Annotated in this window: 58 protein-coding genes (2 of these 58 only partly in view); 25 read left to right on the top strand and 33 right to left on the bottom strand. The window is 71.3% G+C overall.

The annotated features are described in order from the left end of the window. Positions 1–290, bottom strand: partial view of an AfsR/SARP family transcriptional regulator gene (locus AB0A65_RS04545; RefSeq protein ID WP_359946181.1) — the 5' end (the start) only. Its footprint begins 463 nt before the window's first position; only the first 290 of its 753 coding nucleotides appear in the window; its start codon is at positions 288–290; its stop codon lies beyond the left edge, outside the window. Between the two features lie 120 nt (positions 291–410). Here AB0A65_RS04545 and AB0A65_RS04540 point away from each other — a divergent pair, with 120 nt between their 5' ends. Further along, the gene (locus tag AB0A65_RS04540) at positions 411–935 is read left to right on the top strand and encodes a hypothetical protein (protein WP_359946178.1); all 525 of its coding nucleotides are present in this window, start codon (positions 411–413) and stop codon (positions 933–935) included. An 81-nt stretch (positions 936–1016) separates the two neighbouring features. Here AB0A65_RS04540 and AB0A65_RS04535 read toward each other — a convergent pair whose 3' ends face one another. From AB0A65_RS04535 to AB0A65_RS04520, 4 genes are all read right to left on the bottom strand, one after another. Further along, positions 1017–1328: a DUF1416 domain-containing protein gene (locus tag AB0A65_RS04535; RefSeq protein WP_106362999.1), complete on the bottom strand. Its 312-nt coding sequence runs from the start codon at positions 1326–1328 to the stop codon at positions 1017–1019. A 29-nt stretch (positions 1329–1357) separates the two neighbouring features. Next, a complete protein-coding gene (locus tag AB0A65_RS04530; RefSeq protein WP_359946175.1) occupies positions 1358–2209 on the bottom strand; it encodes a sulfurtransferase in 852 nt (283 codons plus the stop codon). 434 nt (positions 2210–2643) lie between these two features. Then, positions 2644–3366 carry a DUF2993 domain-containing protein gene (locus AB0A65_RS04525; RefSeq protein ID WP_359946172.1) on the bottom strand — a complete coding sequence of 241 codons (723 nt, stop codon included), beginning with the start codon at positions 3364–3366 and terminating at the stop codon, positions 2644–2646. Between the two features lie 49 nt (positions 3367–3415). Beyond that, positions 3416–4486, bottom strand: coding sequence for a hypothetical protein (locus AB0A65_RS04520; protein WP_359946170.1), 1071 nt, complete (start codon positions 4484–4486; stop codon positions 3416–3418). Between the two features lie 317 nt (positions 4487–4803). Between AB0A65_RS04520 and AB0A65_RS04515 the strand changes: the two genes are divergently transcribed. The 3 genes from AB0A65_RS04515 to AB0A65_RS04505 all read left to right on the top strand — a co-directional run bounded on the left by AB0A65_RS04515 (position 4804) and on the right by AB0A65_RS04505 (position 7808). Beyond that, a complete protein-coding gene (locus tag AB0A65_RS04515; protein WP_359946168.1) occupies positions 4804–5526 on the top strand; it encodes a response regulator transcription factor in 723 nt (240 codons plus the stop codon). 345 nt (positions 5527–5871) lie between these two features. Next, positions 5872–6189, top strand: a complete 318-nt coding sequence (locus AB0A65_RS04510) for a hypothetical protein (protein WP_359946165.1) — start codon at positions 5872–5874, stop codon at positions 6187–6189. A gap of 5 nt (positions 6190–6194) precedes the next feature. After that, entirely contained in the window at positions 6195–7808 is a 1614-nt protein-coding gene (locus AB0A65_RS04505) for a hypothetical protein (protein ID WP_359946162.1), read from the top strand. A 209-nt stretch (positions 7809–8017) separates the two neighbouring features. Here the strand turns inward: AB0A65_RS04505 and AB0A65_RS04500 are convergent, their stop codons facing one another. The 7 genes from AB0A65_RS04500 to AB0A65_RS04470 all read right to left on the bottom strand — a co-directional run bounded on the left by AB0A65_RS04500 (position 8018) and on the right by AB0A65_RS04470 (position 16108). Further along, positions 8018–9064, bottom strand: coding sequence for an arabinan endo-1,5-alpha-L-arabinosidase (locus AB0A65_RS04500; RefSeq protein WP_359946159.1), 1047 nt, complete (start codon positions 9062–9064; stop codon positions 8018–8020). Between the two features lie 183 nt (positions 9065–9247). After that, on the bottom strand, positions 9248–12307 hold the full coding sequence (locus AB0A65_RS04495; protein WP_359946156.1) for a S8 family serine peptidase: 3060 nt from the start codon (positions 12305–12307) through the stop codon (positions 9248–9250). Between the two features lie 231 nt (positions 12308–12538). Continuing rightward, positions 12539–13132 carry a DUF1707 domain-containing protein gene (locus AB0A65_RS04490; protein WP_359946153.1) on the bottom strand — a complete coding sequence of 198 codons (594 nt, stop codon included), beginning with the start codon at positions 13130–13132 and terminating at the stop codon, positions 12539–12541. A 35-nt stretch (positions 13133–13167) separates the two neighbouring features. Beyond that, a complete protein-coding gene (locus tag AB0A65_RS04485; RefSeq protein ID WP_359946150.1) occupies positions 13168–13605 on the bottom strand; it encodes a hypothetical protein in 438 nt (145 codons plus the stop codon). Positions 13606–13793: 188 nt separating this feature from the next. Then, on the bottom strand, positions 13794–14636 hold the full coding sequence (locus tag AB0A65_RS04480; protein WP_359946147.1) for a hypothetical protein: 843 nt from the start codon (positions 14634–14636) through the stop codon (positions 13794–13796). A gap of 143 nt (positions 14637–14779) precedes the next feature. Then, positions 14780–15061: a hypothetical protein gene (locus tag AB0A65_RS04475; protein WP_359946144.1), complete on the bottom strand. Its 282-nt coding sequence runs from the start codon at positions 15059–15061 to the stop codon at positions 14780–14782. 180 nt (positions 15062–15241) lie between these two features. Beyond that, positions 15242–16108, bottom strand: a complete 867-nt coding sequence (locus AB0A65_RS04470) for a hypothetical protein (RefSeq protein ID WP_359946141.1) — start codon at positions 16106–16108, stop codon at positions 15242–15244. Between the two features lie 344 nt (positions 16109–16452). Here AB0A65_RS04470 and AB0A65_RS04465 point away from each other — a divergent pair, with 344 nt between their 5' ends. Continuing rightward, on the top strand, positions 16453–17553 hold the full coding sequence (locus AB0A65_RS04465) for a HEAT repeat domain-containing protein (RefSeq protein ID WP_359946138.1): 1101 nt from the start codon (positions 16453–16455) through the stop codon (positions 17551–17553). A gap of 1 nt (position 17554) precedes the next feature. Here the strand turns inward: AB0A65_RS04465 and AB0A65_RS04460 are convergent, their stop codons facing one another. Both AB0A65_RS04460 and AB0A65_RS04455 read right to left on the bottom strand, forming a co-directional pair. Further along, on the bottom strand, positions 17555–18433 hold the full coding sequence (locus AB0A65_RS04460) for a class I SAM-dependent methyltransferase (protein ID WP_359946135.1): 879 nt from the start codon (positions 18431–18433) through the stop codon (positions 17555–17557). A 68-nt stretch (positions 18434–18501) separates the two neighbouring features. Beyond that, on the bottom strand, positions 18502–19209 hold the full coding sequence (locus AB0A65_RS04455; RefSeq protein WP_359946132.1) for a sensor domain-containing protein: 708 nt from the start codon (positions 19207–19209) through the stop codon (positions 18502–18504). 172 nt (positions 19210–19381) lie between these two features. Between AB0A65_RS04455 and AB0A65_RS04450 the strand changes: the two genes are divergently transcribed. Beyond that, complete coding sequence (locus tag AB0A65_RS04450; protein ID WP_359946129.1) at positions 19382–19852, top strand: hypothetical protein; 471 nt, start codon at positions 19382–19384, stop codon at positions 19850–19852. Between the two features lie 485 nt (positions 19853–20337). On the opposite strand, the gene AB0A65_RS04445 is transcribed toward AB0A65_RS04450, so the two are convergent. Both AB0A65_RS04445 and AB0A65_RS04440 read right to left on the bottom strand, forming a co-directional pair. Continuing rightward, positions 20338–21072, bottom strand: a complete 735-nt coding sequence (locus AB0A65_RS04445; protein WP_359946126.1) for a hypothetical protein — start codon at positions 21070–21072, stop codon at positions 20338–20340. Positions 21073–21138: 66 nt separating this feature from the next. After that, positions 21139–21654, bottom strand: coding sequence for a hypothetical protein (locus AB0A65_RS04440; RefSeq protein WP_359946123.1), 516 nt, complete (start codon positions 21652–21654; stop codon positions 21139–21141). Between the two features lie 184 nt (positions 21655–21838). Here AB0A65_RS04440 and AB0A65_RS04435 point away from each other — a divergent pair, with 184 nt between their 5' ends. Then, positions 21839–22576, top strand: a complete 738-nt coding sequence (locus AB0A65_RS04435) for a hypothetical protein (protein ID WP_359946121.1) — start codon at positions 21839–21841, stop codon at positions 22574–22576. A 61-nt stretch (positions 22577–22637) separates the two neighbouring features. Here AB0A65_RS04435 and AB0A65_RS04430 read toward each other — a convergent pair whose 3' ends face one another. Together AB0A65_RS04430 and AB0A65_RS04425 are read right to left on the bottom strand one after the other, a co-directional pair. Next, positions 22638–23324: a GNAT family N-acetyltransferase gene (locus tag AB0A65_RS04430; protein ID WP_359946118.1), complete on the bottom strand. Its 687-nt coding sequence runs from the start codon at positions 23322–23324 to the stop codon at positions 22638–22640. Positions 23325–23351: 27 nt separating this feature from the next. Continuing rightward, positions 23352–25697 (bottom strand): hypothetical protein, encoded by a 2346-nt coding sequence (locus tag AB0A65_RS04425; protein ID WP_359946115.1) that lies wholly within the window; start codon positions 25695–25697, stop codon positions 23352–23354. 126 nt (positions 25698–25823) lie between these two features. Between AB0A65_RS04425 and AB0A65_RS04420 the strand changes: the two genes are divergently transcribed. Further along, positions 25824–26795 (top strand): hypothetical protein, encoded by a 972-nt coding sequence (locus AB0A65_RS04420; protein WP_359946112.1) that lies wholly within the window; start codon positions 25824–25826, stop codon positions 26793–26795. A gap of 2 nt (positions 26796–26797) precedes the next feature. On the opposite strand, the gene AB0A65_RS04415 is transcribed toward AB0A65_RS04420, so the two are convergent. From AB0A65_RS04415 to AB0A65_RS04390, 6 genes are read right to left on the bottom strand one after another with little or no spacing between them, the layout of a single operon-like run. Beyond that, positions 26798–27958 carry a M23 family metallopeptidase gene (locus AB0A65_RS04415; protein ID WP_359946109.1) on the bottom strand — a complete coding sequence of 387 codons (1161 nt, stop codon included), beginning with the start codon at positions 27956–27958 and terminating at the stop codon, positions 26798–26800. Then, complete coding sequence (locus AB0A65_RS04410; protein ID WP_359946106.1) at positions 27955–28479, bottom strand: hypothetical protein; 525 nt, start codon at positions 28477–28479, stop codon at positions 27955–27957. Before AB0A65_RS04410 ends, AB0A65_RS04415 begins: the two co-directional genes overlap by 4 nt. Positions 28480–28482: 3 nt before the next feature. Beyond that, positions 28483–30411, bottom strand: a complete 1929-nt coding sequence (locus AB0A65_RS04405) for a hypothetical protein (protein WP_359946103.1) — start codon at positions 30409–30411, stop codon at positions 28483–28485. Continuing rightward, a complete protein-coding gene (locus AB0A65_RS04400; protein WP_359946100.1) occupies positions 30408–33545 on the bottom strand; it encodes an ATP-binding protein in 3138 nt (1045 codons plus the stop codon). The genes AB0A65_RS04405 and AB0A65_RS04400 overlap by 4 nt, the downstream gene beginning before the upstream one ends. Beyond that, on the bottom strand, positions 33542–33931 hold the full coding sequence (locus tag AB0A65_RS04395) for a hypothetical protein (protein WP_359946098.1): 390 nt from the start codon (positions 33929–33931) through the stop codon (positions 33542–33544). The genes AB0A65_RS04400 and AB0A65_RS04395 overlap by 4 nt, the downstream gene beginning before the upstream one ends. A 44-nt stretch (positions 33932–33975) precedes the next feature. Next, positions 33976–34257, bottom strand: a complete 282-nt coding sequence (locus AB0A65_RS04390; RefSeq protein WP_106363021.1) for a hypothetical protein — start codon at positions 34255–34257, stop codon at positions 33976–33978. A 358-nt stretch (positions 34258–34615) separates the two neighbouring features. Here AB0A65_RS04390 and AB0A65_RS04385 point away from each other — a divergent pair, with 358 nt between their 5' ends. From AB0A65_RS04385 to AB0A65_RS04335, 11 genes are all read left to right on the top strand, one after another. After that, the gene (locus tag AB0A65_RS04385) at positions 34616–35434 is read left to right on the top strand and encodes a hypothetical protein (protein WP_359946095.1); all 819 of its coding nucleotides are present in this window, start codon (positions 34616–34618) and stop codon (positions 35432–35434) included. Positions 35435–35499: 65 nt separating this feature from the next. Next, complete coding sequence (locus AB0A65_RS04380; RefSeq protein ID WP_359946092.1) at positions 35500–36255, top strand: hypothetical protein; 756 nt, start codon at positions 35500–35502, stop codon at positions 36253–36255. Further along, complete coding sequence (locus tag AB0A65_RS04375) at positions 36252–36554, top strand: hypothetical protein (protein WP_359946089.1); 303 nt, start codon at positions 36252–36254, stop codon at positions 36552–36554. Before AB0A65_RS04380 ends, AB0A65_RS04375 begins: the two co-directional genes overlap by 4 nt. A 12-nt stretch (positions 36555–36566) precedes the next feature. Next, on the top strand, positions 36567–37718 hold the full coding sequence (locus tag AB0A65_RS04370; RefSeq protein WP_359946086.1) for a hypothetical protein: 1152 nt from the start codon (positions 36567–36569) through the stop codon (positions 37716–37718). Between the two features lie 304 nt (positions 37719–38022). After that, on the top strand, positions 38023–39507 hold the full coding sequence (locus AB0A65_RS04365) for a hypothetical protein (RefSeq protein ID WP_359946083.1): 1485 nt from the start codon (positions 38023–38025) through the stop codon (positions 39505–39507). A 14-nt stretch (positions 39508–39521) separates the two neighbouring features. Then, entirely contained in the window at positions 39522–39860 is a 339-nt protein-coding gene (locus tag AB0A65_RS04360; protein WP_359946080.1) for a hypothetical protein, read from the top strand. Positions 39861–40110: 250 nt separating this feature from the next. After that, complete coding sequence (locus AB0A65_RS04355) at positions 40111–40422, top strand: hypothetical protein (protein ID WP_359946077.1); 312 nt, start codon at positions 40111–40113, stop codon at positions 40420–40422. A gap of 47 nt (positions 40423–40469) precedes the next feature. Then, positions 40470–41219 (top strand): hypothetical protein, encoded by a 750-nt coding sequence (locus AB0A65_RS04350; protein ID WP_359946074.1) that lies wholly within the window; start codon positions 40470–40472, stop codon positions 41217–41219. A 2-nt stretch (positions 41220–41221) separates the two neighbouring features. Then, entirely contained in the window at positions 41222–42892 is a 1671-nt protein-coding gene (locus AB0A65_RS04345) for a hypothetical protein (protein WP_359946071.1), read from the top strand. A 139-nt stretch (positions 42893–43031) separates the two neighbouring features. Next, entirely contained in the window at positions 43032–44306 is a 1275-nt protein-coding gene (locus AB0A65_RS04340; protein WP_359946068.1) for a hypothetical protein, read from the top strand. After that, positions 44303–44947, top strand: a complete 645-nt coding sequence (locus AB0A65_RS04335) for a hypothetical protein (RefSeq protein WP_359946066.1) — start codon at positions 44303–44305, stop codon at positions 44945–44947. The genes AB0A65_RS04340 and AB0A65_RS04335 overlap by 4 nt, the downstream gene beginning before the upstream one ends. Here AB0A65_RS04335 and AB0A65_RS04330 read toward each other — a convergent pair whose 3' ends face one another. Beyond that, a complete protein-coding gene (locus AB0A65_RS04330; RefSeq protein WP_359946063.1) occupies positions 44948–46150 on the bottom strand; it encodes a hypothetical protein in 1203 nt (400 codons plus the stop codon). Further along, on the bottom strand, positions 46150–47382 hold the full coding sequence (locus AB0A65_RS04325; RefSeq protein ID WP_359946060.1) for a hypothetical protein: 1233 nt from the start codon (positions 47380–47382) through the stop codon (positions 46150–46152). Before AB0A65_RS04325 ends, AB0A65_RS04330 begins: the two co-directional genes overlap by 1 nt. 175 nt (positions 47383–47557) lie before the next feature. On the opposite strand from AB0A65_RS04325, the gene AB0A65_RS04320 reads away from it, so the two are divergent. The 3 genes from AB0A65_RS04320 to AB0A65_RS04310 all read left to right on the top strand — a co-directional run bounded on the left by AB0A65_RS04320 (position 47558) and on the right by AB0A65_RS04310 (position 49248). Continuing rightward, positions 47558–47893, top strand: a complete 336-nt coding sequence (locus tag AB0A65_RS04320) for a YbaB/EbfC family nucleoid-associated protein (protein WP_359946057.1) — start codon at positions 47558–47560, stop codon at positions 47891–47893. Beyond that, positions 47890–48291, top strand: coding sequence for a YbaB/EbfC family nucleoid-associated protein (locus tag AB0A65_RS04315; protein ID WP_359946054.1), 402 nt, complete (start codon positions 47890–47892; stop codon positions 48289–48291). Before AB0A65_RS04320 ends, AB0A65_RS04315 begins: the two co-directional genes overlap by 4 nt. A gap of 75 nt (positions 48292–48366) precedes the next feature. Continuing rightward, positions 48367–49248 carry a hypothetical protein gene (locus AB0A65_RS04310; protein WP_359946051.1) on the top strand — a complete coding sequence of 294 codons (882 nt, stop codon included), beginning with the start codon at positions 48367–48369 and terminating at the stop codon, positions 49246–49248. A gap of 34 nt (positions 49249–49282) precedes the next feature. On the opposite strand, the gene AB0A65_RS04305 is transcribed toward AB0A65_RS04310, so the two are convergent. Next, complete coding sequence (locus AB0A65_RS04305; RefSeq protein WP_359946048.1) at positions 49283–50284, bottom strand: Gfo/Idh/MocA family oxidoreductase; 1002 nt, start codon at positions 50282–50284, stop codon at positions 49283–49285. 218 nt (positions 50285–50502) lie between these two features. Here AB0A65_RS04305 and AB0A65_RS04300 point away from each other — a divergent pair, with 218 nt between their 5' ends. Further along, positions 50503–50658: a hypothetical protein gene (locus AB0A65_RS04300; RefSeq protein ID WP_359946045.1), complete on the top strand. Its 156-nt coding sequence runs from the start codon at positions 50503–50505 to the stop codon at positions 50656–50658. A 3-nt stretch (positions 50659–50661) separates the two neighbouring features. On the opposite strand, the gene AB0A65_RS04295 is transcribed toward AB0A65_RS04300, so the two are convergent. The 5 genes from AB0A65_RS04295 to AB0A65_RS04275 are packed head-to-tail and all read right to left on the bottom strand — an operon-like array spanning position 50662 to position 53626. Continuing rightward, positions 50662–51075, bottom strand: coding sequence for a molybdenum cofactor biosynthesis protein MoaE (locus AB0A65_RS04295; protein ID WP_359946043.1), 414 nt, complete (start codon positions 51073–51075; stop codon positions 50662–50664). Then, positions 51072–52229, bottom strand: a complete 1158-nt coding sequence (locus tag AB0A65_RS04290) for a molybdopterin molybdotransferase MoeA (RefSeq protein ID WP_359946040.1) — start codon at positions 52227–52229, stop codon at positions 51072–51074. Before AB0A65_RS04290 ends, AB0A65_RS04295 begins: the two co-directional genes overlap by 4 nt. Next, positions 52226–52717: a MogA/MoaB family molybdenum cofactor biosynthesis protein gene (locus tag AB0A65_RS04285; RefSeq protein ID WP_359946037.1), complete on the bottom strand. Its 492-nt coding sequence runs from the start codon at positions 52715–52717 to the stop codon at positions 52226–52228. The genes AB0A65_RS04290 and AB0A65_RS04285 overlap by 4 nt, the downstream gene beginning before the upstream one ends. Continuing rightward, positions 52705–53172, bottom strand: coding sequence for a cyclic pyranopterin monophosphate synthase MoaC (gene moaC, locus AB0A65_RS04280; RefSeq protein WP_359946034.1), 468 nt, complete (start codon positions 53170–53172; stop codon positions 52705–52707). Before moaC ends, AB0A65_RS04285 begins: the two co-directional genes overlap by 13 nt. Before the next feature lie 52 nt (positions 53173–53224). Continuing rightward, complete coding sequence (locus AB0A65_RS04275; protein WP_359946031.1) at positions 53225–53626, bottom strand: hypothetical protein; 402 nt, start codon at positions 53624–53626, stop codon at positions 53225–53227. 121 nt (positions 53627–53747) lie between these two features. Here AB0A65_RS04275 and AB0A65_RS04270 point away from each other — a divergent pair, with 121 nt between their 5' ends. Further along, complete coding sequence (locus AB0A65_RS04270) at positions 53748–54116, top strand: hypothetical protein (RefSeq protein ID WP_359946028.1); 369 nt, start codon at positions 53748–53750, stop codon at positions 54114–54116. Next, entirely contained in the window at positions 54106–54510 is a 405-nt protein-coding gene (locus AB0A65_RS04265; RefSeq protein WP_359946025.1) for a hypothetical protein, read from the top strand. The genes AB0A65_RS04270 and AB0A65_RS04265 overlap by 11 nt, the downstream gene beginning before the upstream one ends. Here the strand turns inward: AB0A65_RS04265 and AB0A65_RS04260 are convergent. Next, a protein-coding gene (locus tag AB0A65_RS04260; protein WP_359946022.1) for a hypothetical protein crosses the window boundary here: on the bottom strand, positions 54507–54825 show its 3' portion. It continues 266 nt past the right edge of the window; only the last 319 of its 585 coding nucleotides appear in the window; its start codon lies off the right edge, out of view; the stop codon is at positions 54507–54509. The two genes, AB0A65_RS04265 and AB0A65_RS04260, sit on opposite strands and share 4 nt — an antisense overlap.

Raw genomic sequence — 54825 nt, 5'->3', positions numbered from 1 at the left:
TCGCCCGGCTCGGTCCGGAGCACCACCTGGCGCCGGTCCGCGACCAGCCGCGACTCCTCCGAACGCGGATCGACCAGCGCAGACCGCAAGCGCCGCAGATAAGTACGGAGGTTCGACCCCGCCGACGGCGGCGGATCGCTCCACACCATGCTCCCCAAACGCCGCCGCTGGAGCGGCCGCCCCGTGTTCGCGAGCAGCGCCGCCAGCACGGTCTGCTGACGTCCCCCGCCCAGATGGACCGCGACCCCGTCGACCACCACTTCGAGCGGACCGAGCATCCGGAACTCCATGAGGACCCCTTCGCCGAAGAGCGCGCCCGCAAGCGCCTGCGACGGACGTCGCCTCTCATATACGCCGCGTATGCGTCCTGAAGTTGCGTTCGTATCCACTGTGCCGCATACGGTTCGGGCATGGGCAAATTCAACGGGACACTCACCGGCACCACCACCCGCAAGCGCGTGCTCGCGGCGGCCGCATCGGTCGCGGCCGCCGCGGGCGCGCTGGCGTTCGCGCCGACCGCCGCGCAGGCCGAGACCACCGGCGACCACTGCGTCTACGACCTCGTCACCGAAGAACTCACCTGCGCCGACTCGCCGGAGGCGGCGCTCGCCGCGAACGCCGAGGGCCTCCAGGCGGACACCGTCCTGGTGCGGATGTACGACTCGGTCAACTACGGCGGCGCCACCCACACGCTCAGCGTGCCGGGCGCCTACACCTGCTCGGCCGCGTACACGCCGGTCGAGTTCACCATCACCAACATGGGGAGCTTCACCAACAAGGCCAGCTCCGTCCACACGTACCACTCGTGCGACGTGAAGCTCTTCGACAACGCCAGCGCCACCGGCACCTCCTCCACGTGGATCGACAACCTCGCGAACCTCGACAGCATCTCCGGCGGCTGGAGCGACCGCGCCAGCTCGTACCAGATCAGCTGACCTGCATACGAAAAGGGCCCGGACACGTTCGTGTCCGGGCCCTTCCTGACTGGGATACGAGCTGAATCGCCCCGGTCGGTCCTAGCGGCTGACGGCGAGCTTCGTCTCGTTGACGCCGCGGGCGGCCTCGATCTCGCCGGTGGCGTCGCCGTAGCGCGAGAGCGCCCGGAGCGTCCACTTGCCGGGGGCGGCGAAGAAGCGGAACTGGCCGCCCTCGCCGGTGACGACCTCGGCGGTGAACTCGCCGGTGCCGTCGAGGAGGCGCACGTAGGCGCCCTGGACCAGTTCGCCCTCGTCGTTCACGACCGTGCCGCTGAGCACGGTCTCCTTTTCGAGGTCCACGGACGCCGGCAGGGCCAGGTCCTGGTCCGGTGCAGCGCAGCTGTCAGACATGGAGGTTCCTTTCCGTACCGTCGCCGGTGCTACTTGGTGCCGGGCTCGTCGCCCAGCGCGATCGGGACGCCCACGAGGGAGCCGTACTCGGTCCAGGAGCCGTCGTAGTTCTTGACGTCGGTGTAGCCGAGGAGCTCGCGGAGCGCGAACCAGGTGTGGCTGGAGCGCTCGCCGATGCGGCAGTACGCGATCGTCGACTTCGACTCGTCCAGTCCGGCCTCGCCGACGTAGAGCTCGCGGAGCTCCGCCTCGGACTTGAAGGTGCCGTCCTCGTTCGCGGCCTTGGACCACGGGACGCTCAGCGCGGTCGGGATGTGGCCGGCGCGCTGGGACTGCTCCTGCGGGAGGTGGGCCGGGGCCAGGAGGCGGCCGGCGTACTCGTCGGGGGAGCGGACGTCGATGAGGTTCTTGACGCCGATGGCGGCCTCGACCTCGTCGCGCTTGGCTCGCAGGTCCCAGTCGAGCGGCTTGGCGACGTACTCGGTGGCCTCGCGCTTGGGGATCTCGGTGACGACGTCGCGGGCGTCGAGCTCCCACTTCTTGCGGCCGCCGTCGAGGAGCTTCACGGACTCGTGGCCGTACAGCTTGAAGTACCAGTACGCGTAGGCCGCGAACCAGTTGTTGTTGCCGCCGTAGAGGACGACGGTGTCGTCGTTGGCGATCCCGCGCTCGGAGAGGAGCTGCGAGAACTGCTCCTGGTTGACGAAGTCGCGGCGGACGGCGTCCTGGAGGTCGTCCTTCCAGTCGATCTTGACGGCGCCCTTGATGTGGCCGCTGTCGTAGGCGGAGGTGTCCTCGTCGACTTCGACGAACACCACTCCGGGGGTGTCGAGGTTCTCTTCCGCCCAATCGGCGGTCACCAGCACGTCTTCACGGGCCATGGCTGTTCTCTCCTGAACGTAGAAAGGTTTCGGTATCCGGCTGTTCCGAGTTCGCGAGGGCCCGGCGGGCGGTGCAGAGGAGCCGTCGGCGACGGCGAGCAGGGTGATCCAGGGGATCGTTCATCCTGGGATCGGGACCGGTTCCGGTCGCGCACGGAGACGCGTTCAGGGAACCTGGGGATGCAAGCCTTGCTCTTGGATTTCACGCACGCTGGGCCGCAATGCGGCGACTGCAATCGGCCTCCGGGGCCGGGCGAGTCGCCTAAGGCATTCGACAGAGCGTGGCCGCGATCGTGCAGTAGTCGATCGCGCGCCGCTTCGTGAGCATCGGCTTGCGCATGGGCAGAACGCTAGCAGACTTCCCGGGCCGAATCCACCGTCGTTCTCGCGATGCGGACCCCGAATGGAACCGAACGCGAGGGGGCGGTCACCCGTCAGGTGAGGACGACGTCCTCGGCGGTCGCCGAGATGGCGACGGCGTCCCCCTCGAACGCGATCTCCGCGAGCGTGATCCCGTACGGCAGCTCGGGGAGCTGCACGGTGGAGGTGAGCTGGGACGCGAACTCGTCGACGAGGGGCTGCACGGCCTCCGGGAGGCCCTGCGTGAGCGACTCCACGGCGTCGGGAGTGAAGCTGACGGCGCCGTCGCCGACCTCGATGCTCCCGGTCGCCTGGAGGTCGACGCTGATGCCGCCGAGCTCCTCGGTGGTGGTGAGGGTCGCGTTGCCGTCGCGGTCGATCTCCAGGTCCCAGCCGGTCTGCTCGGCCAGGAGCGCCTCGATCGAGTCGACGGAGATGGTGCCCTCGACGTCGAGGGTCCCGGCGACCGCGTCGCCGCCGTCGCTGAGCTCGCGCCAGTCGGCCTCGACGTTCCGGGCGGTCATGGCGAGCTCGGGGAAGACCAGGCCGTTCGCGCCGACGTCCTTGAGGGTGATGTCGATGCGCTCGAAGTCGCCGGTCCACGCCTGGGTGGCGAAGGGCCAGCCGTGGATGGTCACGTCGGGGCGCTGCTCGGAGTAGGCGCCGTGGTCGGCGGCGGTGGCCGCGACCTCGGTCGCGATGCGCCGCTCGGCGACCGCGTTCGCGACCCGGTCGCCGAGGGCGACGAGCGCGGCGACGATGACGAGGGTGATGAGGAGGCGGCGGAGGATCTTCACCAGGTGGCTCCAGGGAGTCTCGGGGTGCGTGCGGCGCGAGGGGTGTGCGTCAGTCGATCATGTAGTAGGCGCTGAGGAGGTACACCACGGGGCCCGTGACGGCGAACGCCAGGAGCGGGCCCGCGGCGCTGACCACCGGGTTCGGGGCGGTCCCGGCGCCGTCGATGCGCCGCGACGCCGACATGTAGCCGCACGCGAGGTCCGAGAGGACCGCGATGAGCGCGACGAGGAGCCCGCCGATCGCGGCGTGCTTCGGGTCGGGGCCCTCGATGACGAGCCCGGCGTACGCGGCGGACGCGGTGCCGCACATGGTGCCGATGACGATCCCGAACGCGCCGCGGGTGACCTGGCGGTTGATGCGCGGGTCGGGCATGACGAGGTCCACGGCGCGGGCGGCGAGGACCGCGGTCCCGGCGGCGACGACAGCCGAGTACATCGCGGGCGGCGCCGACCCCAGGCGGGACAGGGCGATGTAGCAGGCGTACCCGCAGACGGCGACGCACAGGAGCATCGTGAAGCCGAGGCTCTCGGTGAAGCCCTCGTGGGTGCGGCGCACCAGCTGCCCGGCGACGGCCGCGCCGAACGCGAGCGCGAGGAGCACGGTGACCGGCAGGAGCGACACGGGCGTCCACGTGACGGCCACCCAGTCGGCGGCGACCGCGAGGAGCGACGCGACGGCGATGGTGATCCAGGCGCCCTCGATGCGGCGGACCCACGTCATGAGGACGACGGCGGCGATCTGGAGGACCGCGATCCCGGCGGCGTAGACGGGCCGCTCCATCTGCGCGCCGAGGACGAGCCCGGCGGCGACGACGATGACGACGGCGATCGCGGGGAGGCGGTGGAGCAGGTGCGGGGTGGGCGGGGGGAGGGTGTGGTCGTCGCGGCCGTCGGCCCCGGCGGCCCGGTAGGCGCCGGTGTCGGCGCCCGGGGTGCGGCGGGGCGCGGGGCGCCGGGAGGAGGCCTTGCGGGCCTGCGCCTTCCGGGGCGCCGCCTTGCGGGAGGGCGCGGCCGGGGGCGGCTCCTCGGGGTACGTCTCGCCCCAGGCGGGGCCCTCGGCGGGCCGGGCCGCCTCGGGGGGCTCATGGCCCCAGGTCTCGTCGGGTCGGCTGTACGACACGGACACAGCCTACGGCAACGCCCTTGTGCACCGTTCACCTTCGATGGGCGGTCCGTCCCGGTGTCGGGGAGACCGCCCCGGCGGGTGACGGGGCGCCCCGGTCCGTGTGCGGCGCGTGTCGGCGGGGTGAACGGCGGTTTGCCGACTCCTCGCCTGGACCCGTCCCGCATAGTGAAGTGACGCGGTGGTGACGCTGGTCATTCGGCGGGTGACCGTTTACACTCGGACAGGACTCCACCTACCGCATGTAAGCCCACCCGTCGCCGAAGCCGGGAAAGCGATGTTCGCGTGTGCTCACCTACCAGCGGAGGACTGCCTTGGAAATCCTGATCCTCACTTCCAACCCCGTGCCGGAGTCCCCTGAATCCATCCTGCCGTCCCTGGAGCTGCTGCCGCACCGCGCGCGGTACGCGGGCCGGGACGTGCGGGCGCTGCTGAGCGGCCCGAGCCCCGACGCGGTCATGGTCGACGCCCGGTCCGACCTCGCCGACGCCCGCGCCACCTGCCGCGTCCTCCAGGCCACCGGCCTCACCGTGCCGCTCCTCGCGATCGTCACCGAGGCCGGACTGGCCGCGCTCCAGGCCGACTGGGGCGTCGACGACTTCCTGCTCGCCTCGGCCGGCCCGGCGGAGGTCGAGGCGCGCCTGCGCCTGACCACCGGGAAGCCCAACGCGGCCACGGCCTCCGGGCCCGCGGTGATCCGCGCCGGGGACCTCACGGTCGACCCGGACACGTACGCCGCGAAGCTCAAGGGCGCCCCGCTCGACCTGACGTACAAGGAGTTCGAGCTGCTGCGGTTCCTCGCCCAGCACCCCGGGCGCGTGTTCACCCGCGAGCAGCTGCTGCGGGAGGTGTGGGGCTACGACTACTTCGGCGGCACCCGCACCGTGGACGTCCACGTGCGGCGGCTGCGCGCGAAGCTCGGATCGGAGTACGAGTCGATGATCGGGACGGTGCGGCAGGTCGGCTACAAGTTCGTGGCGCCCCCGCCGGAGAACCTCCGCGAGTCGGAGCCGCTCCCCGAGCGGGTCGACGCGTAACGGTCGCTTTCCATTCGTTCCCCGTTCACGTCAGCGACGGGAGAGGCGGTTCCGCACAGCGGGGCCGCCGCTTCTTTTAGTTTCCACAGTTGACAGTGGGGCCAGAGTTCCCACCGGTCCAGGAGTTGTGCTCGAAATTGTTGCCCCCGTGAGCATTTCCGCTCGTTCGGGTGAACGGTCTCCCGGAGTCGTGCCAAACAGGAATATTAACCGAATAAAAGAACCGCCGAGAAGCCTCCTAAACGGACAATTCCGGCAACAGAGAGTACCCGTGGGGTGGCACTCGGTGGATAGAATTGAGGTCGCTTTGGACTCAAACCCTCGTCCCCCTTGGAGTGTGACCCCGTGTCCGATCGCTCCGTCGACCCCGACGCCCTCGCCGAGTTCCGCGAGGCCGCGCAGGGCCGCTTGGATTTCCTCGAAACACTGATCGAACGGCTGCGGCACGGCAATGAACTCGGCGTGGAGCCCGGCTTCGGCCTCCTCGACTCCGGCCAGACCGCCCGTGAGATGTACCGCGACTTCCACCGCCAGACCTGGTCCAACCTCCAGGACCTCCGATCCGATCTGGCCGGCATCATCGCCACGGTCGACGGCGTCGCCGAGCGCGCCGCCGAGACCGACGCGTCGTCGGCCGCCCATCTGTCGCGAAGCAAGGACTGACCGACATGCCTGAGACCCAGACCAGCGGCGACACCGGCCGCGACGACGACCGCACCGACGAAGAGGTCGACGAGCCGGACGGGGACGACGACCGCGACGAGGACCGCGAGGACGACGACCGCGGCCGCGACGATGACGACGACCACGCGAGCCGCGACCGCGACGACCATCCGCGCGGGCCCCGCGAGGAGTACGAGAACAACGCGCCTGACGACTCCACGGTCGTCGAGTACCAGCGGCGCGACGCCGACGCGCTGTTCCTCTCCGGCGAGCCGTGCGGCTACGCCAACTGCCAGAACGGGCCCAACGAGGCCGAGGACGCCTGGATCAAGCTCGTCTCGGCCATCCCCATCGCCGGGCAGGTCCAGATGCTCACCGTCGAGACCAAGGGCACCCCCGCGCCGAGCCAGGACAGCATCCGCAACCTGGTCGCCGAGGTCCGCCCCGACGACCCCGACAAGTACGCCCTCCGCATGGTCAGCGAGCACTGGCAGACGTTCAAGAACGACTTCGACACCGACCCCGCCAACGGGATCGCGCCGACGCTGAAGTCGGCGCTGCGCTCGCTGTCGGAGACGTGGAAGGGCACCGACTTCGACGCGTTCGCCGAGCAGGTCGAGATCGTGCTCGCCAACTGCGCCTCGGTGTGCGACGACATCGGCGACGCCACGACCGGCGCCGTCGGGCTCCTGGAGCAGAAGGCCGACGAGTTCTTCGGCCTCCAGGGCGGGGACTCCGGGGAGCTGCCGTACCCGGCGCCGCTGTACTGGATCTCCGACATGGAGTCGATGTTCACCGACCCGCTCGTGCACGTGCGGCCGCCGTTCCGCTCCGGGTGGTGCGACGTCACCGCCGGGTGCGACAACGACGGCGGGCTCATCGGGGCGCTGCTGGAGCTCGGCGGGTTCGAGAAGGACTACGTGTCCGAAGTGAACGACTACGTCGAGAACCAGACCGACTACTACATGCGCAAGCACAAGAACGACGAGCCGCCGATCACCGAGGAGCAGGCGCGCTCCTGGGCGCAGGCGGACGCGAACCAGAACATCACCGCCGACGTCAACGCCGGGATCGACGACTACAACTCGCGGTCGCAGATCGCGAACGAGGACGTGGTGAACCGCTGGGAGAACGCCGAGGAGTCGGCGTCGACCTTCCAGCCGGAGGCGTACCCGTCGAGCCCGTCGACCTTCCGCGACTCCTCCGACATGCTGTCGGACTCCTACGGGGGCCTGGACGGCGGCAGCGGCGGCCTGGAGAGCGGCGCGCCCACCGGCGGCGACGGCCTGGAACCGCCCGGCGGAGGTGGAGGCGGCGGCGTCAGCGGCGGCCTCGCCTCCGGCGGGGGCGGCCTCGGCGGCTCGACGCTCGGCGGCGGCGGGTCGTTCCCGGTCGGCGCGGCCTCCGCTACCGGCGCGGGCGCCCTCGGCAACACCGCCGCGGGCCTCGGCGGCACCGGCGGCGGCATGGGCGGCATGATGGGCGCCGGCGGCGGCATGGGAGGCCGCGGCATGGGCGGCGGCGAGGAAGGCGCCGAAGGCGAGCACAAGGACTGGCTGGAGGAGGACGAGGAGATCTGGGGCATCATCCGCGATGCCGAAGAGGACCCGTACGCCTAGCCATACCCTTTGCGCAGCAAGTCGACACGGCGCCCCGGAGCTTCTGCTCCGGGGCGCCGTTCACTCGTTCGGGGGAACTTCGGGCGGGGGACGGGGTCCGGGGGCGGTTCTTGTCGGACCCGGGCGGGAGGATTCGGCCGAGGCTTCCTCTTCCCCTGGGAGGGTGGGGGCTAGGGACGGTATACGCGGCTTTGCGTTGCGCGCGAACCCTAGACGCCGTCCAAGACCGGCCAGCCGCCCCTCCACTCGATCCGCTCGATGCCGAGGTCGAAGTGGCCGTCCTCGTGGTAGGAGTGGTACGCCATGAGGCCGTTGCTGATCGACTGGCCGCCGGTCGCCACGTAGTCGCCGTGGGCGCCGAGGACCAGGGTGCCGCCGCCGTCGGTGAGCGCGACCCCGGCGCGGTCCGTGAACGGGCCCGTCGGGGAGGTCGAGCGGCCCACGCGGATGTTGTACGTCGAGTCGGCGCCCGCGCAGCAGCCGTCCCAGGACGTGAACAGGTAGAAGTAGCGGCCGTGCTTCACCAGCGCGGGCGCCTCGATCCCCGCGCCGCCGCGGCCCGCGACGTGCACCGGGGCCGCGCCCGCCGCGACCTCCCCTGAGGGCCAGTCGAGTTCGAGCATGTAGATGCCGCTCCACCACGACCCGTACGCCATGAAGTGCTTCCCGCCCGCCTCCAGGACCGTCGGGTCGATCGCGTTGTACGGGTCGCCCTGGTTCGACTCCCACACCTGCCCGCGGTCGGTCCACGCGTAGTCCGGGTCGGCCGGGTCGAGGGTGGTGTTGACGGCCAGGCCGATCACCGAGCGCTGGTTCCCGAACGTGGAGGCCGAGTAGTAGAGGTAGAAGACGCCGCGGTCCTCGACGATCTCGGGCGCCCACAGGTTGTCGACGCCCGGCACGGCCTCGGTGAGCCACGCGGGCTTCACGTCCCAGACGGTGTCCGTGTAGGTCCAGGTGGCGCCCTCGTCGGTGGAGGTGCGGATCGTGATGTTGCCGTCGCCGAGCGGGCCCCAGCCGGTGGCGAACACGTACCAGGGCTCGCCCTCCTCGCAGGAGGCGTACAGGCCCGGGTCGTGGGCGCCGAGGTCGCCGCCGAGGGGGCCGGGCGCGTCCGCGGTGCAGGCCCGGCCGTGGCCGCCGCCGTTCCCGTGGCCGTTGCCGGGTCCCGGTCCGGCCTGGACCGGGGCCCCGGACGCGACCAGCGCGAGGGCGGCGACCGCCGCCGCGAGGAGGGGTATGCGCTTGCTTCTCATGGGTGACCGCCTGAAATCGAGGAATCGAGAAAGATTGATGTTAACGTGCGCATCACATCGCGGTCAAACCCCCGGACCGGCCCCCCGCCCCGTCCCCTGCCCGTCGCCGGGCACGGAACAGGGCGCCCGCCGCAACCGCGGCAGACGCCCTGAACACTCAGATACCTAGGCGCTCACACGCACTCAGGTCGTGATCCCCACGACCGTCGCGTCGATCGCCTCCCCGTCCGCCGCATAGTTCAGCGTCCCGAGGTAGCGCGAACCCGCGTCCAGGCCCGACCACGACAGCGACAGCGAGTACGCCCCGCCCGTGGTCACGTCCTGCTCCGCCGGAGCAACGGCGAGGTTCCCCTCGTCGCCGCCCGGCACGACCCACGAGTGCAGCGTCGCCTCAAGCGGCGAGGGACCCGCCCACTCGTCCACGAACACCACGAACGTGTAGCCGCCCGGCAGCGTCACCGTCTCGTTCGAACCGCCCGAAGCCGACAGGCCGACCAGCGTCAGCTCGTCGCCCTCCTTCAGGTACACGAACATGTCCAGGTCCGTCCCCGTCGGGTGCTCCGACTCGAACGTCGCGAACCGCACCAGCGCCGCATCCGCGGGCGTCGTGAACTCGTACGACACCACATGCGAGTTCTCCGCAGGGGAGTCCGTCGGGAACGACGACGAGTCCGGGTCCGTCAGCGTCGAGGTCGAGACCTCCGACGCCACCAGGCCCGACACCGAAGCGCCCAGCGCCCCGTCGAAGCCCGCCAGACCCGACAGGTCCTCCGAACCCGAAGCGCCCGAAAGCGACAGCTCATCCGCCGCAGCCAGCTGCGACGGCTTCACCGTGATCGGCGAACGCACCTCGTGGACCGTCCGGTTGCCCTTCGTCTCCGTCCACGTGATGTCACCGAACGCCCAGTCGCCGAACGACGCGTCAGTGCGCGTGATCGTCAACGTGTACGTCGCCGACTCGCCCGGCCGCAGCGTGATCCGCGACTTGTCGACCTCGACCTCGAAGCCCGCGGGCGCCGTGATCTCCGCCTTGTACGTCGACTTCTTGTCCGACGCGTTCGTCACCGTACGCGACACCTCGTAGACCCCGGTCAGCTCCGCGACCGTGATCGACGGGTAGTTCAACTGCGACGGGTCCATCGAACCGAGCGCATCGCAGTTCGACTGGATCTTGTACGCCTCAGGCGTACCGCAGATGTACTGGATCCACTCCACCGGCGACGACTCGTACACCAGGCCCGGGTCGAACATCGCCGCCCCGTCGGCATGGCCCGCACCGTAGTCGAACGGCGTCGCGTCCTCACCGGCCCGCTGGATCGGGTCCCCGGCCTGGTCCTCCTGGTACGCCGTCGTCATGATCGCCGACTTGATCGCCATCGGCGACCAGCCCGGGTTCTCCGACGCCAGCAGCGCCGCCAGACCCGCGATGTGCGGACTCGCCATCGACGTGCCCTGGTTCGTCCCGAAGTCGTTGCCCGCGTGGTTGTCAGGCGTGACACCCGCGACGACCTCCATGCCCGGAGCCGTGATGTCCGGCTTCAGCAGGTTCTGCCCCGCCGCCAGCGCCGGACCGTTCGACGAGAAGTCCGCCATCACCGGCGCGTTCCTGTCCTCCAGCTCAGAGCCCTCGACCTCCACCTTCGGGTTCGAGCGCGAGCCCACCCACTCGGAGAAGTCCTGCCCGTCCTCGTACGACAGGTGCAGCACCGGGACCGCCTGCGACGTCACGACACTCGCCGGACCCCGCTCGAACTGGTCCACCACGATCAGGGCCTTGCCGCCCAGCGACGCGATGTAGTCCGCGTTGTCCGAGAACAGGTTCCCGCGCACGCACACGATCGCCTTGCCCGCGACCAGCTCCGCGTCCAGCGTGCCCGCGTTGCACGTCGCCGCCGCGGCCGGATCGGCCCCGTCGAGCGCCACGTCCTCGGCCAGGCGCACCCGCCACTCGGCCTCGCCGACCATGCCCGCGGCCTCGACCTCGGTGCGGCCGTACTCCAGCTCCGTGCGGAACGTCTGATCGTGCGAGGACGCCGCCACCGTGGTCACCCACGGCTCCTGGTGGTCCACCGTGGACGTCGGGCCGTCGTTGCCGGCGCTGGCCGCCACGAACACGCCCGCCGCGGCGGCGTTGAAGAACGCGATCGACACCGAGTCGACGAACTCGGGGGTGCCGGTCGAGCCGATCGAGAAGTTGATGACGTCGACGCCGTCGGCGACGGCGGCCTCGATGCCCGCGACCAGGTCAAGGCCGGAGCAGCCGCCCCAGCAGACCTTGTAGGCGGCGACGCGGGCGGCCGGCGCGATGCCGGAGAACGTCCCGAGGTTCTCGCCGTCGATCTTGACCTTGGTCTTGTAGTTGCCGGCGGCCGTGGTCGCGGTGTGGGTGCCGTGGCCGTCGGAGTCGCGCGGCGACGCGTAGCTGGCGGCCGACACGCCGCGCGCGTCGAACCAGCGGGCGCCGATGAGCTTGTTGTTGCACTCGATGTTCCCGGCGGGGTCCTCGTCCTCGCCGGTCTCGCACTCGCCGTTCCACTTGGCGTCGATCGTCGCCTGGTCGGGGCGGGGCTCGGAGAGCGGTGCGAGGGCGGGGTTCTCGGGCCAGATGCCGGTGTCGAGGACGCCGACGATGACGCCCTCGCCCGCGTGCTTCGCGGAGCCGAACTGCTCCTCCCAGGCGCCGTCCTTGCCGGAGACGTCGAGGAAGCCGGTCGCGTCGATGGCGCCGGTCGGCTGGTAGATCACGTCGGGGATGACCGCGAGGACGTCGTCGCTCGCGGCGAGCTCCTCGGCCTCGGCCGCGGTGAGATGGGCACCGAAGCCGTTGAGGACCGTGTCGTACTGGGTGAGGGCGTCCACGTCGTACTCGGCGATGACGTCGGCGCGCTCCTCGGCGAGGAAGCCCGCGTACTCCTCGACCGCGGCGGTCGCGAAGTCGATCGTGCCGCCGTCGGCGGGGGCCGTCGCGTCGAGGCCGGACACGCCGCCCTCGTACGTGGCGATGGGGTCGTCGGCCAGCTGGACGACGTAGTAGCCGTCCTCGTAGACGATGGGGGCCGCGGCCTCCTTGAAGTACTGCGGGAAGACCTCGGGCAGCGAGGACTCGGCCGCGGCCGGACCCGCCGCCGCGGTCGTGAGCGCGGCGACCACCACGGGGACCGCGGCGGCCGCGACTGCGGCCCTGGTTCCTGCTCTGGCGCGTCTCGCGACGCGCCTTGTCTTACTGGGGGACGGAGATCCCATGCGATGAGCTCCTCTCAAGGGGGGCGCGCACCGCGGAGGGTGACTGGTCCTCCACCGCAAGGTCACTTGCCGTGGCCGCGGCGCACGGAAACGAGCCTATTGCGAGGAAGGTTCGGTGTAAACCCTCGTATGAGGGGATTGCCGGGATCAGGCATGACTGTTATGGGGCCGTTACAAAGGACGTTGCGGCGTCCTTGTATTCACAGAATTCCATATCCCGCCGGGAGCGGTCTACCAACGCCACCAGAGGAATCGGCGCTCATACCGGAAGGTCACGGAACTGGCCTTCGCCTTCCCCGAGAACGTGAAGCGAATGCCCGAACCTCCCTTGTAGGGGGCGTGATTGCTCACCGAGCTCGCCATGACGTCCGTATTGTCGTCCGTCGCGTAGGCGCCCCTGGGGAGGACCACTTCGAGGGACGACGCGATCAGGTTGACGTCGATCTCGACCTCGCCGGTGCGGATCACCGCGTGGCGGCAGTCGAGCTTCACGGACGACGCCTTGGCGTCCACGACGAGCCGCGCCGGGACGACCCAGTCGCCCTTGCGCTCCATGGACGACGCCTTCGGGGTGAGGCGCAGCTCGGTGGGGGCGTTGGGGGCGATCGGCGCGGCGGCGGGGACGGCGAGCGTCCCGGTCGCCTCGGGGAGGTCGGCGAGGAGGTGCTCCACCTCGGCGAACGTGCGGGCCTCGTACGCCTTACCGGAGCGCTCGGCGAACTCGTGGAGGTCGAGGCGGCCCTCTTCGGTGGCCGCGTGGAGGCGGGCGATGACGGCCTCGCGGTCGGCGTTCGACATGCGCAGGTTCGGGTCGGGCCGGTTCATCGGAGGGCGCTCTCTTCAAGCGGTGCCATGGCTTCTCATCTTCTCTTCGGGCCGGGGTCGAGCCGCCGCGGCCGTCGCACCAGCCCGCCGTTGCACCATTCGTGGTAGTCGAACAGGTCCGGTTGGCGGATCAGCGCTCGGGTGTTGGCTGCCCACAGTCCAACATACTGGTCCCGCGACTCGGACGCCTTCTCCAGGAGCCGGTCGACGCGTTTGCGCGGGTGCACGCGGAACTTCGTGCGGACCGCGTCGCCCGCGTAGATATAGAGCACGTGCAGCGCGAACGACCGCTTCGGGCAGGTCGGGTCGCCCGCGAGCTCCAGCCAGGTGTCGGCGAGCTCGTCGGTGGCGAGGGTGAGGTCCCACTGCCGCCCCTCGGGGGCGGTCGAGTACGGGTCGAGCGCCCACTCGGTGATCTCCTGCGGCGTCGGCTCCGCCGGGCGCGCGAACCCGCCGAAGGTCCCGTCGGCCACGTGCGCTCCCCGCCTGATTTGAACAATGCTCGCACCGATCCTAGCCCGCCGCCGCCCGCGGCCCCGCCCCCGTTTTGGCCTCCCGCCCCCCGGGGGGCCTCCCCCCTCCCCCCCCACCCACCCCGCCCCCCGATCCCCGCCCACCCCTGTGGCGCCGGCGCCGCCCGGTCGCTGTTCCGGCCATGGCTTTACATCAGGGCCAGGGACACTTCCTCGATGCGGGCGTTGATGTCGTGGAGGTCGTTGGCGCTGGGGTCCCAGCCCTTGCGCAGGAGGAGGTCGCGGAGGCGGATCAGCCACGGGCGGGGGTGGTCCATCACGTCGGTGGCGGTGAGGACCTCGACCTCCCAGCCGAGGTTCTGGAGGAGGTGGTGGCGGCGCCGGTCGCCGGTCTCGGCGGCGAGGCCGAAGTGGGTCGCCATGCCGTCGTACTCGACCCCGATCCGCCACCGGTCCCAGCCGAGGTCGAGGAAGCGGGACCTGCCGTTCGGGCCGCGGACCCGCAGCTGCGGGACCGGCGCCGGGAGGCCCGCGTCGGCGATGAGGCAGCGCGTCCAGGACTCCATGGGCGACTCGGCGCGCGGGTCCGCGGCCAGGAGCGTCGCGTTCGCGCGGCGCAGCCGCTCCCCGTGCAGCGGTTCGAGCGCGCCCGCGAGGCGGTGCACCTCGACGCCCGCCCGCAGGAACTGGTCCGCGGCGGCCACCGCTTCGAGCCGCGGCAGGTCGGCCGCGCAGTCCACCAGGGTCCGCGCGAGCGTGGTCACCGGGAGGCCGTCGACCACCGTGATCTCCGCGAGCACCGGATCGGCCGAGGACTCGACCGGCCACTCGCGCTGATCGGCGCCCGGCGGGAGCACGTCGAACCCGTGGATCCAGGCCGCGGTGCGGCCCGTCGCCACCTGGCTGAAGTCCGACTCGAACACGGTCTCGAACCGCAGGAGGAGGTCCTCCCCGGCGGCGAGCAGGTCGCCTTCGAACGGCGAATCGGTCATTGCGGGAGCTGCGGTGCGGTACGTCGGTATCTGCGTCATGTCTCAACGGTCGCCGACCCGCCCCGGAGCGTCCACATTTTTCTTCCCCGCCTGTGGATAACCCGTGGTGAATTTCTTTGTATGCAGGTCAGGGCCTGTGGATAACTACTGCGGGCCCGGGCTCGCCGCCCGGGCCCTCGTGCTCACTGGCCCGCGCGGCGGCACGCGCCCTCGGCGACGCCCCGGGCGACGCCGGTGCCCGCGAGGGACTTCACGCAGGCGTCGTAGCCCTTGGGGTAGGTCTGCGCGCCTGCGGTGACGCAGGCGGTCTTCCTCGCGGCCGTGAGGGAGTAGCCGTTGGAGGTGAGGTGGGTGAAGCACTCGGAAGCACCGGCCTGCGTCGGCGAGCCGGCGGCGAAGGCGATCGCCGTCCCGGCGATCACGGCGGTGGAGGCGAGTGCGAGGCGGCGGGTGAAGGTCCGCATGGCGGCTCCGTTCGAGGGTGGCGGGGTCCAGTCGCACCGTATCAACCTCGCGGTCCGGGCGGGGGCGCCGAATTCGCCACCGAGGCGGGAGGGACATCGGAGCTGTTGCGCCGCAACGCAAAGCGGTGCGAGAGAGACCTTCAGGTCCCTCCCGCACCGCCGTCGTTCAGTGCCCCGGAGTCAGTACTCGACGTCGCAGAGCTTCCAGGCGCCGCTCTCCTCGACCGCCGTGAACGTGTACCCGGAGTCCAGGTCGTCCTGGGTGTCGGGCGGGAGGTCGTCCATGGTCCAGCCGACCCAGACCTGCGTCGCGCCGCTCACCTCCTTCGACATGCTCCACAGGAGGAAGCCAAAGTTGCCGCCCTCGTACTCCAGCTCCCAGTCGACGTCGAACTGCATGTTGTCGCTCGGGCTGGCGCACACCACGGACTGGAGCGCCGCGTCGTCATCGGTGTCCGACGCGAGGCGGTACGTCAGGGCCGCGCCCTCGGGCGAGTTCGCCTCGAAGTCGTCGGAGCTGACCGGGGTGCCCCACCCTTCCATGGTGGCGCCGGAGTCGCCGCCGTCGTCCGTGGGCTCCTCGGAAGCCTCCTGGGACGGCTCGTCCGACGGCTCGGGGTCGTCGGAGGCGCTCGTCTCCGGGTCGCCGCCCGCCTGCGGGTCGTCCTCGTCGCCGGTGAGCTTCGGGATGAGCAGGACCGCGGCCACGCCCAGGACCACGACCAGGCCGACCACGACCGCGAGGATCACGCCGAGGTTCCCGCCCTGCTTCGCGGGCGGGATCGGCGGCGGCAGGACCGTGCCCGGGGCCGACGGGTACGGGCCCGGCTGGACTCCCATCGGCGGCGTCCCCATCGGGGGCTGCGAGTACTGCGGCTGCTGCGGCGGGGGCTGCATCTGCGGCTGCGAGTAGCCCGGCTGCTGCTGGTAGTAGTTCGTGGGAGGCGGAGGCGTGTTGTACCCCTGCGAGTAGGGGTCGCTGGGCTGCTGCGGCTCGGGCTGCAGCTGGTACTGCGGGTTCTCGCCGCCGGGGGGCGGATACGTCATAGCTCTAACACGCCTCGTCTGCTCAGGGGCTGGGGCCGGGCCGCGGAGGGATGGGTTCCTCCCGCGTGCTACCGATCGTACAGGCCCCGCGCGAGAATGTGGCACCCGCGAAAACGCAGGTCCGGGCCGCAATACGGCAACAGTCCCGCATACCGGGCGCCCCGCTCCGCCCCCGTTGCGCCGTTTCGGCCGTCGCACACCCTGTGCGACCGTCCGGCCCCGGCGAGGACTACGCTTCATGCCCCGGCCCTCTGCGGACCGGGCCCCTCACCAGGGCCCCGCACGGCGCCGTACCGAGAAGTTCAGGCAGCACAGAACCACCGCTTCTACCCGAGGTTCAACGTATGGCGCACAAAGCAATGGGGCTCTGGACGCTCAGGTTCTCCTCCGTCCTCGCCCCCGTCCCGGTGGTCGAGCTCCTGGAGATCGACCGGATCTGGGGCTACGGCCTCCTCTGCCCGGCCATCGCCGCCACCTGGGCCACCGGCGTCTGGCAGCGCCGCCGCCAGCTCGCCCGCACTGCCCTCGGCACCGCCCCCGCCGCCCCGCCCCGCCAGGGCTTCTGGGACCCCGACCGCGCCGGCGCCCCCGCACCCGGCGGGCACGATGAACGCCGCGACCGCGCCATGACCAACCTCGTCGCGTCCATCAAGGACGAATCCGTCGACGCCGACCTGCGCATCCAGCTCATCCAGGACCTCGTCGACCTCGGCGGCGAGGCCATGGCCCTGCGCCTCTCACCCGTCGCCGTCGCCTCCGAAGTCGACGTCGAAGTCCGGCTCGAAGCCGCCGAGCACATGGGCCGCTTCAACCTCGACGACGCCGTCCACGCCCTCGAAGCGATCGCCACCGACTCCGACGTCGACGACAAGTACCGCCTCGACGCCGCCAGCGCCCTCGCCGACAGCGCCGCCGGCCCCGCCGCGATCGCGCTCATGCAGCTGGTCACCGACGACCGCGTCAGCGAGTACGTGCGGCACTCCGCGGCCCAGGCGCTGCGGCGCGTCAACCGGGACGCCGCGGCGATGGCGCTGCGGCACCTCGCGAACGCGCCGCTGGTGACGTCGCGGCTGCGGATCATCTGCGCCGAGCAGCTCGCCGACGACAGCCGCGAGGACGCCCGGGAGGCGCTGTGGCGGATCGTCAAGGGCGTGGAGTCGCTCATGGACCACCACCTGGGGATCGATGCGGCCGAGGCGATGCACGGGGTCGACCCGGACGCGGGCGTGGAGGCGTACTCGGTGCTCGCGGTCGACGCGTGCTTCCACTGGGCGGGCCGGATCGAGGCCGCGTACCGGCTGGGGCGGCTCGGGGTGGGGGACGGGTTCGACCTGCTGTCCGATTTCGCGTGCGCGGAGGGCGTGGAGGACGTGTACGGGCTGGCGGCGCTGGACCGGTTGTTCCAGTTGGAGATCGAGTCGGGGACCCTGGACTCGGAGGAGTGACCTACGCGGGTTTGACGGCCGTGTAGACGGTGTCGATCGCGAGGTGGTGGAGGTCGCGGCGGTGGCCGAGCCAGTCGGGGCCGCCGGGGTCGAGGAGGCGCGCCCACGTGTCGCGGTCGGCGTCGTCGAGGTAGTGCGCGAACCAGTCGACCCTGGTGGTGAGCGAGTCGAGGGCGTGGTCGAGGTCGGTGCCGGTGAGCGGGGCGGGTTTCGCGACGAGGTCGTTCTCGGTGTGGACGTTGATGAGCCCGGTGTGTTCGAGGGCGAGGTTCCAGCCGTAGGGGAGCGGGGTGCCGCCGTGGGCGGCGAGTTCGTCGGCGAGGCGGCGGGCGCCCGCTTCGATGAGGCGCAGTTCCAGGCCGGGGCGGCCGGTGCCGAGGTTCGCGGGGAGGAACTGGGGCGCGGTGCCGCCTTCGCCGATGGCGAGGCGCCCGCCCGGGTTGAGGAGCGCCGCGAGGTTTCCTAGGGCCGCTTGGGGGTCGGCGGCGTGGTGGACGACGTGTCCGGCCCAGGCGAAGTCGACGGGGGCGAGGGCGGCGAGCGCGTCGGGGTCGTCGATGGACGCGAGGGCGGTCGGCATGGGGGTGCCGCGTTCGGCGGCGCGTTCGCGGACGAGGTCGAGCATGGCCGGTTCGGCGTCGACGGCGGTGACGCTCACGCCGGGGAGGGTCTCGGCGATGGCGAACGCCATGCTGGCCGCGCCACAGCCGATGTCGGCCGCGGTGTGCGTGCCGGGACCGGTGAGGGCGGCGGCGAGGCGGCGGTACCTGGGGGTCTCGGCGTCGGCGCGGGCCCGGAACCGGGGTGCGGCCTCCGCGAAGTCGAACACCGCGTCGTCGCTGCCGTCGCCGTGTCCATGGTGGTGCCCGTGCGGTGCCATGCGCCCCAACCTATCACCGGGCGCACGGCGGGGGCGGCCGCTCACTGAGCGGCCGCCCCGAGTGCGGGTCAGACGGTGGAGAGGCGCTCCTGGACGCGGGTGACCTCGGCGTCGGCGAGCGCGGAGCGGCCGGGGCCGTGCGGGGCGTCGGCTTCGGTCAGGGACGCGAGCAGGCCGCGGGACAGGCCCGCCTGGGTGAGGGCGAAGCCGCGCAGGACCAGCGGCAGGAGCAGGGCCATGACCAGGCCGCCGGCGACCGCGAGGGCCGAGACGGCGAGGTAGGAGTCGCCCCAGCCGAGCCAGCGGGTCGCGTGTTCGAGGCCGTCGCCGTCCCCGGTGGCGCGGCGGATCGCCCAGGCGTACAGCGGGTAGGCGAGGGAGGCCACGGTGGCGGCCCACCAGGCGAGGGCCACGACGAACCCGGCGACGGCGAGCGGGAAGTTCACCAGGCCCCACAGGAGGTTCAGCCACGACTGGCCGTCGGTGAGCGGGGTCAGGAAGCGGCGCAGCGGGGAGGCGCCCTCGGGGGCGCGGCGGTAGTGCGGCCGTTCGACTGGGCTCCCGAGGACCCCTTCGAGCTGGACGCGGCCCGCGGCGGCGAGGCCGCGCATGGCGAGGAGGGTCGCGGCGAGGATGGGGACGCCCGCCCAGACGACGACGGTGCCGAGGCCGACGGCGAAGCCGGTGACGGTGATGACGAACGCGGGCAGTGCGATCGGGAACGCGGAGAGCAGGTACGCGGAGTCGGCGCCGAGCTGCTTGAAGGTCTTGTTCATGCTGTCAATCCTCGCCCGCGGCGGGCCCTGGTTCGAGCCTGCGAGCAGGCATTTCACGGGTAGGGCGGGCCCTACCGGGCCGGTCGGGGCGGCCGGTGCACGGCGGTTTCAGGAGAATTCGCTGATCCGGTTCTGAGGTGCCGTCGAGGTTCGGCCGCGAGTCTCGCTTCCCATGAGACCGATGCTTTCCCGGGCCGTGCGGATCGGCTGCGCCGCGGGCCTCGCCGCGTTCGCGCTGGCCGCGTGCGGTGACGACGACGCTGACGCGACCGACGAGGCGTCGTCCTCGGACACGCAGTTCGCGGCGTACACGGCGTGCCTTGAGGAGCAGGGCGTCGACCTCCCGGACGACTGGAGCCCGTTCGGGGAGGGCGGCGGGATGCCCGGCGGCGGTGACGGCGGGATGCCGAGCGGCATGCCCACCGATATGCCCACTGACATGCCGACCGGCGACATGCCCTCGGGCGGGTTCGGCGGCGGTGGCGGGTTCGGGGGGTTCGCGGCGCCCGACGGCGTCGACGAGGACGACTGGACGACCGCCACGGAGGCGTGCGCCGCCGAGCTCCCGCAGGGCGGCGGCATGCCCGGCGGCGGGCAGGGCCCGGGCCAGGAGAGCGCCACCGACGAGACCGCCGACAACTAGGACTTTCCCCCTCTCTCCCCGGAGACGGAGCGGCGCCGGACGCGCCATCGAACCGGCGCCGCTCCGACAAACCCTTGGGGGCATAGGTGCGGCCCGGGTCGTTGACCTCGACACCGGGCCGCGATGTGCCACGTAGTGGCCGCTCCGCTCCGTACGGCAGCCGTTGAGTCTGCTGCTAGCACAGTGCTCTTCCATTGAGCTACCGCCGCAAGTGGTGCGGCGGGAAGGATTCGAACCTTCAACACCTGTGTCCCAGGGGACTGCTCGCGGAGTCGTGCGGCGTGGCGAATGCTGACACTGGAGCGAGAATCTGAATCTTCGCGGTGCGCCTCTACCAGTTGGGCCACCCTCACGGCCGGTCGAGCCGGAGGGGAGGGACTCGAACCCCCACCTGCACCGCGCTGTATTCCGACTGAACCTCAGTTTCAGCGTGGTTCGGCGCTTGCGCGCCACCCCTGCCGCTCAAAGCAGGGGGGTCTGTTGCCCTACCCGCCGAGCAGGTAGCCGAAGACCTTCGCGCCGACGGTCTCGTCGACGACCTCGGTCCCGTTGGCCTCCTCGCGCGCGAACTTGACGGCCACCTGGAGCTTCTCCAGGCGCTCCGTCAGCTGCGCGACGCGCTTGGCGGGGGCCGAGCCGGAGAACTTCACCGTCGTCCAGTACCCGACCGGGATGTCCTCGTAGTACACCTCGACCTGCGCCGGGTGCTCCTCCGTCGCCTCGGCCTTCACGTGGTTGCGCGGGACCTTCTTCGTGCGCACCGTGCGCACCGGGTCGGTCGCGAAGCAGTCCGCGGCCTCGTTGAACGACCACGACTCGGCCGCGTCCAGGACCGGCAGGGCCTTCACGAACGACTGGAGCTCCGCGAGCTGCTTCTCCAGGAACAGCAGGTACGTGACCGGGACGTCCGCGACGAGGACCTCCCCGTCCACGGTGATGTCCGCCGTCGCGAGCGCGTTCGTGCGGTCCTTCGTGGCCGTCACGTCGAACAGGCGCGTCATCGCCGCGGACACCTCGCGCAGCTGCTCCTCGACGCGGCGCTGCACCTTCGTGGACTCGGGCGGCAACTGCTCGCCCTCCTCGTCCTTCGGCTGGTAGGTCCGGGAGATGCCCGACAGCAGCGGCGCCTTCGCGAGCTCGCGCCCGGCGTCGCCGAGGGAGCGGGCGGCCTTCGCCTTGACGCTCTTCTCGATCGCGATGATCTGGTTCAACTTGGTCACGGAGCAACCCTCACTTTCGGGGCCCACCATAGGACGCGACCGCCACTGCGGGCAACGCCGTTTCCGTCACCGGTCGCACCACCGCGCGGACTTCGTCGACGCGAGGAAGCACAGGATCAGCACCGACAGGACGATGCCCGTGCAGTCGAACTGGACGTTCACGCTCCAGCCCCCGCCCGCCGGGCGCAGCGCCGCGAGGAACACCGCCTGCCACGCGATCTGGAACCCGATGCTCACGCCCTCCACGGCGAACGCACCCCGCCGCGCCGACGCGCTCCGGTCCACGATCCCCACGGCGAACAGGCCGCGCAGCGCCGCGAACCCGAGCGCCTGCACCGCCGCGACCAGCAGCACCAGCGGAACCCAGTCCGCGAGCCCCGGATAGAAGGCCGTGAACACGTCCCGGCCCGCCGTCAGCGTCACCGCGGACGTGATGCCGCCGAGCAGGCCCAAGCCGACCTGGACCCACATGAGGACCACGGCCGTCGTCGTCAGGCCGGGGCGCCGCGGCGGCCCGGGGTACTGGTACGCGTAGGGGCCCGGCGGGTACGGGTACTCGGGGTACTGCGGGGGAACGGCCACAGGTCGGACCTCCAGAAAGGGGATGACACCGAGTGTAATCGGCCGGTCGCGGCCGCAGTGTCCCCGAGAATCCGCCCCGAATGACGCGAAAGGGTTTTCGGCGGACCGGTTTCGGGGTACTAGGGTGGGCGCGGGCCGGACGGCGGGGCCGCCGCCCGGGACTGCGGCAGGACGGAGACGCGACATGATCATGCGGCTGGCCCGGTCGCTCGGATACGACGTCGTCGAGGTCGACGACGGCGACGGGACCCTCGCCGTGGGCGGGCACGACGGCGCCAGCGCCCTGCGCGTCGGATGGCGCCCGGTCATCGTCGAGGGCTACACCGGGTCCGGGTCCATCGACCGGTTCGCGATCCGCACCCGCGACGCCCGGCACCGCGAGAGCCTGCGCGGCATGCGCGACCGCCTCCGAGGGCCCGCAAGGGACACCGACCCCGCCGAGCTCGCCGCCCCCATCCTGAAGCTCCTCGCGCCGGGCGCGTACGGGGTGCGGCGCTGGCCGGACGCGAACGTGCACATCGAGCCGTTCGGGGAGAACCGGTCCGCGTGGTGGTACCCGTACGAGCCGATCGGCACCGAGGGGACCGCGGTCATCCCCACCGACGTGTGGCCCCCGCCCAGGGAGGACACCGTCGCCGAGTACGCGGCCGCGATCGGGCGCGGCGAGCGGCCCCTCGCGGTGCTGCTGCGGTCCGAGCCGCCCGGCGACGAGCAGGACTGCGCGGCGTTCCTCATCGACGGCCACCACAAGCTCGCCGCGTACCGGCGCACCGGGACCGCGCCGCACTTCCTCGACATCGCGCGCCTCGCCGACCGGCGGCCGTGCGAACCGGGGGACCTGCGGGCCGTCATCGGCGGCGACGGGAGCCTGGAGCAGTCCGCGTCGAACCTCATGCGGTACCTGGAGCACTCCAGGAGGTGAACGGTCCGTCCACTACAAGGCGGTGAACGCGCCGTTCACTACCGAGTGGTGGACGGCGCGTTCACTGCTGTGCGCGCCACTCGCCCGCGGGGACGCCGCCGGGGCGGTCGAACGCGTCCAGCAGCGCCCGCGCGTCCCCGTCGTCCCCCACGTTCCCTTCGACTTCGGCGAGGTACTCCTCCATGAACGCCCGCAGCGGCGCCCCCGCGACGCCGTCACCGGTGGTGAACTGCGGTGCGGCGTGCAGGACGAGGAGGAGCATCCCGTGGACGCGGCGGGCCGGGCCGCCGATGCCCGGCTGGAAGTACGGGACGTCGAGGACCCGCGCGCCCGCGGCCTCGTAGAACGCCAGGCGCCGCCGCGGGTCGCCGTGCGCGTCATGGGCGGGCGCGTCCGGGTCCTCGATCTCCGCGACCACGATGCACGGGTCGCGGCGCACGCTCCACACGTTCACCGCGTCCCGCAGCAGCCGCCCGCCGATCCCGCCGCCCCGCGCCGCCGGACCCACCGCCAGGTACGTGAGCAGCTGGACGCGCGAGCCCTCCGACCACTCGCCGAACGCGGCCGCGACCGGCGTCCCCGCGTCGTCGACCACCGCGAACAGGTTCGCGGACCCGCGCTCCAGGGCCGCGGCGAGGACGTCCTCGCCGTCGAGCTCCTCCGGCGGGAACGCGTGCGCGAACAACCCCCGGTACACCGCCGTGAACAGCCCGTCAGGGACCGTCCGCTCCACCGTCGAGAACCCCATGGCCTGGAGTCTCCCACCGGTCGGCCCCTACGGGCGGGCGATGCGCCGCATCCGCGCCCGCGCCAGGCCCGTGCGCGCCCGCACCAGGCCCCGCACCGGCAGGCCCGCCAGGAACCGGGCCGTCGACCACGGGCCGCCCTGGTACGACACCCACCGCGCCGACACGTACACCGCCGCCCACGCCGCCACGACCACCGTCGCCGCACCCCACCCGACCGGCGTCCAGAACCCCGCCGCCTGCCAGATGCTGATCGCCGCGCACACCGACAGCGCCGACACCGCCGCCGTCAGCGAATCGCGCACCCGCTGCTGCCGGTCCACCTCCCAGCGCTGGAGCGTCGCCTCCGACTGGTCCGCCATCACCTCGTTCAGGCGCTCGCTGAAACTCGCCAGCTGCTCGTCCACGCCCTTCACCGCCAGGAGCCTGCGCAGCTCCGCCGTGTTCGACGGCGACCGCAGCAGCCCCGGCGAGTGCAGCAGCGCGATCACCTGCCGCGTCTCCCCCTCGAACTCCAGCATCTGCATCCGCTGCGCCTTCATCGCCTCCACCTGCGCGGCCCGGTCCGCGCCCGGCCGGCTGTACCCGGCGATGATCTCCGAGACGCCCGCCCGGTACGCGTCCAACTGGTGGTTCCAGGCCGCCATCATCCCGCCCAGGCACACCGTGAACTCCGCGATCGCCTCCAGGTCCCCCGAGATGAAGTTCGGGGCGTCCAGCGCCGCGATCACCGTCGTGTTCTCCGTGGAGATCAGCAGGTCGCCCTCGTTGCGCTGGTTCCAGATCTTCCGGGAGTGGTCGTCCGCCAAGCGGATCCAGTCCCACAGCGACTCCTTCGCGTCCGGCGCCGAATGCAGCAGCACCGAGGAGCCCACCAGCTCCAGCAGTCGGTTCCCGTCCTGCACCAGCGGCCGGTCCTCGTCCCCGCTCGGCGGCTCGAACTCCCGGCCCCGCTCGCTCGCCCGCAGCACCCGCACCAGCACGTGCGAACGGCCCCTGTGGATCCCCACCGGCCCCTCCGGCTCCCCCTTGCGGGGCGCGAGCGCCTCCGGGAGCTGCCGCAGGATCAGGTCCCTCGCGAAGCGCGCCAGCCGGTCCCACGTCCGGTCCGCGCCCTCGCACGACACCTCGACCGTCCCGTGCTCCCGGGCCGCCCGGAACATCGCCGCGTGCAGGCCGCTCGGGTACAGGTCCTCCACCGACCGCTCAAGACGCAGCGAGTGGACGCCCATGGGGGAGAACCGCAGCGCCGCGTTCAACTCCTCCACCGTGTCCCCGTCCACTTCGAGGCGCACCTTCGGGAGGATCAGCTCCAGGCCGTCGAACCGCTTGGCGCGTTCGAGCCGCGGCTCCCAGATGTCCGCGTGATACGTGAAGTGGTCGATCGCCGCCGACGGCCGCACCGGCCCCGCGCCCTCCGCGAACGCCCGCTTCAGGCGCGTCCGGACCGTCTCGTAGTCGATCCCGTTGACGCCGAACGGGAACAGGTACACGATGCGGCCCTCGTCGATGCGCATCCACTGCTTCTTCTTGTCCGCGTGGGCCTCCCGCAGCCGCTCCAGGGCCTGCCGGTGCGCGTTCATCTTCGACAGCTCCACCGACGAGAACGGCCACGTGTTCACCAGGACCCGCAGCTCCTTGCGGACCTCGAACCGCTCCTTCTCCCGGCCCGCCGACTGCGCGACCAGCGCGCGGTGCAGCCGTCGCAGCATCAGGTGGTACTGGCGGCGGACCGCGACCTCCCCGCGCACGTAGCGACCCACCGGGCCGCCGTCCTCCTCCGCTTCGTGCAGCAGGCCCGTGCACGACCCGATCACCATGTCCAGGGCCTCCGAGTACCGCGGCTGCGACCCCGTCTTCAGGCAGTCCTCCAGCTCGATCTCCAACCGGACCAGCTCGCACAGGCGCAGCGCCAGCTCCACCTCGGGCGCCGCCTGCGCCTCCAGATTCCAGTTGCGGCGCACGATGTCGCGGAACCGCAGCATGCACTTCATGAGCAGGTCCACCCGGTACGTGTGGTTCCAGGCCCGGACCGAGCTGTGGTGGACCCACAGGCACAGCAGCGCCCGGTCCGTATCCGCCGACGTGCGCGCGGCCTGCGCCCGGAACTCCTCCCCGGCCCGGTACAGGAACACGTCCTCCACATCGAGCTCACCGCCCGGATCGACCTCCGACTGGAGGCCGTTCCAGATGAAGCAGTCCCGCACCGCCTGCGTGTCCACCCCGCACCGCTCCCGCAGTAGCCCCTCGATCAGGCCCTGCACCTCGGGCGACCTCGCCACCAGCTCGAACCGGATCGGGTCCCCGCCGCCGTCCCGCTGCCCCGGAACGACTTCGGCCTCAGTGTCACCGCGCTGCATCGGAGGGTGGCTCATGCCACAAGTCTAAGGCGGACATGCACGTCACCGGGTCCCTCGCCCACGCGCCCAACCCGACCCGGCCCCCGAACCGGCAGCCGCTTCCGGTTGAGCCCGGTGGGCCCCGTCCCATAGGCTGTCCCCATGCGAAAGGGTCTGATCCGCCGCACCATCCGGCGCGCCCGCACCTCCCGGCCCGCCACGGTCGCCGACACCGCGGGCAAGCGCTACCGCGTCATCCCCGCCGACGACCCCGAAACCGCGGCCTATGCCGACCCGCCCCGCAAATGGCCCCGCGTCACCACCCTCGCCGCCACCTGGGCCCTCATCCTCGCCCTGGGAACCTGGATCGCCCCCGTCTTCGCCGCGAGCGGGAACGAAGAGAACCAGGACCCTCGCGACCAGGCCGCCACCGACGCGGAAGGGGCCGCCTGGAGCTATCTCCGATACGGTTCCAATGAAGACCTCGACCGGGCTGAGGACGCGCTCTGCGACGGCGCTTCGCCTGAGATCCCACCGAGCGGTCTCGATGCGATCCGCCAGTCCTACGCCGACGACCTCGGCGGCATCACCCGCGTCGACGTCGAGATAGGCGACCCGGTACCGACCGGTGACGGGATCGCGCTTGCCGGAACCGTTTCTTATATCTCCGAAGGCACCCAGCGCCATGAGGAGTTCGTGGTGACCGTGCAGGAACACGACGGCACCTACTGCGTGTCCGATGCGAACCAGCCAGCAGCAGAGTCGCCGAACCCAGGCGGCCCCTCGGATCCGGGTATTGACCCTGAAACCTTGGCGGCCGAGTTCCTCACCTACATTGTCGGCACGAGGAACCTCGATGATGCCGGCGAACTCCAGTGCTCGACGTACACCGGAATCACACCGCAGGAGCTCGACGGAGCGATCGAAGCATGGTCGGCCGAGAAGGGGACGGCCACTGGATTCGTGAGCGTCGACCCAGCCGAGTCCCCGGACAGTTCAACCTCCACGTTCGCCGCTGAGGTCACACTCGACGGCGACTTGAACCTGGAGACCTTCGACTTCGAAATCGCCGTCGAAGGCGACTGCGTCGCGTCACTCGAAGGCGGCGACGCCCTCATGAACGCCGCCGACTGACCTCACTTCAGGGGCGCGCCCATCTGGTTCATGAACGCGATCGGGTCCACCGCGCCCGCGGCGCTGCGGTCGGCGTTCAGATGCGTCTCGAAATGCAGGTGAGGGCCGCTGGAGCGGCCCGAGGAGCCGACGTAGCCGAGGATCTGGCCCGCCTGGACCACGTCGCCCTCCTTCACCAGCGGGGCTGAACCCATGTGGCAGTAGCGGGTCAGGTAGTCGCCCGCGTGGAGGATGTTGACGTACCAGCCGCAGCCGGCCACCTCGGGGGAGCCGTCGGTGTCGCACGAGTACGGCTCGCCGTACAGGCTCGCGTTGCACTCCGAGGTGATGACGGTCCCGCTCGACGCCGCCACGATCGTGGCACCGCGCGGCGCGCCGATGTCGACCCCGTTGTGGGTCGGGCGCTCCGGAGTCTGGAAGCCCGAGTTGATCGGACCCTCGACCGGCGCCATCCAGCCCGCCGCCGACAGCTCGCCCGGCTGCGCGCACGTGCCGAGCTGCGTGCTCACCGCCGAGACGCTCGCGCCGCCGCCGGTCAGCGTGTTCACGATCTCCGTCGCGATCGGCTCGTGCTTCGCATACGCGTCCGGGAACGCCGAGATCTGCACCCGCTGGGCCGCGACCGTCAGCGGCAGCGACTCCCAGTTGTCGATCTTCACGAGCTTCTCGTAGAACTTCGTCGATGCGTACACGGGGTCGGTGACCTGCTCCGGCGTGCCCCATCCGGACGACGGTCGCTGCTGGAACAGGCCCAGCGAGTCGTGGTCGTTCTGGTCGCCCAGATGGCCAAGGTTCGTCAGCCGCGACTCCTGCATCGCCGTCGCCACGGCGATGACCCAGCCGCGCACCGGCACCTCCAGGTCCTGGCCGACCGCGATGATGACCGCCGCGTTCCCGACCTGCTCGGAGCTGTACGGCCCGATCTCAGGGAACTCTCCGTTCACATCGACCGACGTCGTCCCGCACCCGGCCGCGATCGCATTGCCGTCCTCGTCGCTCGACTGGTCCGACAGGAGCTGCACGATCGACACGACCGCGCCCAGGCAGCACACGGTCAGGACCGTGAGCGTCCACATGAGCGGCCGCATCCGCTTCGGCACCCGCGGCGCCAGCGGGTCCTCGGACCGCTCCTTCGCAGAGGTCTCCTCGCTCGCGACGCTCATGACTGCTCCCAGTCGATCGCCGACACCAGCCAGTCGCCGCCCCCGACCTCGACCATCGTCAGCGTCAACGTCCCGGTGTCGAGCGGGATCCCCACCTTCGAGCCGTCGGGTGCGGGCTCCCCGGCGACCTCCGTCGCCGGGACCGTCTCGGGGTCGACGCCCTCCATCAGATCGGCGGTGTCATCGGTCAGGAACGGCCGGATCGAGTCGAGCCAGCCCTGCGCGCCGTACCCGTTCGGGTTCAGCCACGCCTCCGCGAACTCGGCCGCACGGTCCACCGCCTCCTGCGGCAGCTCCTCGTCGGTGAAGCAACCGTCCTCTTCGCACTCGTCCGTGGCGAAGCCGTCGTCGGCGGTCACCGCCTCCGACGTGGCCTCGCCTTCAGAGCCGTCCGCGCCGTTCGTGCCGTCGAGCGGCGTGTCCTGGCGGCGGTTGGCCAGCGCGATCACCCCGAGCACCAGGACGAGGATGATGACGACGATCCCGTAGCGGGAGAAGATGATCCGGAGGGCGCGGTTCATCCGTCATTCCCTTCTCGCAGGCCGGTAGACCTCTCCACCACCGGAGGCGCCGCCCCCGGTGGACGTGCTCGAACCGGATCCGCTCGCCGAGCTCGCGGACTTGTCCGGGGTGCTCTGCTGCTCGGGCAGCGAGTCGCTCGGCTTGCCGCGCGGACTGGACCGCACGGTCTCCGAGGTCTCCTCGGGGCGGGCGTCGTCCCGGCGCTGCCGGGCGCGCTCCAGCTCGCGTTCGCGCTCGGCGCTCTGATCAGAGCCGCTGACGCGGCGGCCGAGGAACGCGTCGGCCGGGCCGCTGCCGCCGACCAGGCCCGCGATGCGTCTGCCCGGTCTGAGGAGCAGCCAGGCGGCGACGCCTAGGAGCCCGATCATGACCACTTGCAGCCACACGGGCATGGAGGTCTGGAGGATGCGGCTTGACGCCCATATGTAGATGACCGCCGCGAGGGAGAAGATCGCGACGTTGATGATCGCGCCGAGAACGGTGTTCACCAGGCGCTTGAACGGGCCTCCCGCGGGGCGAAGGAGGGCGATGGTGCCGATGATCGGCAGGGCCACGATCGCGAACCGCACGATCATGAAGCCCAGGATGATGAGGATCGAGGCAGTGAGGTCGAACAGCGAGAAGAAGATCGCGGTCAGCAGCGCGAGCAGGCCGGTGCCGGTCCGCTCCCAGGCGCGCTGGCCACTGATGTTCGCGTAGGCTTCGGGGTCTTCGGTCTGGATCTGCGCGACCAGGCCCTGCCAGAGCTCCTGCTTCTCCTCGATCAGCCGGTTGCGGACTGTTGCCGAGTCCTGGGCCTCGCCGTCTTCTTGCCAGGACATGGCTTGCGCGGCGAAGAGCGCAGGGCCGTACTTGTAGGCGGTGTTCGACTCGGTGACGACGGGGTTGCCCTCTTCGTCCTCGACGACCTCGCCGTTGCGCTCGCGGAACTTGACCTCTTCGCTCTGGCCGAGCATGGTCCGCAGCCAGTTCTGGTACAGGACCTGGCCGGAGACGGTGTCGGAGGCGGTCACCGCGGCGGAGCGGGTGTCGATGCAGAAGTTGGGGTTCGCTGCGTTGTCTTCCTTGAGGTCCTCGTACTCCTGCGAAGTGAGGTCGTCGATTCGGACGCATCCGTCAGCGGTGTCGTCGCTGATCAGCACGGTGCTCAAGTCCATGCCGATGGTCAGCGCCTTGTCGGTGTACTCGGCGGCCTTCACCGGCCAGCGCACCACCGCGGTGACGAGGACGAGGATCAGCACCGCCCAGGCCACCGTGGTGACCGCGTTGTTCATGTCCGCCTGGCGTGAGCGCCACAGCAGGTACAGGCCGATGAGGCCGACCGTGACGGCGCCGAAGACGGTGAAGATCTGGCGGTAGAGCACCTCGGTGCCCTGCTCCATGAAGCGGTTCGACCAGCCCCACATGGTGTCCGGCTCCCATGCGGCCTGGCGCATCGAGTTCGCGGCGCCAACGGTGGCGACCGACAGGTTGAACTCCATGTTGGCGAGGGCGTTGGCGGTGTCGGCGCCGTTGGGGATCGAGACCGATTCCACGCATTGGCCGCCGACGCTCATCTGCTGGGAGCCGTACATCGGTAGCTGGTATCCGGCGTACCCGTAGGCGCTGTACGTGCCGATGCCTTCGCTCTTGTCGAGGTTGGAGGGCTCGGCGAACCAGCCGGCCATGCCGGAGTCGGGCGAGGCGGGTTGGGGTGCCGCCTCGCACGGGAGTTCCTGGGCGTCGGGGAGTTCCTCGATGCACTGGGACCAGTACGTGTGCCACTCGTAGTCCGAGCATCCCTCGTCCCCCTGCGCCCCGGCCGTTCCCGGCGTCAGCATCAGGGCGCCCAGGGCCGCGGCGAGGGCGACGAGGATGCGGGCGGCCCGGCCGCCGGCGCGCCGCCAGGCGCGGGCGGGAGGGGCGAGGTCGTGGGCGGAGGGGTCGGTCACTGGTCCTCCCCGGGGGTGGTGTTCAGGTAGTCGAGGAGGCCGCGGACCCAGCCGAAGTCGGCGCGGATGCGCTGGACGCGGCCGTCGACGTCGCGCATGACGAACTCGCGGTAGGGGAGCTTGCGGGTCTCGGACGCGTCCACTTCGGAGAGGGACGCGAGGACCGACTCGTATCCGACGCCCGTGGGTACGCGCAGCAGCTTGAGGGCCTCCTCGGCGATCGTCGCGTCCTCGGCGATGCGGCCGACGAACACGGTCGAGACGAGGTTCTGGACGTCGAGTCCGAGGATGTCCTTCGGGTTCTGCGAGGCGACGAGCGCCGCGAGGTTCCACTTGCGGGAGTCGCGGGCGAGGCGCACCAGGAACGAGCGGCCGGACTTCCAGCCCTCCATGAAGTGCGCTTCGTCGAGGCCGACGAGCTTGCGGCGGTGCATGTCGCCGCCGTAGGCGCGGCGGACGGCGAGGCGGTGCGCGGTGTGGAGCATCGGCAACGCCAGGGCCTCTTCGGCGGACCAGTACTCGCGTTCGATGCCGAGGTCGGGCAGGCGCAGCCCCGACATGGTGATGACGGTGAGCGCCGTGTCGTCTTCGAGGACGCCCTTGTCGGGCGTGCCGAAGAACAGCTTCGCGAGCGGCATCTCGGCGGTGTCGAGCAGGAGCGCGGCGAGTTCGGCGCCGTCGCCGGTGACGTGGTCCTCGGCGTCCTGGAGGGACTCGACGAGGTCTTCGAGGGCCGAGTCCTCCTCGGCGGGGACGTGGCGGGCGGCGTGGCGCAGGAGGCGGGCGGTGCTCGCCTCGCGCTGGACCTGCGGCGGCAGGAGCATCGAGCAGATGTCCTGGACGAGCATGCGCCGTTCGGAGCGGGCGTTGGAGACGGCGATGTCGTACTCGCGCTGCCCGTCGGGCGAGTCGGCGTAGTGCTCGCGGCGCGGGGACGGGATGAGCGCGTAGGGCGCGAGCGTCCCGTACTCGGAGCCGGTCAGGTTGAGCACGCGCGAGAACGGCTTGAGCTCGGGCATCTCGCAGAGCTTCGCGAGCGGCCCCGAGGGGTCCAGGAGCGTGACCTGGACGCCGCGGCGGGCCGCGAGGTAGCCGATGGCGCCCATGAGCGTGGACTTGCCGCCGCCGGGCTCGGCGACAAACACCGAGAGACCGGACTTCTCGCGGACCTCGGTGGCGAAGTGCAGGTCGAGGAAGACGGGGCTGCGGGAGGTGCCCGCGGTCCGCCCGATGAGGTCGCCGCGGCGGTCGCCGACGACGGACGCGGCCTGCGGCATGGCCGCGGACATGAGCTTGACGGGCATGCGGCGGACGTACCCGGTCTGGGCGACCGGCTCGCCGGGGATGAACTCGCGGGCGAGCCAGTCCTGGTTCTTCGGGTGCTGGAGGCTGACGCGCATGTCCCGCTGGTACATCTGCATGAGCGTGCGGGCGCGCTCCAGGCACTCCTCCTTCGTGTCGGCGGTGACGGCGAGGCGGTGCCAGCCGTGGGCGCGCGCGGCGTCGATGGGGAGGCCGGTGGTCATCTCGTCGCCGACGCCGAGCGCGCGCTCGGCGAGGCGCTGGAGCTCCGGCGGGGCGTCCATGGCGTGCTCGTCGTAGTCGCGCTGCTGGGAGCGGATGAGGCGGAGCCGGTGGTCGAGGTCGCGGAACGCCTCGCCGGCGCCGAGGATGTCGATGCGGCTCGACAGCTCGACGGGCCACGGGCAGCGCTCGTGGAAGTGCAGCCACGGCTCGTGGCGCTGGGGGATCTCCAGCTCCTCCATGCGGCCGACGGTGAGGACCGCGGTGTGCTTCTCCTCGCCGGTGAGCCGGTTGACGAGCTTCACCGTGGACCCGTACGGGCTGCGGTACCGCTCGATCGACTCGGTGAGGGCGAGGACGTCGCCGGGCTCCCAGTCGTCGTCCGAGCCCGAGAGCAGGCGCGGCGGCTCCATGCCGAGGGCGACGGACCGGTAGACGAGCCATTCGAGCTCGGCGGTGGTGGCGCGGCGGGCGCGCACGCCGAAGGACCCGAGGACCTCGTCGAACTGGAGGGAGCGCTTCTCGATCTTCTCGCGCTCGGAGAGCTTCGTGCCGCGGCCGAACATGCGGCCGACCTTCTCGCCGACCTGGTCGAACGCGCCGCGCCGGGAGAACGTGATGCCGAGGAACGTCTCGCCCTCGGCGTGGGAGAGCTGCTGGAGGTGGCGCTGGGCGGCCACGAGGTGGTCGGCCCAGCTGGTGCCGCCCGGGACGGTGCGCAGCGGCCGCGCCGTGTGCTTGTCGACGGTGCGGGCCCACTGGTCGGCCGGGAACGGGCGGGTGGTGCGGCGCAGGTGGACGCGCATGCCCGCGAGGCCCGCGTACTGCTCGGCGATGGCGACGATGAGCGCCTCGCGTTCGAGGTCGGGCCGGAAGGACCAGCGCACGCCGGGCAGCTTGTACCAGGCGGTCACGGACGCTGGCGTGAACGTGGCGTGCCCGGCGATCTCGGTGAGGCTCAGCTCCCGGAGCGGCTGGCGCTCCTTCTGCGCGCCGATCGGCTTGACGCGCGTCGGCTTCGCGTCGCCCTCGGCGACGGCGACCGCTTCCTTGCGGGACTGCCGGACCGGGACGAGGTCCTGGCCGGGCACCCGTTGTGTACTGGTTTGGCGCGCCTGCGGGCGGGCCGCGGACGCACCTCTGCCACCTGCGGCGGAGGGCCGGTGACCCTGGTCAGTGCCCTGTGGATAACTCGGGCCCTGCTGTGGATAACTTCCGTTGCGCTGTGGATAACCCTGTGGATTCCCGCTGGTGGGAGCCGGTGCGTAACGCTGTGGATACCCCTGTGGATAACTTGCCTGATTCTGTGGATAACCCTGTGTACGACCCTGTGGAGGAGTGGTCGACGGCGGCGTCATCGACGCAGGTGGCGACGCGTGTCGCACGGACTCCACTGGGGACTGCCGGCGGGGCTCCTGCGGCGCCTGCGGTGCGGGCTGCGGCTCGCTCTGGGGGCGCGCCTTCGCGGGTTCCCCGCGGAAGACCGCGTCCGCGAGGGCGGTCGCGTCGTCGCCGAGGTCGCCGGACGGCCGCTCCCGGTCCCGCACCGGCGCGGGCGGCCGGGGGGCCGAGAACTTGGCGACGGGCTGACGGCGGTCCTCGCCGCTCATAGGCGCTCCTCAGTTCGGACGGGCTCCACGAGCGTGGGCCGCAGGCGGATCGAACGGGTCGTGAACGCCGGGACGCGGACCTCGTGGCCGGAGTCGCGCGTGTGCTTCCAGTCGGTGAGCAGGGTGCGCAGGACGGTGGTCGCGGGCCGGTCGGCGTCGACGTAGCGGAAGATCAGCGAGGTCGTCACGAGGGCGAGGGAGATCTCGATGGCGGGGAACAGGTCGACGTCGCCGGTGAAGGCCCAGCGGATGAACATGAACAGCGCCAGCAGCGCGGCGAACGCGCCGTACTGCCCGTAAGGGAGGTGGACGGGGAGGGTGTACCCGGGCGGGCCGAGGTACAGCAGGCGGGCACGGTAGATGTCGTCGTCGGTGCGCAAGCGCATGGGCGTCCTCCGTCCGGCCTTCCTCTAAGGGGCGATGCGGGATGCTAGTCCTCTTGGCTGAACAGCACGTCGACCAGGCCGCCGCCGACGGCGACCAGGACCACCGCGCCCGCGATGAACGCGATACCGATGATCGCGATCGTGGACGAGGTGAGGACGCGGCTGACCTCGCCCTTGTTCGCCCGGGCGATGAAGATGAGGCCGAGGATGGCCAGGAGGATCGGGGCGATCTTGGACAGGAAGAACCCGATGATCCCCTGCGTGTTGATCTCGGCGCCGGCTTGGGCGTGCGCGGCCACCGTCCAGAGTGTCTCTCTCACAGTCATCAGTCCCATCCTTTCGTCACACGAGCCACTAGAACCTCACGTAACGCAATTTTCACTCATGTTTCTTGTCTCCCAACCCATTGCGGGGTCTGCCCTCATCATATGCCGGACCCCTGACGGAACGCACCTTCGTCGGCTCGAAGAGCGACCGTCGGACCGGACAACCGCAACTGAAACAGATAAGCCGGGAAGTATCAATCCGATGGGCGCGATCACTCCGTGTCGGCAATCCGACACTAAACTGGGAGAGCCGGGTGCCCTACGCTCAAGCGGCACCGCACAATAGAGCCCGACAGCCCTCACGGGCCAGCCCGAACCGCCGGCCCCACGGCCGAGCACCGACCTCGCGGAGACCACCATGGACTACATCGACGACATCGCCGGCCGGCTCACCGCCGCGGCCGTCGCCTTCGCCGTCGCAGGTCTCGCGGTGGCCGCGCTCTCCGCCGCCGCACTCGGCGGCGTCCGCGCCTCCGAGAAGTGGCCCTCCGCCCCCGCCCCCCGCCTCGGCCGCCCCGCCGTCATGACCGGCGCCCTCGCCGGGCTCGTCGTCTTCGCCCTCGCCGCCGGACTGTTCTCCCTGGCGCAGTTCGGCACCGGTTTGAACGCGAACCTGCGGGTACTCCTCGCCGTGGGCGTGGACCTCCTCGCCCTCGCCGCCGGGCTGTGGCTCGTCAGCGTCGTCGCCGGCAAGATCGAGATGCGCACCCTCATCGCCGTCCCCGACCACCACGCGACCCCGCCGCCGATCCCGGTCTCCGGCGACCCGACCCGCTACCAGATCCCCGACTACACGGAGACGCCCGTGGAACCCGAACCCCAGGACCAGCCGCAGCAGTACGCGCCCGAGCCGCGCCAAGCGCCGCAGTCGCCGTACGCGCCCGACCTCACCTCCACCGGGAGCCTCCCCGCGGCCCGCCCCGGCGGCGTCCCCACCATCCCCACCGACACCCGCCCCGGCTGGGTCTTCCAGGACAAGGGCACCGGCGCGTTCTACGCCGCCGTCGCCCAGAGCCGCGGCGGCATCAGCCTCCTCGCCCTCGACGACTTCACCGTCGCCCGCACCGCGTCCCTCGTCGGCCCGCTCGAACTCGTCGGCTCCGTCGAGGCCACCGTCTGGCCCCTGGAGAACGGGGAGAACGGCCGCACCGAGGCCGGAGCCGACCGCACCGCCTAGGCGAGTCGTCCCGAAACGCGCTCGGTCACTGTGAGCGCGGTTCGCTATCCTCGGAGTGACCTCCAGTGAAGCGAGCCGCGACTGTGAACGACGCCGACCGGGTCCTCACCGACCTCGACGAGCACGTGACGCTCCGCGTGCTCGACGGCCGCATCACCGTCCAGGTCACCGCCTCCGGCTTCGGCCAGCCCCCCGCCGCCCTCGCCAAGGTCATCGTCGAACTCGCCGGGACCCTCCCCCGGCCCGGCGCCGAAGCCGACGGGAACCTCGCCGCGGGCATCGACGCCGTCACCGGCCTCCAGCAGGCCGCCGCCACCGGCGGCTACGAGGACTTCGCCGCGACCATGCGCGGACGCCTCGGCATCGAGGCCCCCCAGGACACCCTCAGCCGCGACCCCGAGTTCGACCGCGCCATCGCCAACCGCCTCGACGGCGTCCTCAACGCCATGCGCGCCGCCCAGACCGCCCGCGCCGAACCCGCCCGGGAAGTCCTCACCGCCGAGCTCTTCACCGACGAGGGCGACTGCTCCGTCACCTCCAGCTCCGAACGCGCCGTCGCCGGAGTGTGGATCGGGCCCGACGCCCGCGACCGCGGCGTCGACGGCCTCGGCGCGGCCCTCACCGTCCTCATCGCCCGCGCCCGCGACGAGGTCCGCCGCCTCGCCGAGGAACGCGCCAGAGCCGCCCTCCCCGACCAAGTGGCGGCGACGATCGACAATGCCGGAGAGGACGCCGCACGCGCGGGCGAGGCCACCGGCCGCATCCTCGACGGCATCAGCAAGGCCAACGAGGCACTCCAGAGGAAGGCAGGACGCGCATGACCCGGATCTTCGACCCCGAGTTCGTCCGCCGGCTCGGCGAGGGCATCGACGCCAACGTCGTCCCCGTCCTCGAATCCACGAACGAGGACCTCCCCGCGCTCAGCGCCATCGACCGCAGCCTCTACACCACCGTCACCCTCCCGATGGCCGCCGCGTACTCCCTCGCGACCGCCACCGTCACCGAGTCCATGGCCGGGGCCGCCGAAGGCTTCCGCCAGATGCGCGACGCCCTCGACGCCTGCGCCCAGGACATGACCGACGCCGACGACGCCTGCGCCCGGGCGTTCGGCGGCAACTGAGGGAGCCGCCGCATGCCCACCGGCCAGAGCCTCTACGACGCGGGGGACGAGATGTCCCCCTACTACAACGGCGTCATCAAGTCCTGCGCGGTCGCCATCGCCCCGCCCGCCATCGTCTTTGGACTCGCCGTCCAGTCCATGGCCACCAGCATCTACCTCAACCAGTGCAACCCCGGCGACGTCCTCAAAGCCGCCGGGGCCTGGGTCTCCCTGGCCGAGAAGAACACCGCCGCCGCCGACGCCCTCCAAGCCGAGGTCGACACCGTCGACGACGGCAACTGGTCCGGCGACGACGCCGACGCCTTCCGCGCCTCCGCCGCCAGCGTGAAAGCCCAGCTCCAGCAGCTCGCCGTCACCGCGTTCCTCATCGGCGCCCAGCTCCTCGCCTTCGCCGTCATGCTCACCGTCTACTGGCTGTTCCTCACCGCCTGCACCGTCGTCATGGACGCCTACCTCGCCGCCTACCTCGCCGCCCTCGCCGGCGTCCTCACCGCCCCCGGCGCCCCCGCGCTCATGGCGAGCGCCCAAGCCGTCGCCACCGGCCTCGTCGCCTCCATGAAGAGTTTCGAGGCCTACCTCGTCGCCGTCTCCACCGGCTGCGCCGCCCTCACCGGCAGCCTCACCGCCATCACCTTCGGATACCAGAAGGCCCAGGGCAACCCCGTCGACCCGCTCGACATCGCCGGCGCCGGGCTCGCCAACATGCTCGAAGGCTTCCTCGTCTACGGCATCAACGTCGCCACCATGACCCCCGGCGGCCGCCACGCCTCCGTCGCCAACGCCATGCACGTCTTCCAAGGCGTCTCCTCGATCTTCCCGGTGTACAAGGGCGGCGGCGAGACCGGCGCGCTCTTCGACGGCGGCGGCCCCGCCCTCGGCATCCCCGACTCGCTGCTGAACCTCTGGGAGGACCACGCGCCCGACCGGTTCACCAATCCAGAGTCGGTCGAATGGCGGTTAAGGCCCGCATCGTCCTCGCGCTGGTCGTGGCCGTCCCGCTCCTCACGCTCGCCGCGACCCTGGTGCGCTACTTCGAGTTCCGGGCCGCGGCCGACGGCGCCGGGACGCACGGCACGGCCGTCGTCGAGAAGGGCTTCGTCTCAGGAAGCAACGACGAGGTCTGCACCGGGACGTTCACGCCCGACGGCGGCGGGCCCGCGGTAGCGGTCGACATCGAGGTCGACGGCCGCTGCGAGGAAGGCGCGGCCTACAACGCGTTCCTGGTTGAACCCGCACCGCTGCACCCGGACTGGTGGGGCCGCCCCACCGCGTGGACCGCCGGGACGGGCACCGGGGAGCACCTCGCACCCGTCGTCGCAGTGGTGGTGCTCCTGGTCCTGCCGGTCGCGCTGGCCGCATGGCTCCTGCGCCGGAAGATCCGCCCGCGCGATTGAGTGCTGTCACGGAGCGCCTCCAGTTGGTACCGTGAGGGGAACCGGCCACCCGTCCCCTCGCGAGGTGAGTATCGATGAGCGACAACGACTCGTACCAGGGCCTCGACCCTGCCGCCCCGGCCGCGGGAGCGCCTGCGTTCGGGTCCGTCGCACCCGCCCCCGACATCGAGACGCAGCCTGACGAAGCGATCGTGGCCGCTCGCCCCGGCTGCTCGAACCCCGCGTGCGGCAACGCGACCGCGCATCCCTCCGAGCAGGGCTGGCAGCGGCTCGTGTCGGCCGTCCCCGTCGAGCGCCAGCTGTTCCGCCTGCGCCCCAAGGACTCCGGGATGGCGTACCCGGCCGAGGCCGACTTCCGCGACGCCGTCGCCGCGGTCCGCCCGGCACAAGCCGACGCCCATTCGCTCGCGCGCCTGCGCGGCGCCTGGACCGACGACGTCTCCGGGCGCCTCGCCGACTGGTCCGAGCGCATCCGCTCCAACCTCGCCGACCTCGCCGAAGGCTGGTCCGGCGCCGACTTCGACGCGTTCGAGACCGCCTGCGGCCAGACCCGCGACCTCGTCGAGGACCTCATCGACGACGTCGATGCCACCGTCGCGAGCCTCCAGACGACCGAGGACGCCCTGTACGCGATCCAGGGCGGCGACGCCGGCGAGATCCCCTACCCCGCACCGCAGTTCTGGATCGACGGCGAATGGCACAGCTGGGTGTCCGTGCACGTCAGGCCCGCGTGGTGGCACGGCGACTGCATCGAGTACACCTGCCAGGACGCCGAGCACGTCCTCGCCCTCAGCGGCGCCGAACCCGAACTCGCCACCGAGGTCATCGACTACATCGACGAGCGGATCGTCCACTACGTCGACTACTACTCCAGCCCCGTCACCATCGAGCGCGAGGGCCTCGACCCCTCCAAGGGCCTCACGGTGGAGGAGGCCAAGGAGCTGGCCGTCGCCGACGCCGTCGAGCACTACGGGACTCTCGTCGACCAGAGCTGGGGCGCCTACGACGCCCGCCAGGACGAGACCGACAAGGACGTCAGCCAGCGCAGCGCCGACACCGACGGCGAGGAGCGGTCCGTGCGGACCGTCCGCAGCGACAAGCCCTACCCGGCCGCCGCCGACCCCGCCTACATGGACCTCGAACCCCCGCCGTTGGACCAGCCCGCCGGGGCCTCTTTTCCCCGCGCCACCGAGGACCCGTCCCTGGAGCCGCCCGCGGGCGAAGGCGGTGGCGAGGAGCCCGCCGAGGACGACGGGACGACCGGCGGCCTCGCCAGTGGCGGCAATTCCGGTGCGGCCCCGTTCGGCGGTGGCTTCTCCGCTCCCGCCGCGGCGTCTCCGGTGTCCAACGGCGGCAGGGAGGCCGCGGTCCTCGGCGTCACCGCCGCCGGAGCCGTCGCGGGCGGCGCGACCGTTGCCGCATCTCCCAGCGGCACCCCCGCGATGGGCGCCCCGGGCGGCGCGCCCGCGGACGACAAGGAGCGCGAACCCGACAGCGACCTGGTCGAGGACGCGAACATGTGGGGCTTCGTCGACGAGGACGACGACCCCTACGCCTAGACAAGGAGCCCCGCATGGCCAACCGCGCCTTCGACCCCGCCGCGCTCGAACGCTACCGGCAGTTCCTCGGCGACCTCATCGACGAGCTGGAGAACGACATCGTCCCGTCCCTGCGCGACGGCGCCCTGAAGAAGGCCCCCGCCTTCGGCGCCTCGCCCGGCGCGACCGAGCACGCCGCCGCCGAGTACGCCGACTTCCACGCCACCACCTGGCGCAACCTCCAGTACCTCCGCGGCACCCTCTACGGCCTCCGCGCGAGCCTCCAGTCCGCGATCGACAACGGCGGCGTCGTCGACCCGCAGACCGCCACCGACATCCTCCGCCTCACCGACGGCGACGACCTCTACGCCTGATTCAGACCCGATTCCGGCTATTGCGAACTGCGGTCACAATGCGTAATGGCCCTGTTGTTCAAAGGCGCACGGTTTGCACACCCCTGCTAACCTGAACCGTGAACTTACCGCCGAGACCCGCGTAATCCCCCCGAAGGACGCCAGGCAGCGCCCCGATTCCGCACGTGCCTATCGCGTCCTCGCGCGATGGAGTCCGACCGCACGTCGGGGGACCGTACCGCAGGTACTGAACTCACAGACAGGAATTGCGATGCCGAAGGTCGATCCAGAAGCGCTGCGCGCCTACCAGCGAACCGTCCAGGCGCAGCTGGACAAGCTCGAGGACGAGATCATCGCCAAGATGCGGAACGGGCAGTCTCTCGGCAAGCTTCCCGCGTTCGGGCTGCTTGACGGCTCGCAGCAGGCGTCGCAGACCTACACGACGTTCCACGAGACCACCTGGAACAACCTCCAGGCCCTCCGCGAATCCCTCGACGGCATCATCACCACCCTCGAAGACTCCGCGAAGACGCACGAGGACACCGACGACGTCAGCGATCAGAACTTCGACAACCAGCTGTGAGAGTGGTCAGCCGGCAACCGGGCGACCGACAGAGAGGATCCATCAACGTGACCCGAAACCTGACCCTGATCCGTGGCCTCGCCGTCGCGGGCGCCGCCGGCCTTCTGCTGACCGGCTGCGGCGGCAACGAGCCCCCGGTCCCCGGCGAGAACGGCACCAACAACCCCGACGGCGGCGGCGACAGCTCCGGTTCCAGCTCGTATGGCGTGATGGCGGAGTGGGACGGCTGCGAGGCGCTCGGCGACAACCAGCCGTTCCAGGACTTCATGGGGGTCATCGACTGGGGTACCGACGGTCTGCTCTCCACTGACATCCCGGGTGGACAAGACGGCGAGGCGTTCAACTGCACCGCCATCCTGGCGAAGCTCCCGGCGTACACCGCTCCGAGCGGACGTGAGTACGCCGGACAGGCGAACATCGATGTCGGTGTGGCGCCTTGGGAATCCGACTCAGAGGCGACCGAGAACTTCGGCGAGCGCGTCGACCAGCTGAAGACCGCGCTGGAGACCGGTGGCACCGAGTACCAGAACGTGCAGGACGGCGAGGTCCAAGGCGACTGGGACGAGAGCTACTTCCACTCCGGTAACTCCGACACCAGCTTCGTTTTCAGCGCCATCGTCCGTAAGGGCGACATCGTCTTCTACGTCTTCAGCGACTACACCGACGACCCCGGTGCCCAGGACGGCGGCGACCCCGTCTACTCCTTCACCGACGCGGACTACGCCGACTGGGTCCTCAATGACTACATGCCGGCGACCTTCGCGGACCTCCTCGCCAAGAAAGAGAGCGGGCTCTAGCCATGGCAGATGAATTCGAGAAAGAAGAGTACGGCGACGCCGCCGAGGGAAAGTCGAACTCCGCGATCCAGACCCGGATCAACGAGTTGATGAAGACCCCCTCCTGCGGCCTTAGCGAGTGCACCGCGAAGACGGTTGACCCCTCTGAAGAAGCTTGGCTCAAGCTCATGTCCGCGGTCCCCAAGGGGGACCAGGCCACAGCGAACATCCGCCCCTCCCGCGAGATCCAGGGATACGCACTTCCTGACGGTCAGTCGGTCCAGTCGCTCGTGGCGTCCCTTCGCCCGAGCAGCCCCGACGAGTACGCGATCCTTGAGATCAGCAAGCAATGGGGTGATGTCGCCAGGAGCTTCGAGACCGTTCCTGCGGATCTTGAAACTGGACTGACCACACTCTCGGCCGACTGGGAGGGCGATGACTTCGACGCCTTCCAGGAACAGGTCGAAACCGTCATCAAGAACTGCAACAAGGTTCTGGACGACATCGTCGGTTCCGACGGCAACGGTGGTGCTGTCAAGAACCTCAATGAGAAGGGCGAAGAGATCCTGCGCCAGCAGGGCGGGGACGAGTGCCCCTACCCGTCGCCGAAGTTCCACCTTGAGGACGCCGCGGCCTGCTCGCACAAGATCCACATCCGGCCTCCGTACTTCCCGGAGTGCGAGGTCTTCCCGGACGACGAGACCAAGGTCGCCATGGAGTGGGCCGGGTTCGACAGCACCATCGTCGACGAGGTCCAGGAAGAGCGCGAGAACACCTACAACGCGTACATCGAGTACACGAACCAGTACCCGGACTACGAAGAGGACGGGCTGCGCGGCGAGGAGCTCGCTCGCACCCGAGCCGACGAGTACGCCAAGGACGCGACCGACAGCCTCGGGACCGACGGGCAGGACGAGCTGCAAGCGCAGGCGACCCAGGTCAACGAGGACATCACCGACCGCACGAGCAACACCAATATGGCGGTCTCGGAGATCAAGCCCGAGGCGAAGCAGTCGGACCCGACCGCGTTCAACAACGGCGACACCGAGCCCCCCGGCGGCCTCGACGGCGGGTCTCCTCCCGGTGGCGGGGCCCCGCCCGGGCTCGGCGACATGAAGCCTCCGGGCGGGATGAAGCCGGTGACGCCTTCGACGCCGAGCATGCCGGACAACCCCGGCAGCCCGGACCTGCCCGGCAGCCCCGACCTCCCGACCGGTCCCGGTGACACGGGCGGGCTGGACGACAACCAGTGGACGCCGAGCACGCCCGACCCCGACGACCTGCCTTCGGGTGGTCTCGCCGGTGGCGGCGGGGGCCTCGGCGGCGGTGGTCTCGGTGGAGGCGGCCTCGGCGGCGGTATCGGCGGTGGCGGTCTTCCCGGCGGCGGCGCAGGCGGCGGTCTGGGCGGTGGCCTCGGCGGCGGTATGGGCGCCGGCGGCATGGGCATGATGGGCGCGGGCGGCGGCATGAAGGGCGGCGCAGGCGCCGCCGGTGCCGGCGGTCGCAGGCCCGGCGGCATGGGCCGCGGTGCCGGAGGTATGGGCAAGGGCGGCATGGGCGGCGGCATGATGGGTGCCGGCGGCGGCCGCGGTATGAACGGCGGGCCCGGTGAGGACGGCGAGGCCGGCACCTGGCTCACCGAGGACGAAGACGTGTGGGGCATCGGCAACGAGAACGAGGACCCGTACGCATAGCAAGGCGAGACCTTGAACCGGGGCCGGTGGCGAATCGCCGCCGGCCCCGGTTTCCGTTCCCCGGCCCTGTCCTCCCGTGGCGCGTATGCGATAGCTTGGATCGTCCGCCCGCACCCCCGACCCCTCAAGGAGCCGAGCCATGTCCGATCTCGCCGAGCAGTACGGCTCCGACATCACGCAGTACCCGACGCCGGAGGCGGACGGGACGCTGCGGAACATCGCCGAGGACGTGCCGGTCGTCAAGAGCGGCCAGAAGATGGCCGACCACATCTACGCCGCGGTGACCGGGGACGACCGGCTCGCGTCCGCGGCCGCGATCCCCGGGGACATCGCCGGGCTCGCGCTCGAAGCCGCGTTCGCGATCCAGGACCCCATCTACGCGCTGGCGCAGGCCGGTCTGAGCATCGTGCTCGAACTCGTGGAGCCGCTCAACGAGCTGCTCTACATGGTCTCCGGCGACCCCGAGGAGATGAAGCGGCAGGGGGAGGTCTGGGGGCAGGTCTCGACCGCGCTCGGGGCGCTCCGCGAGGAGAACGCCGCCGCGGTGAACGACAACCTCAGGTCCTGGACCGGGGACGCCTCGGACGCGGCGTTCGAGCAGCTCACCGCCATCGAAGCCTCGATCATGGCCGCGTCCAACGAGGCCGTGGGCGTGCAGACGCTGCTCGGCTGGGCGGAGCTGCTGGCAGAGACGATCTACGACGTCATCAAGTCGATCATCGCCGAGCTCGTGGCGTGGCTGATCACGCGCGGCCTCATCGCGCTCATGAACAGCGCCTGGTCGTTCGGGGCGTCGATGGCCGCGTTCGTGCTCTCGGCCGCTTACAAGTCCTACTCGATGTTCAGCCGCGGTTTCCGGAAGCTCAGCGAGTGCAACAAGATCTTCGGGAAGATCCTCGGTGTGATGGGCAAGTTCGTGCTCGACAACCCGGTCCTCAAGCGCGGCCTGGGCAACTGGGTCGGGATGCTCGCGGCGCTCGGCGCGAAGGCGGGCGTGACCGCGGGGCTCACCGGCGGGCTCGGGGCGCTGCCGCTGGCCGGGGGCGCGCTCGGCGGCGGCGGTGACGGCGGGAGCATGATCAGCCGCGGCGGCGGCGCTGGAGTGATGGTCGACCCCGACGAGCTGGTCCAGACCGCCGGGGCCCTCGAAGGGCTCAACGGCAACACCGACTCGATCAAGACCGTGGCCGCCGAGGCCACCGCCGCCGAGATGACCTGGGGCCTCCCCGGGCTCGCGTTCGCCGGGAAGTACCAGGAGGCGGGGAACGGGATGGTCGAGATCATCGGCAACATCTCCGGGGCCCACACGACGAGCGCCACCAGCCTCCGCGGCTGCGCGGCCGACTACGAGGCGGCCGACGGCGAGGTCGCGTCCCAGTTCGGGAACCTGCAAGGGGAGCTGGACGGCAAGTGACCCGCCCGCCGAAACTCGACCTCAAGCGCGACGCCAAGCGGGTGCTCCAGGAGAACTGGCTGCACCCCGGCGAGCGGCTGCTCGAACCGGTCCCGGTCTGGAAACTGCCCGCACTGGACGGGGTCCCGGCGCCGCCGTGGTCCGCGGCCCAGCTCGCGAAGCAGGTCGCGAAGACCGTCGGCCTGGTCCTGCTGTGGGTCGTGTTCTCGGTGGTGGTCGCGATCGTCTTCGTGGCCCTCGCCGAAGGGATCACCGGCGGCGGCAGCAGCGGGAAGACCAAGCGCATCAAGGGACCCGGGGTCGTCCTGCGCGGCAGCGGCGCGGGCTCGATGATGGCGCGGCTCGTGACACCCGCGCTGCGGCGCAAAGGCTGGTGGGTCCTCACCGACCGGCGGCTGGCGTTCGTCGCGGTTGGGCGCAGCTACACGAAGTTCTGGAGCGGCTCGGGCCCGGAGACGAAGATCGACGGACCCGTTCCGCTGGAGACGGTCCTGGAGATCCCGAGGGACCGCTACACGTACGACGAGGACCACCGCTTCCGCAAGACCCGGATACTGCGGCGCACCAAGCCCGCCGGGCTATACCGGCGCATCAGCCTCGCCGACGGGTCCGGCGTGGACCTCAGGCGCCGTCACCAGTAGCTAAGCGGGCCAGATCCTCGGCGGCACCCAGTCGTCCGGGTCCGCGTTGTTCTGGTACGCCCGGCCCACGGCCGTCTTGGCGCGCTTGGTGATCCGCTGCGCCAGCTGCGCGGGCAGCGCCTCGAAGCCGGTACCGTCCCAGACTCGGAAGACCCGGACCGGGACGTGGAGCACGGCCGCATCGCCGTGCGCGGGCACCTCGGCGGTGAAGTCGAGCGGGGCCTCGTCCGCGTACTGGACGCGGAATTCATGCGGCCCAGGGGAAAGCGGGTAGTGCCAGGCGGCCCAGTCGCACGGCGCCTCGTCGCCGTCGATCCAGGTGCGCAGGCTGTCCGCATGCGCGAGTGCGAGCGCATTGCCGGTGCTCTCATAGGACAGTGACCCGTCGGCCTCGCGGGACAGGCGGTACAGGAACAGGTCGAACACGACCAGCAGCCCCTGGGCCTTCCCGCGGGCGTCCTCAGGGGACGGATACGCGGTCGCGCCGCCGTCCGTGCGGGCCGAGTCCAAGCGGTTCGCCTTGGCGCGCTTGTGGAGCGAACGTGTCGCGAGGATGCCCATGACCGCGCCGCCGATGAGGACGAGCCCGCCGACGCCGCCGACCGCACCGGCGACCGCCGCGAAGGCACCGCCGTCGGACAGCGGGACCGCGACCATCGCGAAGGCGACGGCGATCGCGCCGACGACGGCGATGAGGCATCCCGCGCCCGAGACGTTCGCGGCGCGGCCCCCGAGGACCGGCAGCAGGTCCGAGGCGTCGCGCACCCGGTACAGCTGGGTCCGGTAGTCGACCTGGTGGCGCACGGCCACGCCCTGGCCGGTCGTGAAGTGGACGCGCTCGCCCGCACCGAGCGCGAACACGGCGCTGGCGGCGTCGGCGCCCTGCACGTCGAGCCGGTGCGTCCCCGGGGCGACCTCCACCTGGTAGCGGCCGTCCCCGGCGGCGACCGGGACCCCGTCGAGCAGGAGCACACCGGTGCGGTCCGCGGTCGCGGCAGTGCACACGAGCACGTCGAGGAGGCCCGAGCCGGGCCCGGGGTCCGCGGCGGCTGAGCGGCCCGCGCGGTAGTCCTCGACGGTGTCGAAGCGGAGGGTCGGGGCGCCGGGCGCCTCGTGTCGGCGCCCGTCCCGGTCGCGGTAGGCGGCCCGCGGGGCGTCGTCGACGTCCCGCGGGTCCCGGAACGAGCGCCCGGCGGCCTCCACTAGCCGTTGAGCCCGTCGACGATCGAGGAGTCGGAGGGCCCGCCCGCGCCGGCCATGTTGCCGGTGGCGCCGACGAACTTGATCCCGGCCTCGGCCAGCGGCGAGGCGGCCTTGCCGAGGGTCTCGACGACGCGGCCGAGGATGGTGTTGGCCTGGAGGAACGCGTCCACGGCGGTCTTGTAGCGCTTGATGGCCATGACGATCGACTGGATCGCGGAGCGGATCGAGTTGATCATCGCGGCGACGGCGGCGCCGCCGAAGGTCACGGCCGAGAGCGGCCCGGCCGCGGCCCACGTGATGATCTGCTGGCTCGCCCACTTCCCGGCGATGTCCAGGAGCGTCTTGCGGATGAGGGTCGCGATGAGCTCGGTGACCTGGAGGAGGCCCTGCATGACCTGGATCTTGTCGCCGACGTCGATGACGGCCTCGGCGAACTCGGCGATCTTCTCGCGGGCGGCGTCGCCGTCCTTGCCCGACCATTCGGTGAGCATCTCCTCGGGGACCTTCGCGACGGCCTCGCCGATCGGCGGCAGCGCGTCCTTGATCGGGTCCCAGCGCTGGATCTCCTGGTTCATGCGCTCGCCGTTGCCGGTGACCATGCCGACCAGGTCGTCGATGGGCTGGATGAGCGAGATGAGGAAGTCCAGGCCCGCGGAGATGAGGAACATCAGCGGGTCGGTGATCATCTGGGCGACGTCGTTGAGGGTCCCGAGCAGGGAGTTCGAGACGTCGGCGACGGCGCCGATGAGCTCGCCGGCGTTCTCGGCGCGGCCGACCTTCTGGATCTTCTCGACGGTGTCCATCGCGCCGAAGATCGGCTTGGCGTAGGACTGCTTCTTCGACTCGGCGGTCTCGAACATCTGGAAGTTGCCGTCGCCGTCGGTGAACGTCGAGCCGCCCCACTGGATGGAGCCGCCGAGGCCCTCGGGGTGGTACTGGCTGAAGTCCTTCGCGATGTTCATGTCCGTGGTCTCCCACGACTCGCGGCAGTCCTTGAGGCGCCCGGCGTGGCCTTCGAGGCCCGCGGTGAGCATCTCGAACATCTCGCGGAGCTCGCCGAGCATCTGGTAGTAACCCGGCGAGAAGAACAGGCCGGGGACGCCCCACGCCATCATGTCGAGGCCGTCGTCGTCGGCCTTGCCCTGGAGCTGCTGCGCGGCCGGGAGCTGGCCCCGGAGCTGCTGCTCGGCGGATTCGAGCTGGGCCGGCGTGACGCCTACCGGTTCACCCATTGGACACCTCTGATCGACGGGGGGAGTGCGGACTCACGTCAATATAGCGAAGCCCCCCAAACCGCGCCAGTGACGAACCTGTTCACACCCGTGATAGGTGGTAGCAGCCTGCCGTTAGCATCGTGTGATGCCGCGGCCGACCCACCGGCCGCGCCTGCCCCGGGAGGTGAGCGGTATGCCGGAGGATCCGGCCGAGGACATGCGGCGTAAGGCCCGCGAGATCGAGCGCATCGCGGTCGAGCTCGAAGGCGAGGCCGTCAGCGAGGACGGCGCGGTCCGCGTGGTGACCGGCGCCGCCGGCAACATCAAGGAGCTGGACCTGCGCATGAGCGCGTACCAGATGTCCGGCGTCGAGCTCGGCGAGCTCATCGTCGAGACGATCCGGGCCGCCGACCGGCGCACGCAGGCCGACCTGGCGCAGCGCGTCGGCGCGGTCATGGGCATGCCGCTGGCGCCCGGCGACCTCGGCGGCGGCGGCCTCGCCCCCATCGACCCCGAGGAGTCCCGATGAGCGACCGCGAACGCCCGACCGACCCCGAGGCGATGATGCAGCGCCTGGAGCAGATGCAGGCGGAGGCCGAGTCGATGCTCGCGAAGTTCAACGAGCTCAGCGAGCGGCTTGGCGCGGAGGCCGTGGAGGTCTTCTCCGAGGACGGCCGCGTCCGCGTCAAGCTCGACGCCGAGGGCAAGGTCGCCGAGATCGGGATCGACGAGTACGCGATGCGCGCGCGCCAGTCCCTGGCACCGACGATCATGGCCCTCGTCCAGGAGGCCACCGCCACGCACGCCGTGAAGATGGCGCAGATGGCGCAGGCCCTGGTCGGCGACAAGATCGACGTCATGGGCATCGTCAACCGCGACATGCCCGACCACCTGCGCGACCGCGCCCGCGACAACCTCGACCGCTAGAGCCCCTGCGGCCCGGCCTTCCCCCCGGCGCCGCAGGGTCACCGCCCGGTTGCCCTGCACCGGTATGTTGCTCGCATGGGAATGAAAGACCGCCTGGAGCAGATGAAGCAGCGCGCCCAGGACGCCGGGAAGATGGTCGTCGACGTCGGCGTGGAGAGCGCCCGCGAGAAGCGCGACGCCGCAACGGGATTCGCCAAGGGCAAAGTGGACGGTGTGACCGGCTACGCCGTACAGCGGCGCGACGCGGCCGTGGACTTCGCCGCGAGCACCAAGTCCGCCTTCAAGGAAGGGGACTTCGAGGAGCTCCTCGCCCGCCTCCCGCTGCCCGCGCAGCCGGTGCAGGAGGAGTGGCAGTGGAGCCTCGCGAAGCTCATCACCTCCGGGAACAAGCCCCCCACCGGGACCGGGATGCTCCTGGGCCTGCTCGACAACTTCGGGACCATCGACATCGGCCCCAAGGAGGTCGGCTTCGACGGGGGGACCGCCAAGTGGCACAAGGTGAAGGCGATCCGGACCCGCTCGCTCGACGGGATCCTCCAGAAGCTCTCGACCGACACGTTCACCGAGTCGATCGAGGCGCTCCTGCCGCCCGTCCCGGGCCGCGGCTGGGTCTCCGAGAAGGCCACCTCCGCGATCTTCACCCTGTGGGCCATGGTCGCCGACCTCGCGATCCGCGACCCCGAGGCGGGCCGCCGCCAGGTCGTCTGCGAGATCGAGTACAAGGGCTGGATCTTCACGAAGGAGGCCGCGACCGGGTACTTCACCGGCCCCGCCATGGCGCTCCTGCCGAATCTCGACCGGATCTTCCGCGACGAGGCCGCGAGCCGCGGCATCCTCGTCGAGCAGGCCGAGGACACCGCGATCGAGAGCGCGGAGGCGCGCGTCGCGTGGCTGCGCGAGAAGCACGCCGGGATCGTCGCCAAGCGCGAGGCCGCGCAGAAGGCGATCGAGTACTAAAGAGGCGCTTGGGGTCCGGCCCGCGGGCCGGACCCTACGACTGCTTCGGGTGGGTCTCGCCGGGGTAGCGGAGCCCGATCCGGGACCGCACCTCGTCGAGGATCTCCATGACCTCAAGGGTCGACTGCGGCGGCACGAGGGTCGACTCCAAGCGCCCCTGCCGCAGCGCGCGGTGCACTTCGAGCGCCTCGTGGACGTAGCCGTGGCCCACGTACGGCGCCTCGAACTCACGCGGCGGCTCGTTGTACCGCACCAGCGTGTACCCGCTGGGCCGGTACGCGTAGTCCCGCAGCTCGATCCGGCCCTCGGTGCCCGCGATCGTGACCTCGTTCGCGGCGCCGCCGCGGTAGGAGCACGACAGCTGCGCGACGGCGTTCGGGTACTGGAGCGTGATCGCGGTCTGGGCGTCGACCCCGGTCACCTCGTCCATGATCGCCACGGCCGTCACCGACTCGGGGACGCCGAGCGCCAAGTGCGCCAAGGTCACCGGGTACACGCCGAGGTCGAGCAGGGCGCCTCCGGCGAGCTCGGGGTTGCGGAGCCGGTGCGAGGGCGGGATGTCGCCGGAGATCGCGAAGTTCCCGTTGACGGACACGACCTCCCCGATCATGCCCTCCTGGATGGCCCGGCGCATCTCCCGGATCGCCGGGTTGCAGCGGGTCCACATGGCCTCCATGAGGAACCGCTGGTGCTCGCGGGCGACGTCGAACATGGTGCGGGCCTGCGCCGCGTTGTACGCGAACGCCTTCTCGCACAGGACGTGCTTGCCGGCTTCGAGGAGCCGGAGGGTGGGCAGGTAGTGATGGGAGTGGGGCGTGGCGACGTACACGATGTCGACCTCGTCGTCGGCGGCGAGCGCCTGGACGGAGTCCCACGCGTGAGGGATGTCGTACTTCTTGGAGAACGCAGCGGCGCGCTCCGCCGATCGAGAGGCCACAGCGGTGACGCGGCAATCGTCGAGGAGGGCAAGATCTTCCACAAAGGTCGATGCGATTCCGCCGGTCCCCAGGATTCCCCATCGGATCGGTTCAACCATGGACGTAAGCACACCACAACTTCCGGCGATCGTCAACACGAGGGTGAGCGGTACTATCTCCTCCAACCGGGCCAATTCCCTGCAAGACGGTGACGTTCCGTAATCGAATCGATATCGCAGGGTGGCCGGTGTGACGCTCCACCCACCGGCCGGCCGGTTTGTCCGCGGCGCCCCGCTTCACCCGCGGCGCGCCTCTCGGCCCGTGGCATCATGGCGCAATGCAGACGATTCACGCCGCACTCGCCGCGGCCGAAGGGGACTCGGAGTCGGGCGCGGCGCTCGGCGCGATCCTGCTGGGCCTGCTCCTCTTCGTCGGCCTCGGCGTGGTCCTGGTGAAGACCATGGGCGGCAAGAAGGACGACCCGGAGGACTAGGCCCTAGGGGCAGTTCACCCACTCGTCGGTGCCGTCGTCGAAATACTGGTGCTTCCAGATCGCCAGGCGGGCCTTCACGGCGTCCACGAGGTCGGCGCACGCCTCGAACGCCTCCCTGCGGTGCTCGGCGGCGACCGCCGCGACCAGCGCCGGGTCGCCGATGCGCAGGTCTCCGACGCGGTGCGAGACGACCACGCCGCGCACGCCCGGCCGCCCCTCGATCTCCTCGGCGATGCGCCGCAGCTCCTCGCCCGCCGACGGGTGCCCCTCGTACGACAGCGACAGGACGCCGCGCCCGTGGTCGTGGTTGCGGACCACCCCGGCGAAGGAGACGACCGCGCCCGCTTCGGCGGCGGCCACGGCCGCCTCGTGCTCGGCGACGTCGAGCGGGGCGTCGAGGACGCGGGCGCGGATCATGACGAGACTCCGGGGACGATGGCGAGGTCGACGGTGCTGCCCGCGGCGGCCTCCCCGTCAGGGGGGATGACCGCGAACCCGGCGGCGCCCGCGAGCCCGCGGAGCATCGCCGAGCCGTGGTGGGCGAGGCGGCGGCCGGACGGGTCGACGAGCGCGAGGTGCGTGAACGAGCCGCGGCCCGGCACGTCCTCGGCGAGCGCGACGGTGCGCAGCGGCGGCAGCGGCAGGCCGCGCAGGCCCGCCAGGAGCGGCGCCACCACGGTGACCACGGCGATGACGGCCGACTGCGGGTTGCCGGGGAGCCCGGCGATGAACTTGCCGTCCTTCGTGCGCGCCAAGAGCATCGGGAACCCGGGGCGGACGGCGACGGTGTTGAGCACGTACTCGGCGCCGATCTCGGCGAGCGCGGCGTGCAGGTGGTCGACGGGGCCGACCATGGTCCCGCCGGTGGTGCAGACGACGTCGGCGTCCGCGAGGGCCTCGCGCAGGGCGGCGACGTGCGCTTCGAGGGTGTCCTCGACCGGGCCGATGCTGTCCTGGACGTCGGCGCCGACGAGGAGGTGCGGGACCATCGGGCCGAGGGCGTCGCGGATGCGGCCCTTGCCGGAGACGCCGCTGGTGAGCAGCTCGTCGCCGAAGACGACGACGCGGGCGCGCGGGCGCCCGTGCGCGGGCAGCGTCAGGTGGCCCGCGGCGGCGGCGAGGCCGATCACGGGCGGCGTGACGGGCGTTCCCGCGGGCATGAGCTCCTCGCCGCGGCGGGCCTCTTCACCGGCCTCGCGCCATTCGCGGGCGGTGGGGCCTTCGACGCAGCCGTCCGCGACGGTGCCGTGCTCCAGGCGGATGAGGCTCTCGGCGCCTTCGGGGACCTGTGCGCCGGTCGCGATCTTCACGGCCGCACCGGGAGCGAGCGGGTCGGGGATCTGCCCGGCGAGCACTTCCCCGCCGATGCGCCACGGTGCGGGCCCGGCGACGGCCCAGCCGTCGACCGCGGAGGTCGGGAACGCGGGCAGGTCGGAGACGGCGGTCAGGGGCGCGGCGAGCGCGGACCCGGCGGCCTCGCCGAACGACAGCTCGGCGGGGGCGGGCTTCGCGGCATAGCCTGCGGCCCAGGCGGTCTCGCGGGCGTCGGCCCAGGTGATCGGGTCGGTCATGCTGTCCTCTCATGGTCGCCGTCGTGCAGCTGGGCGACCGCGTGCTCGATGAAGGCCCCGGTGAGGACGGCCAGGCCGTCCTTGGCGGCGCCCCGCGACCCGGCCAGGTTGACGATCAGGGTGCGCCCGGCGACGCCCGCGATCCCGCGCGACAGCGCCGCGTGCGGGGTCTTCGCGAGCCCGGCCGCACGGATCGCCTCGGCGATCCCGGGGACCTCGTAGTCGACGACCTCGCTGGTCTGGTCCGGCGTCAGGTCCAGGCTGGTGAGCCCGGTCCCGCCGGAGGTGACCACGAGGTCCGCGCCCGCGGCGACGGCCGCGCGCAGGGCCGCGCCGACCTCGGCGCCGTCGTGGACGACGACCGGTCCGGTCACGGCGAACCCGTGCGCACGGAACCCGTCGGCGAGGATCGGCCCCGACTCGTCCTTGTAAACCCCGTCGGCCGCCCGGTTCGAGGCGACGACCACGGTCACGTTCACCTGTGCCACTCGCCGGTCTTCCCCCCGAGCTTCTCCTCCACCTGGATGTCGGAGATGACGGCGGCCGGATCGACGGCCTTCACCATGTCCACCAGCGTCAACGCCGCGACGGACACGGCCGTCAGGGCCTCCATCTCGACGCCGGTCCGGTCGGCGGTCTTGACGCGGGCGGCGATGTCCACGCCCTCGTCGGTGACGGTCAGGTCGACCTTCACGCCGCTGATCCCGATCGGGTGGCACAGCGGCACCAGGTCGGGGGTGCGCTTGGCGGCCATGATCCCCGCGATGCGCGCGGTCGCGAGCGCGTCGCCCTTCGCGAGGGAGTTCGCCCGCAGCGCCGCCACGACCTCCGGGGTCGTGCGCAGCCGCCCGGTCGCGAGCGCCGAGCGCTGCGAGACGTCCTTGCCGGAGACGTCCACCATCCGGGCCGCGCCGGACGGGTCCACGTGGGTCAGGTCAGCCATGCAGCGAAGTCTAACCGCGGAGGGGAGTACCGGCCCGCTTCCGCCGCGGCGGTCAGTCCTTGTCCCACCGCGCCCAGAAGGCGATGTTGATGAGGACCGACCAGGCGAGCGGCCCGAGCACGAGGATGAGCGGGAGGATCGCCTCGAAGCGGGAGAGCAGGCCCAGGCCGGGGAGCGGGCTGATGAGCGTCGACGGCTCCATGCCGGGCTCGAAGTCGCCCATGATCGTGATCTCCTCAGGGCCCGAAGGGGTCTCGCGGATCGCGTGGGACCGCATCCAGGTCCCGTCGGTGCACCAGGTGCCGACGCAGTTCGGGTCTTCGCCGTGGTCGACCACGGTCACGGTCTCGTACTCGCCCCAGAACAGGTACGAGACGCACCAGACGGCCACGGCGGCGCACACGGCGAACCAGAGGGCGAGGAGCAGGGCGGCGACGGCGCGCTTGAGGGACACGGGGGCTCCAAGGAGGGGTCGGGAGGGGTGGGCGGGGCGGATGGGGCTCCGCCAGCGTACGCGGCCACTTCGCGGTGCGGCCTCGGATTCGGCGCCGGGGGCCTGTATTAGCGTCGGGTGCGTGATCGAATGGCTCTACCTCGCCGCACAGGCCGCCGCGCTGGCGATGGCCGCCTGGTTCTTCGTGGACACGGCGCGCTCGCAGCGGGTGGGCCGGCGCCACCTCGTCGGCGTCGCGGTCCTGGAGGCGTTCCTGCTGGCGCAGCTGGTCGCGGGCATCGCGATCGTCCCCGGGGAGTCCGGGAGCGGCGCGGGGCTGTTCTTCTCGTACCTGGTCACGGCGCTGCTGGTGCCGGTCGCCGCGTGCTTCTGGGGCTCGATCGACCGCAGCCGCTGGGGGATCGGGACCGTGGCCGCGTCGGGGCTGATCGTCGCGGCGCTGCTGCTGCGCATCCACCAGATTTGGGAGTACCAGATCCATGTCGGCTGAACCCGAGGCGAAGCGCCGCCTCGCCGACGGCTTCGGCCGCCTCATCGTGCTCGTGTACATCGTGTTCGCGGTCTCCGCGGGCGCCCGCGCGGGCTACCAGATCGCCGTGAAGTTCTCGGACGCGCCGCTGAGCTTCACGCTGAGCGCCGTCGCCGCCGCGATCTACCTGGTCGCGGCGGTCGCGATCATCCGCGGCGCGGCCCGCACCGCCCTCGCGGCGGTCGGCGTCGAGCTGGCCGGCGTGGTCGCGGTGGGCGCGTTGAGCTTCGCGGACCCGGACTGGTTCCCCGAGCCGTCCGTGTGGTCCCACTTCGGGTCCGGCTACGGGTACGTGCCGCTGGTCCTGCCTGTCGTCGGCCTGATCTACCTGCTGAAGCGCCGCAAGGAGTCCTAGGGACGTTCGACCGCGTCGGCGGCGGCTTCCAGGAACGCGAGCAGCGCCGCGTCCGCGTCCAGTTTCGCGTGCCCGCGGTGCCAGCCGACGACCCAGTTCGCCCGGACCATCCACGCCCGCCCGAGCGGGTCGGGCAGCGCGCCGAGGAGCGCGCTCGCGGCGGCCGGATCGGCTGCGACCGCGGTCCGCTTCGCTCCCTCCGGGACCGGGACGGCGAGGCAGCGGGCGTCGGGGTCGAACCACTGCTTCGTGAACCGCTCCGACCCGGCCTCGGCGACCAGCAGGTCCGGTGCGATCCCGCGCAGCGACACCGCC

It is taken from the genome of Glycomyces sp. NPDC047010, assembly GCF_040644205.1.
Taxonomy (GTDB): Bacteria; Actinomycetota; Actinomycetes; order Mycobacteriales; family Micromonosporaceae; genus Glycomyces.
Note: the sequence above shows the minus strand (reverse complement) of the source record. Positions and strands in the feature narration are given on the sequence as shown.

What these genes read in the sequence shown, in the direction of transcription:
- AB0A65_RS04300 (WP_359946045.1), top strand. Translation starts at nt 50,503, where the DNA reads ATGCAGACGATTCACGCCGCACTCGCCGCGGCCGAAGGGGACTCGGAG.
- AB0A65_RS04265 (WP_359946025.1), top strand. Translation starts at nt 54,106, where the DNA reads ATGTCGGCTGAACCCGAGGCGAAGCGCCGCCTCGCCGACGGCTTCGGC.
- AB0A65_RS04425 (WP_359946115.1), bottom strand. Translation starts at nt 25,697, where the DNA reads ATGAGCCACCCTCCGATGCAGCGCGGTGACACTGAGGCCGAAGTCGTT.
- AB0A65_RS04310 (WP_359946051.1), top strand. Translation starts at nt 48,367, where the DNA reads ATGGGAATGAAAGACCGCCTGGAGCAGATGAAGCAGCGCGCCCAGGAC.
- AB0A65_RS04420 (WP_359946112.1), top strand. Translation starts at nt 25,824, where the DNA reads ATGCGAAAGGGTCTGATCCGCCGCACCATCCGGCGCGCCCGCACCTCC.
- AB0A65_RS04340 (WP_359946068.1), top strand. Translation starts at nt 43,032, where the DNA reads ATGTCCGATCTCGCCGAGCAGTACGGCTCCGACATCACGCAGTACCCG.
- AB0A65_RS04325 (WP_359946060.1), bottom strand. Translation starts at nt 47,382, where the DNA reads ATGGGTGAACCGGTAGGCGTCACGCCGGCCCAGCTCGAATCCGCCGAG.
- AB0A65_RS04390 (WP_106363021.1), bottom strand. Translation starts at nt 34,257, where the DNA reads ATGACTGTGAGAGAGACACTCTGGACGGTGGCCGCGCACGCCCAAGCC.
- AB0A65_RS04370 (WP_359946086.1), top strand. Translation starts at nt 36,567, where the DNA reads ATGCCCACCGGCCAGAGCCTCTACGACGCGGGGGACGAGATGTCCCCC.
- AB0A65_RS04320 (WP_359946057.1), top strand. Translation starts at nt 47,558, where the DNA reads ATGCCGGAGGATCCGGCCGAGGACATGCGGCGTAAGGCCCGCGAGATC.
- AB0A65_RS04505 (WP_359946162.1), top strand. Translation starts at nt 6,195, where the DNA reads ATGCCTGAGACCCAGACCAGCGGCGACACCGGCCGCGACGACGACCGC.
- AB0A65_RS04400 (WP_359946100.1), bottom strand. Translation starts at nt 33,545, where the DNA reads ATGAGCGGCGAGGACCGCCGTCAGCCCGTCGCCAAGTTCTCGGCCCCC.
- AB0A65_RS04410 (WP_359946106.1), bottom strand. Translation starts at nt 28,479, where the DNA reads ATGAACCGCGCCCTCCGGATCATCTTCTCCCGCTACGGGATCGTCGTC.
- AB0A65_RS04490 (WP_359946153.1), bottom strand. Translation starts at nt 13,132, where the DNA reads ATGAACCGGCCCGACCCGAACCTGCGCATGTCGAACGCCGACCGCGAG.
- AB0A65_RS04365 (WP_359946083.1), top strand. Translation starts at nt 38,023, where the DNA reads ATGAGCGACAACGACTCGTACCAGGGCCTCGACCCTGCCGCCCCGGCC.
- AB0A65_RS04500 (WP_359946159.1), bottom strand. Translation starts at nt 9,064, where the DNA reads ATGAGAAGCAAGCGCATACCCCTCCTCGCGGCGGCGGTCGCCGCCCTC.
- moaC (WP_359946034.1), bottom strand. Translation starts at nt 53,172, where the DNA reads ATGGCTGACCTGACCCACGTGGACCCGTCCGGCGCGGCCCGGATGGTG.
- AB0A65_RS04435 (WP_359946121.1), top strand. Translation starts at nt 21,839, where the DNA reads ATGATCATGCGGCTGGCCCGGTCGCTCGGATACGACGTCGTCGAGGTC.
- AB0A65_RS04290 (WP_359946040.1), bottom strand. Translation starts at nt 52,229, where the DNA reads ATGACCGACCCGATCACCTGGGCCGACGCCCGCGAGACCGCCTGGGCC.
- AB0A65_RS04455 (WP_359946132.1), bottom strand. Translation starts at nt 19,209, where the DNA reads ATGAACAAGACCTTCAAGCAGCTCGGCGCCGACTCCGCGTACCTGCTC.
- AB0A65_RS04460 (WP_359946135.1), bottom strand. Translation starts at nt 18,433, where the DNA reads ATGGCACCGCACGGGCACCACCATGGACACGGCGACGGCAGCGACGAC.
- AB0A65_RS04355 (WP_359946077.1), top strand. Translation starts at nt 40,111, where the DNA reads ATGCCGAAGGTCGATCCAGAAGCGCTGCGCGCCTACCAGCGAACCGTC.
- AB0A65_RS04305 (WP_359946048.1), bottom strand. Translation starts at nt 50,284, where the DNA reads ATGGTTGAACCGATCCGATGGGGAATCCTGGGGACCGGCGGAATCGCA.
- AB0A65_RS04430 (WP_359946118.1), bottom strand. Translation starts at nt 23,324, where the DNA reads ATGGGGTTCTCGACGGTGGAGCGGACGGTCCCTGACGGGCTGTTCACG.
- AB0A65_RS04375 (WP_359946089.1), top strand. Translation starts at nt 36,252, where the DNA reads ATGACCCGGATCTTCGACCCCGAGTTCGTCCGCCGGCTCGGCGAGGGC.
- AB0A65_RS04470 (WP_359946141.1), bottom strand. Translation starts at nt 16,108, where the DNA reads ATGACGTATCCGCCCCCCGGCGGCGAGAACCCGCAGTACCAGCTGCAG.
- AB0A65_RS04385 (WP_359946095.1), top strand. Translation starts at nt 34,616, where the DNA reads ATGGACTACATCGACGACATCGCCGGCCGGCTCACCGCCGCGGCCGTC.
- AB0A65_RS04495 (WP_359946156.1), bottom strand. Translation starts at nt 12,307, where the DNA reads ATGGGATCTCCGTCCCCCAGTAAGACAAGGCGCGTCGCGAGACGCGCC.
- AB0A65_RS04395 (WP_359946098.1), bottom strand. Translation starts at nt 33,931, where the DNA reads ATGCGCTTGCGCACCGACGACGACATCTACCGTGCCCGCCTGCTGTAC.
- AB0A65_RS04450 (WP_359946129.1), top strand. Translation starts at nt 19,382, where the DNA reads ATGAGACCGATGCTTTCCCGGGCCGTGCGGATCGGCTGCGCCGCGGGC.
- AB0A65_RS04465 (WP_359946138.1), top strand. Translation starts at nt 16,453, where the DNA reads ATGGCGCACAAAGCAATGGGGCTCTGGACGCTCAGGTTCTCCTCCGTC.
- AB0A65_RS04535 (WP_106362999.1), bottom strand. Translation starts at nt 1,328, where the DNA reads ATGTCTGACAGCTGCGCTGCACCGGACCAGGACCTGGCCCTGCCGGCG.
- AB0A65_RS04475 (WP_359946144.1), bottom strand. Translation starts at nt 15,061, where the DNA reads ATGCGGACCTTCACCCGCCGCCTCGCACTCGCCTCCACCGCCGTGATC.
- AB0A65_RS04415 (WP_359946109.1), bottom strand. Translation starts at nt 27,958, where the DNA reads ATGAGCGTCGCGAGCGAGGAGACCTCTGCGAAGGAGCGGTCCGAGGAC.
- AB0A65_RS04530 (WP_359946175.1), bottom strand. Translation starts at nt 2,209, where the DNA reads ATGGCCCGTGAAGACGTGCTGGTGACCGCCGATTGGGCGGAAGAGAAC.
- AB0A65_RS04345 (WP_359946071.1), top strand. Translation starts at nt 41,222, where the DNA reads ATGGCAGATGAATTCGAGAAAGAAGAGTACGGCGACGCCGCCGAGGGA.
- AB0A65_RS04480 (WP_359946147.1), bottom strand. Translation starts at nt 14,636, where the DNA reads ATGACGCAGATACCGACGTACCGCACCGCAGCTCCCGCAATGACCGAT.
- AB0A65_RS04360 (WP_359946080.1), top strand. Translation starts at nt 39,522, where the DNA reads ATGGCCAACCGCGCCTTCGACCCCGCCGCGCTCGAACGCTACCGGCAG.
- AB0A65_RS04315 (WP_359946054.1), top strand. Translation starts at nt 47,890, where the DNA reads ATGAGCGACCGCGAACGCCCGACCGACCCCGAGGCGATGATGCAGCGC.
- AB0A65_RS04295 (WP_359946043.1), bottom strand. Translation starts at nt 51,075, where the DNA reads ATGATCCGCGCCCGCGTCCTCGACGCCCCGCTCGACGTCGCCGAGCAC.
- AB0A65_RS04540 (WP_359946178.1), top strand. Translation starts at nt 411, where the DNA reads ATGGGCAAATTCAACGGGACACTCACCGGCACCACCACCCGCAAGCGC.